53 protein-coding genes, 27 tRNA genes, 1 pseudogene and 1 riboswitch are annotated in these 57,671 nt (G+C 36.3%); of the genes and pseudogenes, 66 read left to right on the top strand and 15 right to left on the bottom strand.

Annotation, left to right across the window (positions count from 1 at the left end):
* Window positions 1–88 precede the first annotated feature (88 nt).
* The 37 genes from J3U73_RS00005 (at window position 89) to J3U73_RS00185 (ending at window position 14,734) form a co-directional block, all read left to right on the top strand.
* Window positions 89–161, top strand: a tRNA-Val gene (locus J3U73_RS00005).
* Window positions 162–167: 6 nt separating this feature from the next.
* Window positions 168–240, top strand: a tRNA-Lys gene (locus tag J3U73_RS00010).
* A gap of 12 nt (window positions 241–252) precedes the next feature.
* Window positions 253–334: transfer RNA gene (locus J3U73_RS00015), tRNA-Leu, on the top strand.
* Between the two features lie 32 nt (window positions 335–366).
* A tRNA-Thr gene (locus J3U73_RS00020) sits at window positions 367–439 on the top strand.
* Window positions 440–451: 12 nt separating this feature from the next.
* A tRNA-Gly gene (locus J3U73_RS00025) sits at window positions 452–523 on the top strand.
* 10 nt (window positions 524–533) lie between these two features.
* Window positions 534–619, top strand: a tRNA-Leu gene (locus J3U73_RS00030).
* Between the two features lie 8 nt (window positions 620–627).
* Window positions 628–701, top strand: a tRNA-Arg gene (locus tag J3U73_RS00035).
* A gap of 5 nt (window positions 702–706) precedes the next feature.
* A tRNA-Pro gene (locus J3U73_RS00040) sits at window positions 707–780 on the top strand.
* Window positions 781–812: 32 nt separating this feature from the next.
* Window positions 813–886: transfer RNA gene (locus tag J3U73_RS00045), tRNA-Met, on the top strand.
* A 13-nt stretch (window positions 887–899) separates the two neighbouring features.
* Window positions 900–973, top strand: a tRNA-Ile gene (locus J3U73_RS00050).
* Window positions 974–1,009: 36 nt separating this feature from the next.
* Window positions 1,010–1,083, top strand: a tRNA-Met gene (locus J3U73_RS00055).
* Window positions 1,084–1,086: 3 nt separating this feature from the next.
* A tRNA-Asp gene (locus J3U73_RS00060) sits at window positions 1,087–1,160 on the top strand.
* A gap of 6 nt (window positions 1,161–1,166) precedes the next feature.
* Window positions 1,167–1,239: transfer RNA gene (locus tag J3U73_RS00065), tRNA-Phe, on the top strand.
* An 18-nt stretch (window positions 1,240–1,257) separates the two neighbouring features.
* Window positions 1,258–1,328: transfer RNA gene (locus tag J3U73_RS00070), tRNA-Gly, on the top strand.
* A gap of 3 nt (window positions 1,329–1,331) precedes the next feature.
* Window positions 1,332–1,405 (top strand) — tRNA-Ile (locus J3U73_RS00075).
* A 4-nt stretch (window positions 1,406–1,409) separates the two neighbouring features.
* Window positions 1,410–1,499, top strand: a tRNA-Ser gene (locus tag J3U73_RS00080).
* Between the two features lie 73 nt (window positions 1,500–1,572).
* Window positions 1,573–2,322 (top strand): hypothetical protein, encoded by a 750-nt coding sequence (locus J3U73_RS00085; protein ID WP_220269246.1) that lies wholly within the window; start codon window positions 1,573–1,575, stop codon window positions 2,320–2,322.
* Between the two features lie 247 nt (window positions 2,323–2,569).
* A tRNA-Glu gene (locus J3U73_RS00090) sits at window positions 2,570–2,641 on the top strand.
* Between the two features lie 30 nt (window positions 2,642–2,671).
* Window positions 2,672–2,758: transfer RNA gene (locus tag J3U73_RS00095), tRNA-Ser, on the top strand.
* A 9-nt stretch (window positions 2,759–2,767) separates the two neighbouring features.
* Window positions 2,768–2,841: transfer RNA gene (locus tag J3U73_RS00100), tRNA-Met, on the top strand.
* Between the two features lie 3 nt (window positions 2,842–2,844).
* Window positions 2,845–2,918: transfer RNA gene (locus tag J3U73_RS00105), tRNA-Asp, on the top strand.
* A 6-nt stretch (window positions 2,919–2,924) separates the two neighbouring features.
* Window positions 2,925–2,997: transfer RNA gene (locus J3U73_RS00110), tRNA-Phe, on the top strand.
* A gap of 7 nt (window positions 2,998–3,004) precedes the next feature.
* Window positions 3,005–3,086, top strand: a tRNA-Tyr gene (locus tag J3U73_RS00115).
* Between the two features lie 4 nt (window positions 3,087–3,090).
* Window positions 3,091–3,161 (top strand) — tRNA-Trp (locus J3U73_RS00120).
* Window positions 3,162–3,172: 11 nt separating this feature from the next.
* A tRNA-His gene (locus J3U73_RS00125) sits at window positions 3,173–3,245 on the top strand.
* A 7-nt stretch (window positions 3,246–3,252) separates the two neighbouring features.
* Window positions 3,253–3,324: transfer RNA gene (locus J3U73_RS00130), tRNA-Gln, on the top strand.
* 21 nt (window positions 3,325–3,345) lie between these two features.
* Window positions 3,346–3,416, top strand: a tRNA-Cys gene (locus J3U73_RS00135).
* A 33-nt stretch (window positions 3,417–3,449) separates the two neighbouring features.
* Window positions 3,450–3,534 (top strand) — tRNA-Leu (locus J3U73_RS00140).
* Between the two features lie 121 nt (window positions 3,535–3,655).
* Entirely contained in the window at window positions 3,656–4,834 is a 1,179-nt protein-coding gene (locus J3U73_RS00145) for a glycosyltransferase family 4 protein (RefSeq protein ID WP_220232815.1), read from the top strand.
* Window positions 4,821–5,864: a glycosyltransferase family 4 protein gene (locus tag J3U73_RS00150; protein WP_267409255.1), complete on the top strand. Its 1,044-nt coding sequence runs from the start codon at window positions 4,821–4,823 to the stop codon at window positions 5,862–5,864. The genes J3U73_RS00145 and J3U73_RS00150 overlap by 14 nt, the downstream gene beginning before the upstream one ends.
* Entirely contained in the window at window positions 5,864–6,889 is a 1,026-nt protein-coding gene (locus J3U73_RS00155) for a lysylphosphatidylglycerol synthase transmembrane domain-containing protein (protein ID WP_267409256.1), read from the top strand. The genes J3U73_RS00150 and J3U73_RS00155 overlap by 1 nt, the downstream gene beginning before the upstream one ends.
* Window positions 6,890–6,958: 69 nt before the next feature.
* Window positions 6,959–9,022 (top strand): LTA synthase family protein, encoded by a 2,064-nt coding sequence (locus tag J3U73_RS00160; RefSeq protein ID WP_220269249.1) that lies wholly within the window; start codon window positions 6,959–6,961, stop codon window positions 9,020–9,022.
* Window positions 9,023–9,093: 71 nt separating this feature from the next.
* Window positions 9,094–9,327 carry a preprotein translocase subunit SecG gene (gene secG / locus J3U73_RS00165; RefSeq protein WP_103751948.1) on the top strand — a complete coding sequence of 78 codons (234 nt, stop codon included), beginning with the start codon at window positions 9,094–9,096 and terminating at the stop codon, window positions 9,325–9,327.
* 73 nt (window positions 9,328–9,400) lie between these two features.
* Window positions 9,401–11,731 carry a ribonuclease R gene (gene rnr, locus J3U73_RS00170; protein ID WP_267409257.1) on the top strand — a complete coding sequence of 777 codons (2,331 nt, stop codon included), beginning with the start codon at window positions 9,401–9,403 and terminating at the stop codon, window positions 11,729–11,731.
* A 9-nt stretch (window positions 11,732–11,740) separates the two neighbouring features.
* Window positions 11,741–12,199, top strand: coding sequence for an SsrA-binding protein SmpB (gene smpB / locus J3U73_RS00175; protein WP_103751950.1), 459 nt, complete (start codon window positions 11,741–11,743; stop codon window positions 12,197–12,199).
* Between the two features lie 449 nt (window positions 12,200–12,648).
* Entirely contained in the window at window positions 12,649–13,305 is a 657-nt protein-coding gene (locus J3U73_RS00180; RefSeq protein ID WP_267394361.1) for a nitroreductase, read from the top strand.
* Window positions 13,306–13,381: 76 nt separating this feature from the next.
* Complete coding sequence (locus tag J3U73_RS00185; RefSeq protein WP_220269252.1) at window positions 13,382–14,734, top strand: hemolysin family protein; 1,353 nt, start codon at window positions 13,382–13,384, stop codon at window positions 14,732–14,734.
* Between the two features lie 38 nt (window positions 14,735–14,772).
* Here the strand turns inward: J3U73_RS00185 and hpt are convergent, their stop codons facing one another.
* Window positions 14,773–15,342, bottom strand: a complete 570-nt coding sequence (gene hpt / locus J3U73_RS00190) for a hypoxanthine phosphoribosyltransferase (RefSeq protein ID WP_267409258.1) — start codon at window positions 15,340–15,342, stop codon at window positions 14,773–14,775.
* A 227-nt stretch (window positions 15,343–15,569) separates the two neighbouring features.
* Between hpt and J3U73_RS00195 the strand changes: the two genes are divergently transcribed.
* Both J3U73_RS00195 and J3U73_RS00200 read left to right on the top strand, forming a co-directional pair.
* On the top strand, window positions 15,570–16,652 hold the full coding sequence (locus J3U73_RS00195; protein WP_267409259.1) for a M42 family metallopeptidase: 1,083 nt from the start codon (window positions 15,570–15,572) through the stop codon (window positions 16,650–16,652).
* A gap of 70 nt (window positions 16,653–16,722) precedes the next feature.
* A riboswitch (TPP riboswitch) is annotated at window positions 16,723–16,814 on the top strand.
* Window positions 16,815–16,859: 45 nt separating this feature from the next.
* The gene (locus J3U73_RS00200; RefSeq protein ID WP_103751954.1) at window positions 16,860–17,438 is read left to right on the top strand and encodes an ECF transporter S component; all 579 of its coding nucleotides are present in this window, start codon (window positions 16,860–16,862) and stop codon (window positions 17,436–17,438) included.
* Window positions 17,439–17,696: 258 nt separating this feature from the next.
* Here the strand turns inward: J3U73_RS00200 and J3U73_RS00205 are convergent, their stop codons facing one another.
* The 6 genes from J3U73_RS00205 to J3U73_RS00230 form a co-directional block, all read right to left on the bottom strand.
* Window positions 17,697–17,858: a hypothetical protein gene (locus J3U73_RS00205; protein ID WP_267409260.1), complete on the bottom strand. Its 162-nt coding sequence runs from the start codon at window positions 17,856–17,858 to the stop codon at window positions 17,697–17,699.
* A 121-nt stretch (window positions 17,859–17,979) separates the two neighbouring features.
* Entirely contained in the window at window positions 17,980–18,807 is an 828-nt protein-coding gene (locus J3U73_RS00210; protein ID WP_267409261.1) for a PTS system mannose/fructose/sorbose family transporter subunit IID, read from the bottom strand.
* Complete coding sequence (locus tag J3U73_RS00215) at window positions 18,797–19,588, bottom strand: PTS mannose/fructose/sorbose/N-acetylgalactosamine transporter subunit IIC (protein WP_267409262.1); 792 nt, start codon at window positions 19,586–19,588, stop codon at window positions 18,797–18,799. The genes J3U73_RS00210 and J3U73_RS00215 overlap by 11 nt, the downstream gene beginning before the upstream one ends.
* A gap of 15 nt (window positions 19,589–19,603) precedes the next feature.
* The gene (locus J3U73_RS00220) at window positions 19,604–20,062 is read right to left on the bottom strand and encodes a PTS sugar transporter subunit IIB (RefSeq protein ID WP_267409263.1); all 459 of its coding nucleotides are present in this window, start codon (window positions 20,060–20,062) and stop codon (window positions 19,604–19,606) included.
* A gap of 21 nt (window positions 20,063–20,083) precedes the next feature.
* A complete protein-coding gene (locus J3U73_RS00225; RefSeq protein WP_267409264.1) occupies window positions 20,084–20,515 on the bottom strand; it encodes a PTS sugar transporter subunit IIA in 432 nt (143 codons plus the stop codon).
* Window positions 20,508–21,578 carry an SIS domain-containing protein gene (locus J3U73_RS00230; protein ID WP_267409265.1) on the bottom strand — a complete coding sequence of 357 codons (1,071 nt, stop codon included), beginning with the start codon at window positions 21,576–21,578 and terminating at the stop codon, window positions 20,508–20,510. The genes J3U73_RS00225 and J3U73_RS00230 overlap by 8 nt, the downstream gene beginning before the upstream one ends.
* A 206-nt stretch (window positions 21,579–21,784) precedes the next feature.
* Here J3U73_RS00230 and J3U73_RS00235 point away from each other — a divergent pair, with 206 nt between their 5' ends.
* The 3 genes from J3U73_RS00235 (at window position 21,785) to J3U73_RS00245 (ending at window position 24,258) form a co-directional block, all read left to right on the top strand.
* On the top strand, window positions 21,785–22,612 hold the full coding sequence (locus tag J3U73_RS00235; RefSeq protein WP_267409266.1) for a MurR/RpiR family transcriptional regulator: 828 nt from the start codon (window positions 21,785–21,787) through the stop codon (window positions 22,610–22,612).
* 365 nt (window positions 22,613–22,977) lie between these two features.
* Window positions 22,978–23,727: a tyrosine-protein phosphatase gene (locus J3U73_RS00240; protein WP_220269255.1), complete on the top strand. Its 750-nt coding sequence runs from the start codon at window positions 22,978–22,980 to the stop codon at window positions 23,725–23,727.
* 42 nt (window positions 23,728–23,769) lie between these two features.
* Entirely contained in the window at window positions 23,770–24,258 is a 489-nt protein-coding gene (locus J3U73_RS00245) for a cupin domain-containing protein (RefSeq protein ID WP_267409267.1), read from the top strand.
* Window positions 24,259–24,331: 73 nt separating this feature from the next.
* Here the strand turns inward: J3U73_RS00245 and udk are convergent, their stop codons facing one another.
* Window positions 24,332–24,973, bottom strand: a complete 642-nt coding sequence (gene udk / locus J3U73_RS00250; protein ID WP_103751957.1) for a uridine kinase — start codon at window positions 24,971–24,973, stop codon at window positions 24,332–24,334.
* 937 nt (window positions 24,974–25,910) lie between these two features.
* Between udk and J3U73_RS00255 the strand changes: the two genes are divergently transcribed.
* The 8 genes from J3U73_RS00255 to J3U73_RS00290 all read left to right on the top strand — a co-directional run bounded on the left by J3U73_RS00255 (window position 25,911) and on the right by J3U73_RS00290 (window position 33,834).
* Window positions 25,911–28,640: a sigma 54-interacting transcriptional regulator gene (locus J3U73_RS00255; protein ID WP_267409268.1), complete on the top strand. Its 2,730-nt coding sequence runs from the start codon at window positions 25,911–25,913 to the stop codon at window positions 28,638–28,640.
* 157 nt (window positions 28,641–28,797) lie between these two features.
* Window positions 28,798–29,268: a PTS sugar transporter subunit IIB gene (locus J3U73_RS00260; RefSeq protein ID WP_220269258.1), complete on the top strand. Its 471-nt coding sequence runs from the start codon at window positions 28,798–28,800 to the stop codon at window positions 29,266–29,268.
* An 8-nt stretch (window positions 29,269–29,276) separates the two neighbouring features.
* Window positions 29,277–30,116 carry a sugar phosphate isomerase/epimerase family protein gene (locus tag J3U73_RS00265; RefSeq protein WP_220269259.1) on the top strand — a complete coding sequence of 280 codons (840 nt, stop codon included), beginning with the start codon at window positions 29,277–29,279 and terminating at the stop codon, window positions 30,114–30,116.
* A gap of 14 nt (window positions 30,117–30,130) precedes the next feature.
* A complete protein-coding gene (locus tag J3U73_RS00270) occupies window positions 30,131–30,919 on the top strand; it encodes a PTS mannose/fructose/sorbose/N-acetylgalactosamine transporter subunit IIC (RefSeq protein WP_258562421.1) in 789 nt (262 codons plus the stop codon).
* On the top strand, window positions 30,900–31,730 hold the full coding sequence (locus J3U73_RS00275; RefSeq protein ID WP_220269260.1) for a PTS system mannose/fructose/sorbose family transporter subunit IID: 831 nt from the start codon (window positions 30,900–30,902) through the stop codon (window positions 31,728–31,730). Before J3U73_RS00270 ends, J3U73_RS00275 begins: the two co-directional genes overlap by 20 nt.
* Window positions 31,731–31,754: 24 nt before the next feature.
* Window positions 31,755–32,417, top strand: a complete 663-nt coding sequence (deoC, locus tag J3U73_RS00280; protein WP_267394311.1) for a deoxyribose-phosphate aldolase — start codon at window positions 31,755–31,757, stop codon at window positions 32,415–32,417.
* Window positions 32,410–33,405 carry an SIS domain-containing protein gene (locus J3U73_RS00285; protein WP_267409269.1) on the top strand — a complete coding sequence of 332 codons (996 nt, stop codon included), beginning with the start codon at window positions 32,410–32,412 and terminating at the stop codon, window positions 33,403–33,405. The genes deoC and J3U73_RS00285 overlap by 8 nt, the downstream gene beginning before the upstream one ends.
* 15 nt (window positions 33,406–33,420) lie before the next feature.
* Window positions 33,421–33,834: a PTS sugar transporter subunit IIA gene (locus tag J3U73_RS00290; RefSeq protein WP_220269263.1), complete on the top strand. Its 414-nt coding sequence runs from the start codon at window positions 33,421–33,423 to the stop codon at window positions 33,832–33,834.
* Between the two features lie 278 nt (window positions 33,835–34,112).
* On the opposite strand, the gene J3U73_RS00295 is transcribed toward J3U73_RS00290, so the two are convergent.
* Entirely contained in the window at window positions 34,113–36,017 is a 1,905-nt protein-coding gene (locus J3U73_RS00295; RefSeq protein WP_267409270.1) for an alpha/beta hydrolase family protein, read from the bottom strand.
* Between the two features lie 736 nt (window positions 36,018–36,753).
* Between J3U73_RS00295 and J3U73_RS10890 the strand changes: the two are divergent.
* Together J3U73_RS10890 and J3U73_RS10895 are read left to right on the top strand one after the other, a co-directional pair.
* Window positions 36,754–37,020: pseudogene (locus J3U73_RS10890) on the top strand (transposase); the annotation flags it as partial.
* A 320-nt stretch (window positions 37,021–37,340) separates the two neighbouring features.
* Entirely contained in the window at window positions 37,341–37,619 is a 279-nt protein-coding gene (locus tag J3U73_RS10895; RefSeq protein WP_416381461.1) for a transposase, read from the top strand.
* A gap of 371 nt (window positions 37,620–37,990) precedes the next feature.
* Here the strand turns inward: J3U73_RS10895 and J3U73_RS00300 are convergent, their stop codons facing one another.
* From J3U73_RS00300 to J3U73_RS00310, 3 genes are all read right to left on the bottom strand, one after another.
* Window positions 37,991–38,929 (bottom strand): NAD(P)H-binding protein, encoded by a 939-nt coding sequence (locus J3U73_RS00300; RefSeq protein WP_220269266.1) that lies wholly within the window; start codon window positions 38,927–38,929, stop codon window positions 37,991–37,993.
* A gap of 13 nt (window positions 38,930–38,942) precedes the next feature.
* Window positions 38,943–39,884, bottom strand: coding sequence for an NmrA family NAD(P)-binding protein (locus J3U73_RS00305; RefSeq protein ID WP_267394320.1), 942 nt, complete (start codon window positions 39,882–39,884; stop codon window positions 38,943–38,945).
* Between the two features lie 83 nt (window positions 39,885–39,967).
* Window positions 39,968–40,858, bottom strand: coding sequence for a LysR family transcriptional regulator (locus J3U73_RS00310; RefSeq protein ID WP_267394322.1), 891 nt, complete (start codon window positions 40,856–40,858; stop codon window positions 39,968–39,970).
* 362 nt (window positions 40,859–41,220) lie between these two features.
* Between J3U73_RS00310 and J3U73_RS00315 the strand changes: the two genes are divergently transcribed.
* The 4 genes from J3U73_RS00315 to J3U73_RS00330 all read left to right on the top strand — a co-directional run bounded on the left by J3U73_RS00315 (window position 41,221) and on the right by J3U73_RS00330 (window position 42,650).
* On the top strand, window positions 41,221–41,436 hold the full coding sequence (locus J3U73_RS00315; RefSeq protein ID WP_220269269.1) for a hypothetical protein: 216 nt from the start codon (window positions 41,221–41,223) through the stop codon (window positions 41,434–41,436).
* A 121-nt stretch (window positions 41,437–41,557) separates the two neighbouring features.
* The gene (locus J3U73_RS00320; protein WP_267409271.1) at window positions 41,558–41,794 is read left to right on the top strand and encodes a hypothetical protein; all 237 of its coding nucleotides are present in this window, start codon (window positions 41,558–41,560) and stop codon (window positions 41,792–41,794) included.
* Window positions 41,795–41,940: 146 nt separating this feature from the next.
* A complete protein-coding gene (locus J3U73_RS00325) occupies window positions 41,941–42,276 on the top strand; it encodes a PTS sugar transporter subunit IIB (protein ID WP_103751969.1) in 336 nt (111 codons plus the stop codon).
* 14 nt (window positions 42,277–42,290) lie between these two features.
* Complete coding sequence (locus J3U73_RS00330; protein WP_103751970.1) at window positions 42,291–42,650, top strand: PTS lactose/cellobiose transporter subunit IIA; 360 nt, start codon at window positions 42,291–42,293, stop codon at window positions 42,648–42,650.
* Window positions 42,651–42,736: 86 nt separating this feature from the next.
* On the opposite strand, the gene J3U73_RS00335 is transcribed toward J3U73_RS00330, so the two are convergent.
* Window positions 42,737–44,182, bottom strand: coding sequence for a 6-phospho-beta-glucosidase (locus tag J3U73_RS00335; protein ID WP_267409272.1), 1,446 nt, complete (start codon window positions 44,180–44,182; stop codon window positions 42,737–42,739).
* A 339-nt stretch (window positions 44,183–44,521) separates the two neighbouring features.
* Between J3U73_RS00335 and J3U73_RS00340 the strand changes: the two genes are divergently transcribed.
* From J3U73_RS00340 to J3U73_RS00370, 7 genes are all read left to right on the top strand, one after another.
* Window positions 44,522–44,836, top strand: coding sequence for a PTS cellobiose transporter subunit IIA (locus J3U73_RS00340; protein WP_267409273.1), 315 nt, complete (start codon window positions 44,522–44,524; stop codon window positions 44,834–44,836).
* A 93-nt stretch (window positions 44,837–44,929) separates the two neighbouring features.
* A complete protein-coding gene (gene celB / locus J3U73_RS00345) occupies window positions 44,930–46,285 on the top strand; it encodes a PTS cellobiose transporter subunit IIC (protein ID WP_267409274.1) in 1,356 nt (451 codons plus the stop codon).
* 153 nt (window positions 46,286–46,438) lie between these two features.
* Window positions 46,439–47,026: a hypothetical protein gene (locus J3U73_RS00350; RefSeq protein WP_267409275.1), complete on the top strand. Its 588-nt coding sequence runs from the start codon at window positions 46,439–46,441 to the stop codon at window positions 47,024–47,026.
* A gap of 102 nt (window positions 47,027–47,128) precedes the next feature.
* Window positions 47,129–47,599 carry a Dps family protein gene (locus J3U73_RS00355; protein WP_267409276.1) on the top strand — a complete coding sequence of 157 codons (471 nt, stop codon included), beginning with the start codon at window positions 47,129–47,131 and terminating at the stop codon, window positions 47,597–47,599.
* A gap of 126 nt (window positions 47,600–47,725) precedes the next feature.
* Complete coding sequence (gene rpiA, locus J3U73_RS00360; protein WP_267394334.1) at window positions 47,726–48,418, top strand: ribose-5-phosphate isomerase RpiA; 693 nt, start codon at window positions 47,726–47,728, stop codon at window positions 48,416–48,418.
* 145 nt (window positions 48,419–48,563) lie between these two features.
* Window positions 48,564–49,484, top strand: coding sequence for a nucleoside hydrolase (locus J3U73_RS00365; RefSeq protein ID WP_267409277.1), 921 nt, complete (start codon window positions 48,564–48,566; stop codon window positions 49,482–49,484).
* Between the two features lie 12 nt (window positions 49,485–49,496).
* Window positions 49,497–50,222 carry a GntR family transcriptional regulator gene (locus J3U73_RS00370; RefSeq protein WP_220220837.1) on the top strand — a complete coding sequence of 242 codons (726 nt, stop codon included), beginning with the start codon at window positions 49,497–49,499 and terminating at the stop codon, window positions 50,220–50,222.
* Window positions 50,223–50,416: 194 nt separating this feature from the next.
* On the opposite strand, the gene J3U73_RS00375 is transcribed toward J3U73_RS00370, so the two are convergent.
* Both J3U73_RS00375 and J3U73_RS00380 read right to left on the bottom strand, forming a co-directional pair.
* Entirely contained in the window at window positions 50,417–50,788 is a 372-nt protein-coding gene (locus J3U73_RS00375; RefSeq protein WP_267409278.1) for a bacteriocin immunity protein, read from the bottom strand.
* 4 nt (window positions 50,789–50,792) lie between these two features.
* Complete coding sequence (locus J3U73_RS00380) at window positions 50,793–51,557, bottom strand: DeoR/GlpR family DNA-binding transcription regulator (protein WP_267409279.1); 765 nt, start codon at window positions 51,555–51,557, stop codon at window positions 50,793–50,795.
* Between the two features lie 288 nt (window positions 51,558–51,845).
* Between J3U73_RS00380 and J3U73_RS00385 the strand changes: the two genes are divergently transcribed.
* The 3 genes from J3U73_RS00385 (at window position 51,846) to J3U73_RS00395 (ending at window position 57,636) form a co-directional block, all read left to right on the top strand.
* Window positions 51,846–54,245, top strand: coding sequence for a phosphoketolase family protein (locus J3U73_RS00385; RefSeq protein WP_267409280.1), 2,400 nt, complete (start codon window positions 51,846–51,848; stop codon window positions 54,243–54,245).
* A gap of 329 nt (window positions 54,246–54,574) precedes the next feature.
* Window positions 54,575–54,787, top strand: a complete 213-nt coding sequence (locus J3U73_RS00390) for a nucleoside transporter C-terminal domain-containing protein (RefSeq protein ID WP_267409281.1) — start codon at window positions 54,575–54,577, stop codon at window positions 54,785–54,787.
* 179 nt (window positions 54,788–54,966) lie between these two features.
* A complete protein-coding gene (locus tag J3U73_RS00395) occupies window positions 54,967–57,636 on the top strand; it encodes a calcium-translocating P-type ATPase, PMCA-type (RefSeq protein ID WP_267409282.1) in 2,670 nt (889 codons plus the stop codon).
* Window positions 57,637–57,671 lie beyond the last annotated feature (35 nt).

The raw sequence follows: 57,671 nt of genomic DNA on the forward strand, positions 1-57,671 counted from the left end.
CATGCCGAACACAGCAGTTAAGCTTCTTCACGCCGAGAGTAGTTGGTGGGAGACTGCCTGCGAGGGTAGGAAGCTGCCGTGCTTTGATGGAGGATTAGCTCAGCTGGGAGAGCATCTGCCTTACAAGCAGGAGGTCACAGGTTCGAGCCCTGTATCCTCCATTTTCCGAGTCGTTAGCTCAGTCGGTAGAGCATCTGACTTTTAATCAGAGGGTCGACGGTTCAAGCCCGTCACGACTCATGGCCCCATTTTGCGGGTGTGGCGGAATTGGCAGACGCGCTAGATTTAGGTTCTAGTGTTTTCGGACGTGTGGGTTCAAGTCCCACCACCCGTATTCGCCATAATAATATACCATATTTACATTTTGCCGATTTAGCTCAGTTGGTAGAGCATCTGTCTTGTAAACAGGGGGTCGTACGTTCAAATCGTATAATCGGCATTCCATAATATTGCGGAAGTAGTTCAGTGGTAGAACATCACCTTGCCATGGTGGGGGTCGCGGGTTCGAATCCCGTCTTCCGCTTTCATTACATGCCGGGGTGGCGGAATTGGCAGACGCACGGGACTTAAAATCCCGCGGTTGGTTTCAACCGTACCGGTTCGACTCCGGTCCTCGGCATTAATGATGCGCCCTTAGCGCAACTGGATAGAGTGTCTGACTACGAATCAGAAGGTTGAAGGTTCAAATCCTTCAGGGCGCATATCTCGGGAAGTGGCTCAGTTTGGTAGAGCACCTGGTTTGGGACCAGGGGGTCGCAGGTTCGAATCCTGTCTTCCCGATTGTAATTTGTTAACTAACGGTTACATTTTTTGGCGGTGTAGCTCAGCTGGCTAGAGCGTCCGGTTCATACCCGGGAGGTCGAGGGTTCGATCCCCCCCGCCGCTATTTGCCAGAGCTTGGACCTTTAGCTCAGTTGGTTAGAGCAGACGGCTCATAACCGTCCTGTCGTAGGTTCGAGTCCTACAAGGTCCATTAAAATATGGGTTTTGTACTTTTATATTTTAACATCGCGGGATGGAGCAGTATGGTAGCTCGTCGGGCTCATAACCCGAAGGTCGGTGGTTCAAATCCACCTCCCGCAATATGGTCCATTGGAGCAGTGGTTTATCTCGTCTCCCTGTCACGGAGAAGATCATCAGTTCAAATCTGATATGGACCGTAGGATGGCTCGGTAGCTCAGTCGGTAGAGCAAAGGATTGAAGCTCCTTGTGTCGGCGGTTCGATTCCGTCCCGCGCCATTTTATTAGTTTAATTTTGCGGGTATGGTTTAGTGGTAAAACGAAAGCCTTCCAAGCTTTAGTCGCGAGTCCGATTCTCGTTACCCGCTTTTGGGCCTATAGCTCAGCTGGTTAGAGCGCACGCCTGATAAGCGTGAGGTCGATGGTTCAAGTCCATTTAGGCCCATTATGGAGACTTACTCAAGTGGCTGAAGAGGCGCCCCTGCTAAGGGTGTAGATCGGGTTATTCCGGTGCGAGAGTTCAAATCTCTCAGTCTCCGTAATTAAGAAGTTTGTAGGTATTAAAGCTTACAAACTTTTTTTGTTGTTATGTGTATTTACCGGGTAAAAAAGATGAAAGTAAATGTTTTAAAGTCAATCGAAAACATTGCGCAGATGTATGAGAATGGCGTTTTTGGATCAAAAGAATTGCCTGAAGATACCAATCCACATCTTGCTCAAGATTCTGAAGAAAATGCATTGTATTTTACTTTGCCAACAGCACTTAACTATCAGCGAAATTCGTATTCTTTATGGGTGAGTGCAAAGAAGACGTATTTAGATGAATCGACTAACTTCCTCTTTAACCCTAAAAAAGTTACTGAGAGCGATTTTGGCACTGTTCAGGCAGCTTTAACTAAATACCGCTTAGCTTTACAGCAAAACAAGCAGACGGCTATTTGGTGCCAAATATGTCAAACACTGAATGATAATTTCGCTGGCAGTGTATTAACCTTATGTCATGAAAATCATGATGACGTGGTTCAAATAAGAAAGTATCTGCAAATTGATAATAAAGCCGGGTTTCCGTATCTTTCTGGCAAAAAGCTCTGCAATTACTGGCTATTTGTTTTGGATCATTATACAAGTCTTCAATTAAAAAACGTGTCTAAAATTTCTATTGCAGCTGATCGTCATGTGATAAAGGCTAGTAGAAAATTAGGATTGATTACAGCTGAAGAAGAGAATAGTTCAAAAAAGCAGGAGATTGTCATTTCTGCCTGGTTTGATTTACTGAAAGGTACTGGGTATCGACCAGTTGATTTTCAAACGCCAATTTGGTTTTGGGGAAGAAGCGGCTGCCCAGCAATAATAAACAAATAATACTGATATTAAAGCTTTTTAGCTGGATTTTTGTACCTTAGTGAAAGTAAAAGTAATGCAATTATTACAAAAAATTCATCTTTTTGCATAAAACTCTTGCAAGATGACTAGGAATCCTGTATTATAAATAACGTTGCGATTAAGGAATTGCCACTGATACACGAATTAATAGAAATAAAAAGTAGTTGACATTTTAAATTAAATTCGGTATTATAATTAAGCGTCTTGTGACGTAAGAAGAGAATATGACCCGTTGGTCAAGTGGTTAAGACATCGCCCTTTCACGGCGGTAACATGGGTTCAAATCCCGTACGGGTCATTACCAACGTTTATTGGTATTTTTACATTTGGAGGATTACCCAAGTGGCTTAAGGGGACGGTTTTGAAAACCGTTAGACGGTCTTGCCGTGCGTGGGTTCAAATCCCACATCCTCCTTTATAACATCGCGGGATGGAGCAGTATGGTAGCTCGTCGGGCTCATAACCCGAAGGTCGGTGGTTCAAATCCACCTCCCGCAATATGGTCCATTGGAGCAGTGGTTTATCTCGTCTCCCTGTCACGGAGAAGATCATCAGTTCAAATCTGATATGGACCGTAGGATGGCTCGGTAGCTCAGTCGGTAGAGCAAAGGATTGAAGCTCCTTGTGTCGGCGGTTCGATTCCGTCCCGCGCCATCAGCCTGGAGGAGTAGCGAAGTGGCTAAACGCGGCGGTCTGTAAAACCGCTCTCTCTGAGTTCGGCGGTTCGAATCCACCCTCCTCCATAATAGGGATATCGTATAAAGGTAGTACATCGGTCTCCAAAACCGCTAGTGTGGGTTCAATTCCTACTATCCCTGTTTACCTCATGGCGGAATTGGTGAAGGGGTTAACACACCGGTTTGTGGATCCGGCATACATGGGTTCGAATCCCATATTCCGCCCTAGCATTGGGATATAGCCAAGCGGTAAGGCACTAGACTTTGACTCTATTATGCGCTGGTTCGAATCCAGCTATCCCAATCTATTAAATAAATATTCAATGGCGGTGTAGCCAAGTGGTAAGGCAGAGGTCTGCAAAACCTTAATCGTCGGTTCAAATCCGATCCCCGCCTTAATGGTTCACTCATTGAACTTCATAAAATTATGGCGGTGTGGCGGAATTGGCAGACGCGCCAGACTCAAAATCTGGTGTCCGTTTAGGACGTATCGGTTCGACCCCGATCACCGCTATTAGGTAACAGCTTCATGTATAGAAGCTGTTTTTTGTTTATAAAATTACGCGCTTTTTCTATTATAAAAATTGCACAAGCAAAGCGGAATCTTTATAATACCTTTATACGGAGGTATTCAAATGAATATTGGTATTTTTACCGATACATATTTTCCACAAATCAGTGGTGTAGCAACGTCAATTAAGACTTTAAAAGACGCCCTTGAAGAGCAGGGACATAATGTATTTATTTTTACGACGACGGATCCGCACGTGAAAAAAGGTACTATTGAGGCTAACGTTTTTCGCTTCAGTAGTGTGCCATTTATTTCATTTACAGATCGCCGAGTAGCATTTAGAGGATTTTTTGAAGCAACTAAAGTAGCACGTGAAGTAAAACTGGATGTTGTTCATACGCAAACAGAGTTTGCTTTGGGAATGATTGGTAAATATGTCGCTCACCAATTAAAAATACCGGCAATTCATACTTACCATACGATGTATGAAGACTATTTACACTACGTGTTAAACGGGCATTTGTTGCGACCATATCACGTTAAGCAATTTACCAATGTTTACCTTAAGAACATGGATGGTGTTATTGCCCCTAGTAAGCGCGTTGAGGCTCTTTTGAAGCGCTATGGTGTATCTATACCTTTACGTGTAATTCCGACTGGTGTGGATGTTAAGAGCTTGAATAAGCCCGCAACCCATGATGTGCGTCATGAACTAGGAATTGCTCCCGATGTCCCCGTTTTGTTAACCTTGAGCCGAATAGCTGGGGAGAAGAAAATTAATCGGATTTTAAATGTTATGCCAGAAATTGTCGATGAATTTCCTAACGTACAGCTTGTGATAGCGGGAGATGGCCCAGACGTCGAGATCTTGCAAGAGCAAGTTGAGCGACTGACTTTAGAGGATAACGTTCAGTTTGTTGGCGATGTTCCTCACGATGATGTTGGGGCATTTTACAAGATGGCCAATTTGTTTGTTTCAGCAAGTGATACTGAAACGCAAGGCCTTACTTATATTGAGGCACTCGCTGCGGGTACAAAGTGCGTTGTTTATGATACCGAATATACGGAAAATGTCTTCGATAACCCTTGCTTTGGCAAAGTTTTCACTCGGCCTAGCGAAATGCGTGACGCAATTTTATCTTATTTAAGAGAAAATCAAACTGAAATTCCGCCAGATAAGTTGAAAGCTAAAATGAAGCAAATTTCGGCTGAGCGTTTTGCTAGCGAAGTACATCAGTTTTATGAAGAAGTAATCGAAAATTACCAGGAAGAGCGCGAAGAGGATAGCAATGATAAGAATTAATATGTTCTCACAAGCTGATTCAGTTAAGGGCCAGGGTGTTGGCTCTGCCTATAACGAACTGATCAACTTATTAAGAACCCACTTAGTTAATGAATTTTATGTAACGAATAATAAATATGGTGCCAGCGATTTAACCCACTATCACACCATAAATCCTACTTATTTTGTTAACAGTTTTTCCCCAGCGCGTGGACGTAAAATTGGTTATGTCCATTTTTTACCGGAGACTTTAGAAGGATCAGTCAAGCTTCCGAATTATGCCAAAAAAGTCTTTTATAAATATGTCATAGACTTTTATCAAAGAATGGATCAAATTGTTGTGGTTAACCCTATTTTTATTGATAAGTTAGTTAATTACGGTATCAAACGGGAAAAGGTTAAGTACATTCCTAACTTTGTGGCAAAAGATGAATTTTATCCTGAACGGCAGGAAAAAAAGAATGCCTTTCGGCATCAATTAGGTATTCCTCTTGATAAATTTGTAGTCTTTGGTGATGGGCAAGTTCAGGCTCGTAAAGGAGTCGATGATTTTGCAAAACTAGCACAGGCCAACCCAGAGATGCAGTTTATTTGGGCAGGTGGTTTTTCTTTTGGCAAAATTACTGACGGCTACGATCACTTTAAAGAATTAGTGGCCAATCCGCCAAAGAACTTAAAATTTACCGGTATCATTGATCGGAAACAATTAGTTGATTATTTAAACATCGCAGATCTATTTGTTTTGCCATCATTTGATGAGCTTTTTCCAATGTCTGTTTTGGAAGCATTTAGTTGTGGGACACCAGTTTTATTGCGCGATCTTGCTTTATATGACGCCATTATCAAAGGTTACTATCTAAAAGGGAAAAACTTTGATGAACTGAATGCGCAGTTGCGCCAAGTGGCGAATGATCAGGCACTTTTGCATAAATACAGTAATCTATCTAATATGGCTAGTGAAAAATATTCAGAAGATAATTTAGCCAAAATTTGGTGTGATTTTTATCACGAGCAATATGAACTTGGCAGGGAGTTAGGACAGATCCGCTAATGAATAAAAAGCACTTTTGGGGAATTGCGGTTGTTTTACTCATCAGCCTTGGCGTTTTGTATGTTGATTTAAAAGATACACCAGTATCGCAACTGCGGCAGGCAATGAATAATGTCAATGTTGGTGCGTTGCTATTAGTTTTCTTGTTAATGCTGCTATCATACGTTTTTGAAGCTAGCATTTTAGCCGTTCTTGCACAACGTCCTGGTGAGCCTAAACGATCAAAGTGGTCATTTTTACGAATTCCAATTATTCAAGCACTCTTTAATGCAATTACCCCTATGTCAACTGGTGGTCAGCCGTCTCAACTGGCTGCAATGGTACAGATGGGAATTGAAGGCGGCCGTGCTACTTCACTTTTGTTGATGAAATTTATCATTTATCAGATTGTTGTTTTTTTGGCATATGTTGTTACCATTATTACTGGTTTTCATATGGTTGCAACTAAATTTGCAGGTCTTGCTTTTTTTATTGCAATTGGTTTTTTAATTCACGTTAGCTCAATCATTTTTTTATTAGCAATTTTGTTTGCTTACAAGTGGACTAAAAAAGCAGCTAATTGGTTAATGAATTGGCTAGCCGAAATAATTAATCCCCAGCGTGTAGAGGGCTGGCGGACCGCAACGATGGCAAAGATTGACACTTTTTATACCGAAAGTCAGAAGCTAAAGCATGAAAAAAAGAAATTAGTGCTTAGCGCCGTGTTAACAGTGCTGCAGCTGCTTTGTTTTTATTCAATTCCATTTATGGTTCTGGTAACTTTACGAGTTCCAGCTGATTGGGTCAGTGTCACGCAAATGAACATTATGATTATCATGTTTATGGCAATTATTCCCATTCCAGGAGCTTCAGGTGGGGCAGAATACAGTTTTCAAACGCTCTTTGCCAGTTTTATTTCATCTAAAGGTGCGCTTGTTTTTGGGATGTTTTTGTGGCGCTTTGTAACCTACTTTTTCGGGATGATTTTAGGTATTTTTGGCTGGATTTTCAAACCGAAAAAAGTTACTAGCTCCGCAAAAGATTAATTTTTACTAAAATCACTATGTTTAATTGAGCTTAAGGGTAAGATATTAGCATAGTGAGAGGAGAATAGAATGACACGGACCAAGTCTTTCTTGCAATGGTTAACATCAACCAAATTAGGTTTTTTTTCCATTGTGTTAATAACTTTTTGGCTAAAAACGTACGTAATTTATTTGACCAAGTTTAATTTAGGTGCTGTCGGTGCGATGCAAAATTTTCTTTTGTTCATCAATCCGCTGCCAACGGCTCTGTTGCTACTGGGAATAGGCCTATTTTTTAAGGGACGTAAATCCTATTGGATTATCATTGTTATTGATTTAGTTCTTAGCACATGGCTTTTTGCTAATATTTTGTATTACCGCGAATTTTCCAATTTTTTATCCTTATCAATCATTAAAACATCTGGTTCAACGGCTGATAATTTAGGAAAAAGTATTGTCGGGATAACGCGGGTAACTGATTTTTTAACTTTCATTGATGTTTTGGCAATTATTGCTTTAATGATTGGCAAAGTGATTAAGTACGATTTGCGCCCATTAAAATTAAAGTTCAATCTTTTACTTGAAGGGTTGGCAGTTGTGCTAATTGGCGTTAACCTGATGATGGCGCAAAAAGATCGTTCAGGACTTTTAACCAGAACTTTCGATAACAGCTATATCGTTAAGTATTTGGGAATGAACCAATATGCAGTTTACGATAGCTTTAAAACCGCCCAAACTAGCGAGCAAATGGCCAAGGCCAATGTCTCTGATTTAAGTTCTGTCAAAAAGTACTTGAAGGCCAATTATGTTAAGCCTAATCCCGAATATACCGGCGTTGCTAAGGGGAAAAACGTCATGGTTATTCACCTTGAGAGTTTCCAACAGTTTTTAATTGGTTATAAGTGGAAGGGCAAAGAAGTTACCCCCAACTTAAATAAACTTTACCGGTCGAAAAATACATTAAGTTTTGCTAATTTTTATAACCAAGTTGGTCAAGGTAAGACTTCTGATGCGGAAATGATGCTGGAAAATTCCTTATATGGTTTACAATCTGGCTCGGCAATGTCTAGTTATGGGACTTCCAATACTTTTGAGAGTGCCCCAGCGATTTTAAATCAACAAGGTGGCTATACTACTGCCGTAATGCACGGTGGAGCCGGTTCATTTTGGAATCGTAATAATGCTTATAAGCAATTTGGTTATCACTATTTTATGCCGTTGTCTTATTATGAAAATAAGCCTAAATATTATATCGGCTATGGTTTAAAGGATAAGATCTTTTTTGACCAATCAATTAAGTATATTGAGCGCTTGCCGCAGCCATTTTACTTAAAATTGATAACTGTTACCAACCACTATCCTTATGATTTAGATAAGAAAAATCAGTCGATTGATCCAACCGATACCGGGGATGAAACGGTTGATGGCTATGTTCAGACAGCACACTATTTAGATCAGGCAATTGGGGAATTAATGCGCTGGATGAAGAAAACTGGATTGGATAAAAAAACCATGCTAGTGCTCTATGGCGACCATTATGGGATATCCGGTAATCACCATAAGGCTAGTGCAGAACTACTTAACCAAGATGAATTTACCAATTTTGATAATCTGAAGTTTCAGCGAGTACCCCTGATGTTCCATATGCCCGGATTAAAGGGTGGAATCAAAAAGACTTATGGGGGAGAAATCGATGTTTTACCGACGCTATTAAATCTTTTAGGAATTAATGATCGTAAAACAATTCAATTCGGTCATGATTTATTAAGTAGTAAAGCACCACAAATTGTCGCCCAGCGTAACGGTGATTTTATTACTCCTAAATATGCCAAGGTCGGAAGTACTTATTACGACACTAAGACCGGAGAAGAAATTGAGGATCCTGATGAGAAGCTAAAAGCAAAACTTGTGGCGATTTCGAATAAGGTCACTACCCAATTGTCTTTATCGGATCGGGTAATTGCCGGCAACTTGTTACGCTTTTACCATCCGAAATGGTTTAAAAAGGTCAATCCGCATGATTATAACTATAACGAGGAAAAGGCGTTAAAAAATCTGTATTCTTCACAGGACAAAACTTCGCTTTGGTATCATAATCATAAAAAATCAACGCAAAATAAATTTAAGACGGATGCGCCTGAACTTGAAAAATAAAAAACTCGAAAAAAAGCACATTTTGTGCTAAAATTTATCAGTAATCGTATGTGTATATTGGAGGCAGCGTATTGTATAATTTATTTATGACGCTACTAATTATTGTTTCAATTTTAATCGTTGTTGCAACAATGATGCAGCCACAAAAGCAACAAGATGCTTTGAATGCCTTATCTGGTGGTGCAGTATTTAGTGGTCAAACGAAGAAACGTGGTTTTGAAGCATTTATGGAAAAAGTGACGTCAGTTTTACTGGTTCTCTTTTTCGTTTTTGCTATTGTATTAGCTTATTTGTCTTCAAAATAGTATTGGTTCCTCCCGATCAAAACGATGGGAGGACTTTTTTTATCTTTTTAAGTAGGAAATGGAGATTAAGTGCATGGCACAAAACGAGAAAATCTTAGCTAATGTTTTAGAGATCTTTCGCCACAATCCCAAAAAGCAATATCAGGTTGAACAAATTGAGCGCATGCTCAGACGCGACCGACTTGGTAATTTTTCTGATCTCGTAAAAGCATTATCTTTTTTAGAACAAGAGAAAAAGATAATCACTGACGGCAATGGTCACTATCAACTGGCTCAAGAAAATATCGTTGTCGAGGGAATGTTTAAAGCCAATAGTAAGGGCTTTGGTTTTGTTAAAGTTGAAGATGAAGAAACCGACGATATTTTTATCGCCAAGGATTATACTGCATATGCAGTTGATGGTGATGAAGTTCGCGTTAAAATAACTGCTGGTGGTAATCCGTGGAACGGTAAGGGACCAGAAGGCCAGGTTCAGGAGATTATCTCTCGTGGGGTTAGCTCCTTAGTGGGAGAATTTCATCCACTGACTGATGAGCAAACTAAAGTTAGTCATTTTGTCGGCTATGTGTTGAGCACTAATAAAAAGTTAGCTAATTATCGGGTTTATGTGGGTGAAAATGGCTTGCGTCCGCAAAAAGGTGACATGGTCAAGGTTTCAATTAGCAATTATCCTGATAAGGATAATCCTGACTCAATGGTTGGTGTTGTTACCAAAATTATTGGTAATAAAAATCTCCCGGGCGTTGATATTATGGCAATTGTTTCTGCTCATGATGTCCGGACAGAATGGGCTCAGGATGCACTTGATCAATCCAATGCTATTCCGGATCATGTGCTGCCCGAAGAAATGGCCGATCGTGAGGACATTAGGGAGCAGCCAGCAGTCACAATTGATGGCGATGATTCAAAGGACTTTGATGATGCTGTAGTATTGTGGCGATTACCTAATGGCAATTATCATCTAGGTGTTCACATTGCTGATGTTGCTCATTATGTTAAAGAAAATTCGCCCCTTGACAAAGAGGCGTTTACTCGTGGCAACAGTACTTATTTGGTTGACCGGGTAATTCCGATGCTGCCATTTAGATTATCAAACGGTATCTGTTCTTTAAATGAGGGCGTAGACCGCTTAGTTCTTTCATGTGACATGGAAATTACGCCAAAAGGTGAGCGGGTAAATTACCGGATTCACCCCTCTGTAATGCGTTCACACGGCCGAATGACGTACAACAATGTCAATAAGGTCCTAGATCCAAATAATGAAGAGCCACTGGAAGAAAAATATGTTAAATTAGCACCAATGCTAAAAGAAATGGCCGAGTTGCACAATGCTTTGTATCAAAAGCGCCACCAACGCGGAGCAATTGACTTTGAAGAGCCAGAAGCTAAAATTATTGTTAACGATCAGGGTAAGCCAACTGATATCGTCTTGCTTAATCGGGGTACAGCTGAAAAGATGATTGAATCGTTTATGTTGATGGCTAATGAAACCGTTGCTGAAGACTTTTACAAAAAGCATGTACCATTCTTGTACCGTGTACATGAAACGCCAGATGGTGAAAGAATTAAGAGCTTCTTTGAATTTTGCAGTGCATTTGGCTTGAATATTACGGCTGATCCTAATCATGTTAAGCCGATTGACTTGCAAAAAGTGGTAGCCAAGACAACCGGAACACCTGAGGAAGCCGTTGTTCAAATGATGATGCTGCGAAGCTTAAAGCAGGCACATTATTCAGAAGAACCTCTCGGACACTTCGGCCTAGCTGCCAAGTTTTACACCCACTTTACCTCGCCAATTCGCCGGTATTCCGATTTAATGGTCCACCGCATGATCCATGCATATAGCGAGGAAGGAACTGATAAAAAAGTTCGGGATCATTTTGCTAATTCCTTACCTGTGGTGGCAGATCAGACTTCTACGCAAGAACGTGTTTCAATTGATACTGAGCGTGAGACCAACGATTTGAAGATGACTGAATACATGGCAGACCAAGTTGGTGAGCATTTTGATGCTGTGGTATCTTCAGTAACTAGTTTTGGGATGTTTATCCAGTTACCTAATACAGTTGAAGGATTAATCCATATTTCCAATTTAACAGATGATTTCTACAGCTTTAATGAAAAGAGCATGACGCTTACTGGTCGTGGTACCCATAAGCAATATCATGTGGGGATGCCGATAAAGGTGACGTTGACTAATGCAAATGTTGAGCAGCATCAACTAGATTTTGAAATTTATGACCCCAATGCTCCTAAAAAGGAGCATAATAACCGTGGCAATAATAATCGTCGGCGTGGAAATCGGGGATTTCGCAACGATCACGGTCACCGCGGAGCTACGAACGGCCGCAATCATTTTCATAAAAATGGCAATCACCCACATTTTAGCAAGTATAAGCATTAGGACGGGAAATTGAAGAAACAAAATAATGAGAACTTAATTGCTCAGAATAAAAAAGCACATCATGATTATTTTATTAAGGACACTTATGAAGCAGGAATTGCACTTACAGGAACCGAAATTAAATCAGTACGTGCAAGAAGAATTAATCTGCGCGATGGCTATGTTCAAATTATTAATGGTTCCGCTTATCTCGAAAATGTTCACATTAGTGAATACAAGCAGGGCAACCGCTATAACCATGAGCCCCTGCGCCAACGCCAGCTGTTATTACATAAAAAAGAAATTGCTCGTTTAGCTAAGGAGCAGGAGCAAAGGGGGATCGCCATTATTCCCCTCAAAGTTTACCTTAAACATGGCTTTGCCAAAGTATTGATTGGCGTGGGTCAAGGTAAGAAAAAATATGATAAGCGCGAAACGATTAAGAAAAGAGATCAGGAGCGTGAATTACGCCGCCAATATAAAGTTTAAAGTTAAGTTTAATTAATTTATCTTATTATTCACCTTGAACATGCAAGGAAACAAAGGTAATTGAGGCGCGTTATATCTAAGTTGAATTAAAGGAGTTGAATCTTTTTAGTAATATAATAATAAGGATATATGAATAGCATTTTTACCTAACTAATAAAAATTAATGAATAAAGTGATCAAAATATTAACAATTATTTGTTCTCTTTTCCTAATGGCATTGCAATATTTACAATTATTTATTAAGATTATTAGTATATATATAACTGGCTTTTGCAAGTAGTATATTCAGATTTAATTTTAATAGAAAAATTGTTAAACGTTATACATTAGTTTAATTTTTCTTATGATTAAAATAGGTTTCTAAAATATGAATTGTTTAAAAGCAGAATATAAATAATTAAAATATAGTTTGGTATGCCAAGTTTAGTTTGTAAGGATTTGAAATGGTAATGGAATTTAATGATGTTTATAATCAAGAACGGGTAACACGTAAGTTTACCAACCGAAAAGTTAATGAAAAATTATTGGCTAAAATAATTGAGAGGGCTCAGCAATCACCATCATTACTGAATTCACAACCTTGGAAGGTTTACTTATTAGCCGGGGAGGCGCTTAATGAACTAAAAAAAGAAGTAAAAAAACAAATTGATGCAGGTGTCGATCCGCATGAAGATTTTGCTAAAATGCTATCGCTTAACTGGGAATCATTTCCAAGTCAAAATTTGGCTGCTGTCGGTGCATCGCAACCGTATTTCTTCCATAATAAGATAGAGCTTTTTGAAAATTCAAACAATACAATGTTCAATGCGCAGGATATTGCATTTCTAACGATACCCAAAGCATCACCAGCCTGGTCGGTTTATGATTTAGGGATTTTTTCACAGAGTATAATGTTATTGGCCATTAATGAAGGTATTGCAATCATGCCAGCTCATTCTATGGTGTCATATCCAGAATTAGTGAGAAAGTATGCAAAAATTCCTAATGATGAGTTGGTTGGAATGGCAATTGGCTTAGGTTATCAAGATAAGTCTGCTGAGGTTAATGATCCGAAATATATTCCTGCAAGATTACCGTTTAAGAAAATTTATAAAATAATCAAATAAAAAACATTTTTATCAAGATAAAGCGCTATTAATGCTAAAATATATCAAATAATTGTTATAAAAGGTGATATAAATTTTGAATACAGCTCAAATAATTACTAATTTAATAGCAACTTTAGTGATTTTTGTTTTTGCAGCCTTCTTTGTTGCTGCTGAATTTGCATTGGTCCAAACAAGATCAAGTCAGTTAGAAGATATGCTGGCAGATAATACTGGTAATAGCAGGAAGGTTAAGCGTGCTTTACATATGACGCATAACCTGAATGAGTATTTATCGACAACGCAAGTCGGCACAACTTTAGTTGGCGTCGTTTTAGGTTGGTTTTCTGCCGATACGTTTGCAGCGATTTTTGCAAATTTGTTTAAAGTAACTCAACTTAATCATTCTGTAGTGCGGTCCGTTAGTGCCCTTTTAGGGGTGATTTTATTAACTTATCTAGAAGTAGTTGTGACGGAGATTGTTCCGAAAAATATTGCAATTGACATGCCAGTCAAAATATTATTGGGAATTGTCACGCCATTGCAGCTATTTCATACTTTGGTTTATCCTTTTGTCTGGCTTTTAAATACCAGTTCCAATGGTTTGCTTAAAATCATGGGCTTTGAGCCGGCAGATGAAGAAAATCAGGTTTATTCGCAGTCTGAGATTATTAAATTATCACGGAAGGCTGTTCATGGTGGGTCCCTTGATAAAAACGACCTGACATACATGCAGCGTGCTTTTGAACTCAATGATAAAGTCGCTAAGGATATTATGACGGACAGAACCAGGCTAGTGGTGATCAATTCAACTGATACGATCAAGCAAGCACTAAAAATGTATCTTGATGAAGGATCAAGTCGTATTCCTGTTGTTCGTGATAATAATAAAGATGATATCGTAGGCTATATTTATGCCTTCGATGTGGTTCAGCAAAATGAAATAGATGATCAGGTACCTGTGACACGGATTATTAGAACAATGATTACCGTACCAGAATCAATGCCGATTCAGGATATTTTGCATTTAATGATAAAAAAGCACACGCCGATTGTTTTAGTCGTAGATGAATACGGCGGAACTAGCGGAATTGTGACGGATAAGGATATTTACGAAGAGCTCTTTGGTACGGTTAAAGATGAAATAGATGATGTTTCAGATGACTATATTATCAAAGATAAAAAGGGCAATATTCATGTTTCGGGTAAAACGACCTTATATGATTTTGCCAGATATTTCCGCAAAGATCTTAAAAGTTTCCAAAATAGTGATATTATCACTATTGGTGGTTATATGATGGAACATTATCCAGAATTAAAAAAAAATCAAACGGTTGAGCTCGAAAATTTTGAATTTAAGCTTGAAAACATTGAGCAAGGCTTTATGCGGTGGTTTATTGTTAAGCCACTAGCACCAAAAGCAAATAAAACAAGTAAAGAAGAAGACTAACTGATAAATAAAAGGAGCTATTTGAATAGCTCCTTTTATTATTTATTGTTAGCTAGCTTGATGACTTCAGGCTTAAGAACGCCAATGTAGCGTAAGTTACGGTAAAAGTTCATAAAATCCAGACCATAGCCTACAACAAACTCGTTTCCGACTTTTGAACCAAAATAATCAACCTTAACATTAACTTTTCGATTAGCTTCCTTATTCAGTAACACGCAGCATTTAACGTTTTTAGCGCCGCGTTTTTGGAGCAAATCCTTCATATATTTCAAGGTTAATCCGGTATCAATGATATCTTCAACGATTAAAACATCACGATCTTTGACATCTGTAGCCAAATCGGAAATGATTTTCACTTCGCCTGAAGATTCAAAACCATCACCGTAACTAGAAACGTCCATAAAATCAATTTCTTCTTTGACGTTCATTTCACGTACCAGGTCAGTTAAAAAGAAAATTGCACCCTTTAATGCACCTATAACTAATGGCTTTTTACCAGCATAGTCTTCAGTTAATTGCTTACCCAATTTGACACACATCAGGTGAATATCATCTTCGGTAAACAATTTATGATCAATAATATTATCAATATTGTCGTTTTTCGGCATTTATTTACCTTTCACTTAAAACTCAAAATTCCTAATAAAATTGATTATATCATTTTTATCGGGAAAAAGGAGCTTGTTTTGAACTTTTTTAGCCATTTTTTACCGAAATTACGGACAAAATTATCAAATTTGCCAAAAGCAGTAGGATTTTTTCAGAAATAGCTTAAATAATTGTTTTTTGCTACAATGAAATTTAAAGTTTAATAAGCGAAAGGTCAATTACAACGATGGAAAAAGAACAAGAAATAAAAATGCTCAAAGCTTTTTCGGATGCTAATTCAACTTCCGGCTTTGAAGGAGAGTTTATCAAATTATTCACTGACACAGTAAAAGATATTGCCGATATAAAAGTTGATGGTATGCTCAACGTTTATGCTGCTAAAAAAGAAAATCAAACTGGTCAGCCAATTATCCAGCTTGATGCCCATTCTGATGCTGTTGGTTTTATAACTCAGGCAGTTAGACCAAACGGAATGATTAAATTTGTTCCGCTTGGCGGCTGGGTTAAATATAATATTCCAGCTTTACGGGTAAAAATTAGAAACCGTGACGGTAAATATGTTCCTGGCGTAGTAGCAACTAAGCCACCGCACTTCATGACTAAAGAAGAACGTGACAATGTACCGGAAGTAGAAAATATGTCAGTTGATGTTGGTTCTAGTTCTCGTGAAGAAACAATTAATGATTATAAAATTGATACTGGTTGTCCCATTTTTGTTGACGTCAAGTGCGAATACAATGAAAAAACCGGTCTTTTCTTCGGTAAGGATTTTGATGACCGGTTTGGTGCAGCTGCAATGGCTGATGTTTTGGATAATCTCAACGGCGAAAAGACTGACTGTAACGTTGTAGCCGCACTTTCGAGTCAAGAAGAAGTCGGCTTACGAGGAGCGTACGTAACAGCTAGAAGTATTAAGCCAGACCTAGGGATTGTGCTTGAATCATGTCCAGCAGATGATACATTTACTCCAAAATGGCTTTCTCAAACAGGCTTAAAGCGTGGACCAATGCTGCGTGATATGGATACCTCATTTTTGCCTAATCCAAAATTCCAACAATACGCATGTGAATTAGCGGATAAAAACAATATTCCATATACTCGTTCGGTTCGGACCGGTGGCGGACAAGATGGTGCGGCAATTTACTATGAAAATGGTGCGCCAACTATTGTTATCGGAATTCCAGTGCGTTACGAGCATTCGGCATACTGCTTCAGCGCATATCAAGACTTTAAGGCCTCAGTTGACTTAACTTGTGCAATTATCCGTGATTTGACTAAAGAAAAGTTGGCTAGTTTTAGTCAGTTTTGATTAAATTGCTAGTTAATTGAATAATTTAAAATGTCTTCTTGATATTGTGTTATAATAGGCAAAAAGATAAGAAAGTCACTAGGGGTGCCACATTTAGCTGAGAAATACCCTCCGAACCTGAACAGGACAATACCTGCGTTAGGGAAGTGTTATTAAGTATATTAGAGTACTCCTACTGACTTAGAATGTTAGTTAGGAGTATTTTTTATGTTTACAAGATCATCAAAATGGAACGTTAAAGCAATTATCCTGATTGCTTTAATTGGAATTATTATGGGAGTAATCTATACTTACGGGTTTAATTGGGCTTACAATTTAATTAAGTTATTACTGCTTCCGACTGGCTTTGCTCCGGTAACAGATACTGTTTTTTCTGGATTATGGCTAATGGCAGCTCCCTTAGCGATGTATTTCGTGCCAACGGTTGGTTCAGGAACAATTGGTGAAACATTGGCAGCAGTTGTCGAAATGGCTATTGGCGGCCAATGGGGTGCAGTAACAATTTTGTCTGGTGTGATTCAAGGAGCAACTAATGAAATTGGCTTTTTTCCGCAAAAAAGTCGGTATCAAGCATTTTCTTGGCAAAGTGTACTAACAGGGGCCTTTTTTGCCGGCCTTGGTAGTTTTATTCCAACGTATTTTTTGTACGGCTGGAGTAAGTATAGCATCCAACTGCAAGTTATCATGTTTATTACTTGTATACTCTCTGCGCTTGTCTTTGACGGCGTTTTGGTAAAATTGATTACTAACTTATTTGATCAGGCCTTAAAACCAAAAATTGCTTAAATTATTGAGCTTTGAAAAAGCTATTTACTTAGACCAATAAAAACGTTGAATTTACAGATACAACGTTTTTATTTGTATATATTACAGTATTTCATCTAAGCGAGCATTCAAATCCAAATGGATCTAAAACTTTTTTTGCTTATAAAAATCATGCGCATAGTTGTGCCTAAGAGGGTAGACAAAAGTTAAAAATGATCTAAGATTAATGCTTATGACCATGAATTTAAAGAAATATTGGCACATGCGCAGTCCGAGTAATCAACTTTGGTGGGAAGAAAATAGTAAAAAGCAGACAAAACTATTTTTGAAGTGAACCCTAAAATTAGGACACTTTATATTAGCTGCAAACTTAGGACCAACTTGATAATCATGCCAAAGATGATAGATTTCAATTTTATCTTGCTTAGATAATTTAGCCATAAAATAACCCCCAAATTTGTCCTAAATTTGGGGGGTCACTTCACAATTTTCAGTGTCTTGTCTGTTTCTTTTTTGTTTAAAGAGCTAGTCTTTCCTGGACTCTTAGTAATTTATCTAAATATTAGCCGAGTAATTTGAAATATGCACCAGCTATACTTAGTAATAGCATGATTAACATAATCCATAAGGGATTCAGTTTTTTCTTTAGTAACCAATAAGTTAATCCGAATACTAACAGTACAGGAATACCTGGGAAAATTCCGTTAAGTAATGATTGAACTGTAGATCCACCCGTTTTTGTTGAACCAACTTTAAAAACGAAATTTACTTTTACCATGTCCATTGTCATTGCACCAACTACAATCATTCCCACAATTGAAGCATACTTGGTAAGTTTACTCATTAGTCCGGATTGTTCAACTTCCGAAATAACATTGGTGCCTAAGCCATACCCTAAAAAAGTACCATAATATCTAAAAAGATAATGCACTGTATTAAAAATCAAAAAGAAAAGAATTGGTCCTAATATATTTCCCTGTAATGCTAGTGGGATGCTTACCCCTGTAGCAATTACTCTAATTGTTCCCCAAAAAAAGCTATCTCCTATTCCACTAAGCGGTCCCATTAGAGCAGTTTTAACGTTTGAAATCGAGCTTTCATCAAAATCTGATTTTAAGGAGTTTTCTTCCTCCATTGCTGCAGCAATTCCCATAGGAAACGTCGAAATATATTGTGTAACGTTATACAATTCCAGATGTCTCTTCATAGCATTAGAAAAGTCTTTTTTCTGTGGATAAAGCTTTTTTAGTAATGGCATCAATGCCCAAGCAAAGCCAACATTTGCCATTCGCTCATAGTTCCATGAATGGTTTAATGGTATGCTACGCCAAAAAATCTTTTGTAAATCAGTTTTTTTAACTTTTCTTTTGTATTCAGGTCTAAAACTCATCAAATCCATCACCATTCTTTCCTGAATTATTTAAAAGCTTTCTATCTGTATCTTCTTTATCAGGGATATAAAGAAGCATGAAGGCAACGATGATAAATGAAAAAATAGCCACTTCAGTTACTGTAAATTTGGTAAATGCAATCACAAAAAAGCCTAAAAAGAAGAACAAAAAATTCTTTTTATTAATAATCATTTTTAATAGCATAGCAAATCCAAGTGCTGGTAAAATGCCAGCGGCAATGTTCATACCCGTTTGGACAAACTCTGGGATAAAGTTGAGCATTTTCTCTACTGCACCAGAACCAAAGTAAAATGCTAAAGGAATAAAAATCAGTCCTGGCCAGCTTTGAATCCAACCTGAAATTAGCATATCGATAGTAAACTTTCTGGTGTTAGCTTCGGCAGCATCTCGATCACACTTATGAATGAAAATAAGCATCACAGGTTGACCTAAAGCTGTGTTTAAGGCTAACATTAGGGTTGCAATTGGAATCCCCATTGTTAGAGCTGCTCCAACGCTTGCATTACTTTGTATTGCCAGTGCTACACCTAAAATTGTGCCTGCAACAGGATCTGGTGGATTATATGCTCCAACTGAAATTGATCCCAACATCGCCAGTTCTAAAGTTGCACCCATAATTACCCCTGAAGTCAAATCGCCCATGGCTAGACCAACCAATGGACCAAGAATTATCGGCCTTTGAATATAACTTGTACCTAAGAACCATTCACTATATCCTAAAAATGATAGTAAAAAAATTAAAAAAGTTTTTAAAATCAAGTTAATGCCTCCTATTTATTTAAATGAATGCTTTGTATCATCAGGAATCATTTGTGCAAAAACATTTACTCCGTGATTAACCATTTCTTGAATAAGAGCAGCTTCTTGATCATTAAGGTAGACGCTGTTACTAAATTTTGTTGTGTTCTTTCTAAAAGATACATTGCCTAAATTTAGTTCTTTGAAATTAGTACAATTGATTATTTTTTCTGCAATGGCAACTGTTTCGCATACAATAAGTAATGAGTATTTATCTGTAACACCACTTCTTAATTGTTCTATTGCTTCAGATGTCGTTTTAGCGACTACTTTTACTCCGCTAGGTTTCGCTAGTGCAATTGTTTGCTTTCGCATCTTATCTTTTTTTAACGTATCACTAACCAATAAAATCGCATCAATATTTAAGTTTGATGTCCATGAAACAGCAACTTGACCATGTAGCAAGCGATAATCTACTCTGATCAATTTGATCATAATAATCTTTTCCTTTCATAATTAAAATTCATCCAAATTATTTACCACTTTTTTCTTACTTAGTTCATTACAATAAATAATTCCATTTTTAGATTCGGTAATAGCCTTTTTTATCTCATTCTCTATGTTATTTCCTTTCACATTTGTAATTAAAGATAAAACTAAAGGAAGATTTATCCCAGTTATTAGATGAATGCGACAATCATTTGCAAGAATTTTCATAATGTGATTATTAACGCTACCACCAAATAAATCTGTAAGGATTATGATGCCATCAACATTTAACTGAGCCAAATAAGTATCAATTATTTGGTCAAAATTTTTACAATTTGTGGTATAAGCAGAAAAATAAGCAATATTTTTCTGTTTACCCGCAATAAATTCGATTGTTTTTTTGAATCCCGCAGCTAATTCACTATGTGTAGCAATTACAATTTCAATTTTTTTATACATCTTTTAGCACACCCTGACTGCCCATCTTTTGATGAAAAGCTGGATCTTTAGGAATACTTGGATCAATACCGCTGATTTCTGGTACCAAGGCGGCGATGACTTGAAAAACAATTGGATAAATGAAGGTTTCAAACTGTGGTAGAATGTCTAAACCATAGCTAAAAATTTTATCCTCACTCGGTCCATTACCTCTAACAAGATAAATTTTTTCGGTCCATTCGCCCAAGATCTTAACAAGAAGATTAATCTTAGGCTCAGTACCATCGTCAATGAAAAATAAGGTTGACTGATTATTAACCGCATTGTAAATACCATGAATAAACTCATTAAATTCATATCCTGTTATTGGCAGACGACAAGTTTCTAAAATTTTTAAAGTAGATTCTAATACGTCACCATATAAAGCGGCTGGGCCACTTAATCTAATATCATGTGCTCCAGAAAATTCATTCTTGTGACTGTTAACCCAATTGATCGCTTTATTTAAAGCAATTGGAAATTGATTAAGAGTAGCGTTTAAATCTTTTAAATCATTTTCAAACTGATTATTTGTAATTGTTCCATTCTGTAAACCAATATATTCGGCTAACAAGAGTAGGTTTAACTTGGTTGCATAATATCCTTTGGTTTTGGGACCCACAGTTTCTTTACCAATGTCAACTGTCAATATTTCATCAGCAATTGTATTGATGTAAGCTTGGGAATCGCCAGACATTGTAGCAATCAGACACCCATATTTTTTTGCTAAATTCATCGCATTAAAAGTGGTTAAACTTCCACCTTCTTGCGATATGCCAATAAATAAGGTATGGGCATTATCTGGATTAGTTTCAAAAATTTCTTTTGTTAACTTAAAAGGATAGTATGCTTCTACAGGAATACCACTTTTTTCCCGCATCTTTTGTTGCATCTGTTCTCCAGAGTGGTAACTTGTTCCTGAGCCAGTAATAAATATTTTCGTAATATTATGAGAAACAGTTTCTTCGAATAAATCTTTACTACAATCAATTAATTTTACTAATTGTTCCGGTGTTTCTTTTAAGTTTGTAATAATTCCATTCATTAGCAATTAATCCTTCTATTTAAAACTACATGTTAAAAATGTGAATATCCACATAAGTTTTTTAGAACGTTCATATTTACTTTATAATATTATTAATGCTTATGAAAGCGTTTTTGTAAAATTGAAATTTTGTTTTACAATTATTTGTAAAGACACTACTATAACCGAAACTTTGTTACGGTGAAATAATGGAATAGGTGCATAATATGAAAACATTAGAAAACTTAATAGATATTAAAAATACTACTTTTAATGAAGAGGAAATTATTAAGTATATTATTGCTAACCCAGAAAAAGTGATTAATATGTCAATTTATAGCTTGGCTAAAAAAACTCATACTTCAACTTCTTCGATTATTAGACTATGTAAAAAGTGCCAATATAAAGGCTTCAAGGATTTCAAAATTGAACTTATTCAAAGTATTGATAAAGAAATCAATAATATTACAAATATTGACGTTAATATGCCTTTTAAGCAAAATGATTCAGATTATATTATTGCGAAAAAAATTAGTCAGCTTTCTATTGAAACTGTAAAAGCAACATATGATTTATTATCTCCTCAAAAGTTAAACTCAACAGTTGATCAGCTAATAAATGCTGCTAATGTTTTTGCAATTGGATTTGGTGATAATTATCTTCGCTTAAGCGATTTTAAAACCAAGTTACTATTAATAAACTTTTTTATTAAAATGACAGAATTAGAGGACGATCAAATCAGATTAACTAATCTATCAAATAATAGTGATGCTGCAATTATTGTGTCTTATAGTGGAAAGACTGCAAAAGTAATTAATTGTGCAAAAAGATTTTATACCAATCAGACTCCTATCATCGCAATCACTAGCGATAGTCATAGTCCCTTAGCTCTACTAGCAAGCCAAATTTTTTTAATTCCAAATAAGGAAAATATTGACCTAAGCTTTTCCAATTTTTCATCACATGTTTCAATAGAATACATACTTAATACGATTTATTCGTGTATTTTTAAGCGCAACTTTACAGCTAATTGTAAATATACACGCAAAGGTTAATTTGCTTGAACTACAAAAGTGTTTGGAAAAGACTATTCTGATAGACTAAAAAAAGTTGAATTTGCTAGTTCAACTTTTTTGTATATATTACAGTATTTCAAAACCTAGACCGAAACAGTTTTTCAAAGCATTAGCATACGCAAGATTGATGTTGGTCATTTGAAGAATGTGTTTGGAATGCGCCGAGTTCAATTAAGAGGGCAGGCATAAGTTAAAAAAGGTTGTTTTTTTGCGTTTTTTTTATAAAAAAGACTAAGAAACACAAATTAGTTTGCGAAAATCATGGACGTAGAATTCAATAAAAATTATAATATTCCTTTATGAAAACCAAAAAGTTTTAATAAATAATAAGTTTAAGGAGAATTATGACTACAGAGATAACAAATTGGCGTTCATTAGGTGGCTATGTTAGTTCAGATGGAAGAAAGGTTAAAGAAGGGCTGCTTTTTCGTTGTGGTCAACTATTTGATTTAACCGAAGAACAAAAAGATCGTGTTCAGAACTACTACAAAATAAAGCGACTGGTTGATTTTCGCGGTGATGAGGAAAGACAAGAATACCCAGACTATCTTTGGTCAGAATTAGACTATGAAATTATTGATGTGCTAAAAGATGTTGGCACAACAAATCAGGCTAGTGTTGATGAAATTGTTTCGGCCAATAGCAGTGTTGAACAAGATATGCTGAAAACCTATGAAGAATTGGCAATGGCAGAATCTGCTAAGCAAGGCTATCACGACTTTTTGCTAACGTTAATGACCGATCCAGTTCCAGTTGCCTTTCATTGCTTTGCTGGTAAGGATCGAACAGGGGTAGCTGCAGCCTTGATTTTAAAGAGCTTGGATGTTAGTGAGGAGCAGATTTTTACCGACTACTTAAAAACAATTTCTGCTCGTAAAAAAGCTAACAAAGAAATATTAGAATACTTAAAAGATAAGATGGATCCTAATAACCTCAACGATGTAGCAATTGCGTTAACTGTTGAACGCCAATACCTGGAAAGATACTTTTCAACCGTTAAAAAGCACTACGGTGATTTTGATCACTACTTTACTGACGGCTTGAAACTGCCACAAGATTTTAAAGAGCAAATGCAAAAGAATTACTTGGTTTAACTTAATGAAGTTGACTGATTGAGCGTGAAGAGAGCAAAAATTATGAACCGAGAAGATTATATTAAAAGTTTGAGCCTTGAGCCTCACCAAGAAGGAGGCTGGTTCCGTCAAATATATACTAGTGATGAGCAGTTCTTTGCTCAGGATAGCCAAGCAGATAGATTTTACTACACTTCAATTTATTTCTTACTTGATGATCAGAGCTGTTCCCATTTTCACCGCTTAAACCATGATGAACTATGGTATTATCATGACGGCACGGCGATTACAATCTACTGCATTGCTCCAGATGGTCATTATTATGCTATAAAATTAGGTAAAAGAATTGATCACGGAGAAGTCTTGCAATTTAAGGTTCCAAAAAACACCATCTTTGCCTCAGAAGTCACGGAACCAGATAGTTTCTGTCTAGTTAGCTGCATGGTTTCTCCCGGCTTTGACTATCATGATTTTGAAATGCCCCACAAACAAGATTTGTTAAAACAATATCCAGATTATGCTGAAGTAATTAAACGGCTAGCAAATGATTAAAATGAATAAGAAAACGCCAAATTCTAAAGCTAGAATTTGGCGTTTTTTGATGCTAATTTGGTTTATCAGTTTTTTATCTAATATTTTCGCTTAAAACAGAGTGTACCTTAGTGGTGAGCATGTCGATGGCGACATTATTTTCGCCGCCTTCAGGGATGATGATGTCTGCATAGCGTTTGGTTGGTTCAATAAATTGGTGATACATTGGCTTAACTGTATCTAAATATTGTTCAATGACCGAATCAATCGATCTGCCTCGTTCCTTAATGTCACGCTCTAATCGTCTGATAAAACGAATATCATCATCCGTATCAACGTAAACTTTAATATCCATTAAATTACGAATCTCTTCACTTGCTAAAACTAATATTCCCTCAAGAATAATAATATCGGCGGGCTCGATATGGATGGTTTCTTTGCTTCTTGTGTGTTCTTTGAAGTCGTAAACGGGCATTTCAATTGGCTCGTATTGTAATAACCGATTTAATTGCTCCTCTAAAAGGGGAATATCAAAAGCATCAGGGTGGTCATAATTGATATTCTGTCTGATGTTCATCGGAATACCAGTATTATCTTTGTAATATGAATCTTGCGTCATAATTAAGACGTGTTCATTTTCCTGCATTTGGTCAACAATTTTGTGAGCGATGGTAGTTTTACCGCTGCCTGAACCACCGGTAATTCCTATCACAACGGGTTTTTCAAGTTTAGACATTGAGACACTCCTTTTTATCAAATAACATTTTACTTTACTTTTCCTTGGATTACCAACGGTTAAGGTAAAAAATATCTTATATTTAGAAATTTAATTGATAAAAATATTTGTTTGATTTTGCAGCGTAAACTTAAATCGGTCGCAAACTTTTTCAATTTTATTTACGAAACTCTACATCATTTTACAAATATGGCTTTATACAAAGAATCTGGGCAATTTGTTAGTTTAACTGAGAAACTTTACCGTGATTTAGCTAATAATGTAAAGTACTTGAGTAAAGAGATACTGCGGAAGAGATATTATGAAAACTATATTGACTGATTAGCAAGCTGCAATTAATCGGTCATTAGAAAAGGTTAATATTTAGGAAAAAATACTGATTTTGACAAGGTCAAAAATAATAGATCTCAGTTGAAAATGATTCATTCTATGAAGTTGAATATGGTTAATTTATCTGAAAGTTTGAATGGCTATGTGGTATTTTCAGGTTCGAACGTGAAAGAAAATATAGTAAGGTTAGGCCTAGTTGATGGATATTAAAGAAAAACTATGTGGCAAGGAACTTTGAATCAACAATTATTGAATATAGTTTTTATGCTTAAATCTTATTGTTCTAGTAGCTTAATAACCACTTAAAACTAAAACTTCGGAATAGGGAAAATATTTTTAATCAAACATATTATTAACTGTATTGTCTAGCCTTTTTGACTGGATTTTTTTGTAATTACTTAATAATAGCATTGTACTTATTTATGAAATGGGAAAATCTGGATGTCAGTTCGCAAGTAATTGATAACGTATTTCTCATTGATAAATTGTTCTATTTTAGCTTGAACAACATTTATAAAATCGCTACCATTATCATAAAAGCATTATATAATCGAATGATTGAAGAAACTTAAACAATATGAATGTGAAAGAAAAATTATTGTCTATAATGAGACAAACAAAGCAGAAAAAGGGTCATTATCTTTTAACTTTAGATTTAGCTAAAAAACTAGGAGTTAAAAGAAATACAGTCAGTCATTACTTAAATCAGTTGGTCAAAGAAAAAAAGATTATTAAAGTTAATACCAGGCCAGTCATTTTTGTGGATCGTGAATGGGCAGAAAAAAATGCTAATCAGCAATTACAGCAAGAATATACTACTCTTAAAAGTTTAGAGAATCTGATTAGTCATCATGATGTTTTTTCAAGTGTAATTGGTCATGATCAATCGCTTTATAGTCAAATAAGAAAGTTGAAGGCTGCTGCATCATATCCTGGTCGACTCCCCGTATTGATTAATGGGCAAACAGGTACAGGCAAAAGTTATATTGCCAAAAAGTTTTTTGATTACTGTGTAGAAGAGGGCTATATTTCGTCAAATGGAAAGTTTATTAGCTTTAATTGTGCAGAATATGCTGATAATCCGGAGTTGTTATCAAGCACACTTTTTGGTCATGTAAAGGGGGCATTTACAGGGGCTGATTCGGACCACACAGGACTATTTGATGAAGCAAATAACGGTATGCTTTTTCTTGACGAAGTTCATCGACTTGATTCTAAAGGTCAGGAAAAACTGTTTTCATATTTGGATACCGGAACTATTTCACCTTTAGGTGAGGCGGCCGAAAAAAAACGTATGAATGTTAGACTAATTTGTGCAACAACTGAAGATATCAAAAGTAGTTTCTTAGCAACATTTATTCGCAGAATTCCCGTTCAGATAACTATGCCACCACTTATTGAACGTAGTTCAAACGAAATCCGGTCGTTAATCATCTATTTTTACATTCAACACGCTAAAAAAATCAAAAATAATATTAATATTAACAACCAAGTATTTGCTACTTTGACTAATACAAAGTTTGAAAGTAATATAGGTCAACTCAAAAACGATGTTTTACTTTCTGTAGCCAATGCCTTGGGTGAAAGTAAAAAATCTTCTCAAAACGGTATTTACGTTAAGCTAGCGGATTTACCGCAAGATATTTTGAAGTCGAGTATTACTTCAACAAAACAAGTTCTATCCAAAACTAAAAAAGATATCGTCATTACTCCAACCAGTGAAGTTACGGACTTTGTGGGAAACCAGCAAAGTGCTAATTATATTAAAAAAACAATTCAAAGTATTTTTACTTTATATAAAAGTGAGTCCTTTTCGTCTTTTAAAGTTAAGGCTTTTGACAAAATTAATATTTTATGTGATTACTTGGTTTTTAAAAAAGAAGCTTTAGATATTGGTGAATTACCTTTGGATCTTATCAAAAAAACACTCAATCAGGAAGTGGGTTATCTTCAAGATGATCTTAGAAACGATTTTAATGGGAATATTATTGTAGCAATTTCTCATTACTTTTATTTTAGACAGGAAAAACATTGGAAAGTTAAGCCTGGAGAGAAAAAATTAGCAGATGAAATTATTACTAAAATTGATGAAAGTATCTATACTAACCAAGTAGTTCAAGCAATTATCAGTGTTGTTAACGGAATGCTTAACCTTTATACTGATGAAATTGATAATTTGTTCCTAACTATTTATTTAAGCGGTGCTCAAAAAGAAAAGAATTCCAAGTTAATACATTGTATCTTGTTAGCCCACGGTTACTCGACTGCTAGCAGTATTGCGGATACTGTGAATAAAATCGCTGGGGAACCGCTTCTTGACTCATTTGATATGCCAATTGATATTCTGACCGAAGATATTGTGAAAAAGGTTTCTAATTATGTTCATGTAAGACATGTATCCAATGGTTTAATCTTAATGGCCGACATGGGTTCTTTAGAGAAGATCCCTGAATTGCTGAAAATTGATCTAAATTTCCCAGTAGTCATTTTTAATAATGTTTCAACTCAGTTAGCCTTGTTTGTAGCTAATTACATTAAAGAGCGAAAGCCGATTGAGGCAATAGTTGATAAGATGAATGAAATCATTTGCAATGATTACCGTATTATTTATCCTAAAATGGTTAAACAGAATGTGATTTTGGTATGCTGTACAACTGGAGTTGGAACGGCCAATAAAATTAAAGACATGATTGAAGAAAGTCTCCCGCCAAAAAGTAAAATTGTTATTATGGCTTGTTCGTATAGCTGGCTCAAACTGGAAGATCAAGAAAGAGCAATTAAAAGAAAATATAATGTTTTAGCAGTTATTGGTACAGCTAATCCACATTATGACAATGTTCCTTTTATTTCTTTAGATCAGCTTATAAATGGTTCTAAGCTCTCAGCTTTAAAGGAAGCTCTCAAAGATATTTTAACGGATAAAGATCTTTATGAATTTAATAGTTCTATTTTACGCAATTTCACGATTGAGCGGGTAATTAATTCCTTGACGATACTGGATACTAAGGAGGTTATTAAAAATATTGATTTGTGTATTAAAGAGTTAAATAAGTATTTGCAAATAAGCCTGTCCAATCAGACTGTAATGGCTTTGTACGTACATCTTAGCTGTATGATCGAAAGGATAATTAGAAATCAAACTTTGGAAACTAATCCAAGCAAATATAAGCCAACACCACAAAATCAGAGAAATTTGAATAACATCAAAAATTCGTTAAGGTCGTTAGAAAAAATCTATAACATTAAAATTCCACTAACTGAAATTAAGTATATTAATGAACTTATTTTTAATACAGAAAATAATAGCTTAGAAACAGAAGAAATTGAAGATTTTTGACAAAATAAAATACAGCTTTAATAGTGTCAAAATTTAATTAAAATTATCACAAAATGTGGTCAGTATTGGCCGCTTTTTTTTTTGACACTTACTTGGCATGATAATTGCTAAAAACTAGATGGAAGTAAAAGATTAGTTTTTAAAAGGAGGAATTTCTTTGATTAAGTTAATGAGAGTGGATCATCGCTTATTGCATGGTCAAGTTGCCTTTTCATGGACACAAGAATTAGGCGTGGATTGCATACTAATTGCTAATGACGATGTGCCAAATAATGAGATTAGGAAAACAGCAATAAAACTTGCTAAACCTCAAGGTGTAAAGTTGGTAATTAAAAATATTAATAATTCGATTAAAGCATTGCAAAGTGGTGTGACCGATAAATATAGGTTATTTATTGTCGTAGAATCAGTTGCAGACGCCTACGCTTTGGCTAGTGCTTATCCTGCAATCAATCATATTAACTTGGGAGGGACAAAACCAGTTGAAAATACTATACAAATCAGCAAAGCTATTAACGTCACAACTGACGATGAGAAAAAGCTTGATGAGTTAGTAAAAAATGGCTGTGAGGTTGAGATTCGTCAAGTTCCAAATGATAAAAAAGAACTTTATCAAGATGTTAGATAGGATTTTACATGAATAATAAAATTAAGCGCAGTCGTTTAGCAGCCATGAATTATTACTATAGAAATTATACATTCGATTATTTCTTAGATTCTGTGTGTAAAAATGGTCTATCTAATATTGAACTTTGGACAAGTCCACAACACTTTTGGATAGAAAAAACAGGTTATCAAAATGTCGATAGTATTAAAAAACGTTTGGCTGATCATCATCTTAAGGTAATATGTTTAACTCCTCAGCAAAGCAATCCCAATCCATATAATTTGGCAGCAAAGGGTAGAAATCTTCGTGAAGGTTCACTGAATTATTTTAAAAATTTAATTGATGCTAGTGCCGAACTCGGTGTTCACATGGTGGCACTTAATTCTGGCTGGGACTATTACGATGAGGATCCAAAGGCTGCTTGGGATAGATCGGTTGAAATGATGAAGAACGTTGCTGAATATGCTTCTTCTAACGAAGTTAAGGTTGCGATTGAAGCTCTGCAGCCAGAAGAATCGCATTTAGTGAATTCCATTGTTGATTTGAAACTTTATCTTGAATGTGTAGACGAAGAAAATGTTGGAATCAACATTGATTTAGGTGCAATGGCGAGAAATAAGGAGACAATTTCACAATATTTTGAAGCCTTTGGATACAAAATTATTCACTGTCACTTTGTTGACGGGAATCCAGTTGGTCATAAGTGCTGGGGTGAGGGTACTCGCAATCCAGCTAATGATTTAAAAACTTTTAATACATTTCAATATCATGGTGATTTTACTTTTGAATTTGGGCAACCTCAGTATTTCTTAAATCCGGCACAAACAGAACTAAAAGCACTGAATTTTTTAAAACCATTTTTAGAATAGATTGGAGAATAATAATGAGCAATTTGGGTACAGCACTACTAATAGGGCTGGTTGGCTTTGTAGGTCCGTTGGACTTTGCTATCGGCTCTAATATGTTGAATAGACCAATTATCTTAGGGCCTTTAGTTGGGTTAGTTCTAGGCAACTTGTCTCAAGGAATAATTATTGGTGCATCACTTGAATTAGTGTTTATGGGCGCAATTTCAGTTGGGGCATATTTACCACCTGATGTGATTGTCGGTGGTGTTCTAGGAACCGCATTTGCTATTTCTTTAGGGAAAGGAGTCGGTGCAGCTATTGCTATAGCAATGCCTATAGCAATGCTTTCACTTGCAATTGGGAATCTTACTAGTGTCATTTTTCCAGCTATTGCACATATTGGAGATAGGTATGCAAAAGAAGGGAAACCAGGTGGTATAACTGCATCAATGTGGGGAATTGGATTAATTGAATGTACACGCCGTGGTATTCTCTGCTTTTTAGGCTATTATGCAGGTAGTGCAGGAATGAAAGCTTTACTAAGTGTAATACCACAAAATATTATTAATGGTTTACAAGTTGCAGCAAACATGTTGCCAGCAATTGGGTTTGCCATTTTACTAGAAATGATAATGAATAAAACAGTTTTGCCGTACTTTTTCTTAGGTTTCTTACTATCAGCTTATCTAAAAGTTCCTGTACTTGGCGTTGCGCTTTTCGGATTAATCATTGTTTTTGTAAGGTTTCATTCCGATCAAAATCGTGCAGTAGTAAGTACCAATGGTTCAAGTCAGGAGGATGTAAATGATGACGACGATTTCTAATGAAAAAAAAGTTACCAATAAAGACTTAATGCAAATTATGTGGCGTTCATTGCCTATGGAATTTGGCTGGAATTACGAAAGACAGATGCATTTGGCTTTTGCCTATATGATGGCACCACTTATGAAAAAACTTTATCATGGCGATCAAAAAGAATATACAGAATCTCTTGAACGTCAAATGGAGTTCTTCAACTGTACACCGCAACTTGTACCATTTATCGGTGGTGTAGTGGCGTCAATGGAGGAAAAGAACGCAGAAGATAAGGATTTCGACGTTAGCTCAATCAGTGCAATTAAGACTGCTTTAATGGGACCATTATCTGGTATAGGCGATTCATTATTTTTGGGCACTCTCAGAGTTCTAGCTGTTGGAATTGCCGCTTCCTTGTCATTGAAAGGCAATATATTAGGACCAATGATTTTTTTGTTAACTTATAACATACCGGCATATCTTGTTAGATATTTTGGAGTAAAAGTCGGATATAACATTGGTACTAGTTACCTTGAAAGAATTCAAAAATCCGGACTGATGGATAAGTTTAAGGATGCAGCCGGAATTTTGGGTGTGATGGTCATCGGTGCTATGACACAGAATATGGTTGTAGTTAAGGTTGTTGCTAAGTTTGGCACAGGAAAAACTGCTACATCACTGCAAAGCATATTAGATAGCATTTTACCTGGACTTTTGTCATTATTAGTTTTGTATATTTTTTACGTACTAAATAAAAAGAAAGTCAACGTGCTTTGGCAGCTTTTAGGTGCAACTATCATTGGTGTTTTGCTGACTGCTTGGGGAATTTTAGGTGTTTAAAAGATTTATAAGGTCGAAAAAAGAATGATAAACAAGAAAATTGATTATATTGATGATCCAAATGATACTTTTGAACAATATTTGGAAAAAGCAAAAAAGTATAATTTTCGAGCTGTTTTTGCTAAGCCTGAAAAAGAATATGATTTTGCTAAAGACTATTTAAGAGATACAGACATTATCATTGCTGGTGCTGTTGACTTTCCTGAAGGTAAGATGGATCTTGATAGCAAAATGAAAAGGTTTGCTGATTATGCGGCTAAGAATTTTGAAGAAATCGATTATCCGTTAAACCAAAAAAATGTTGAAAATCGGGACTTTCATGCTATTGAAAAAGAAATGGCGGCAATTTCTAGCTTCTGTAAGAAGAACGGAATTAAAGACAAAGTAATTGTTGAAATGTGTAAACTAGATGGCGACAATGCTGCAAAAGAAAAAATATGTGAAATAGCAAATCGCATTAAGCCGGCATTTCTGAAAACCTCAACCGGTAGAAGCTTTTCTGGTGCTAAGATTGAAGATGTGAAACTTATGAAACGTATTTTAGATTCATCAATCAAAATAAAGGCAGCTGGTGGGATTCACACATATTTAGAAGCAAAAAAATTCCTTAATGCAGGTGCATCAATTTTAGGAGCAAGTGCGGGTATTAAGATAGTAGAACAAGAAAAAGAGGAGAAAAATGCGTAAGTTCGATAAGCAAAAATTAATTACTAGTATGAATGGAGCACTCGAATTAAGAGGCAAGATTAATGAAATCATTGATCCATTATTTAAAAAAGGAATTACAAACATCTGCTGGTTAGGTATTGGTGGTACCTATGCTTCAGGGATGCAAGCTAACATTCATATGAAAGAAAAAAGTGCCCTTGAAACTTTCTACCAAAATGCCGCTGAATATATCGTGACTGGCAATAAGCGCATTACCGATAAAACGCTAGTTGTCATTTCTTCAGTAACGGGTAATACTAAGGAAATGGTTGATGCAGTTAAGAAATTAAACGAGGTAGGCGCCACAATTTTAGGCTTTATGGATGATCCTAAGGCTAAATTGGCAGCAGATCTAACTTATTGCATTTCTTATCCAGAAAACGAGCAATTGAAGTTCTTTATGGTTGGGGATCGTCTAATGTACTTGAACGGTGAATTTCCGGACTATGATGAATTTTATGAAGTAGTGGATAAACATTTTGCTGAGGATATTGCCGAAATTGGAGTTAAAGCAGACGACTTTGCTAAGGACTTTGCTTTAAAGCATCACGATGATGAGATTCATTACTTTGTTGGTGCGGGTAATCAATGGGGTGCAACATACTCATACGCAATGTGCTATTGGGAAGAGCAACATTGGTTAAGAACACGTGCCGTTGAAGCAGCAGAATTTTTCCATGGCATGTTTGAAATAGTTGATCGTGACACACCAGTTACTGTTTATGTTGGAGAAGATTCTCAAAGACCACTCAGTGAACGTGTTGCTAAGTTTTTACCAAAGATTTGTGGTAATTACACTATTATCGATGCTAAAGATTATGACCTCCCTGGCTTTTCAGAGAAATATCGTGGGACCCTGTCACCATTTGTTTTCCATGCAATTAATAATCGAATTGATGTTCACATTGAACACATTAACCGGCACCCAATGGACATTAGACGTTATTATCGTGCGTTAGACTATTAGGAGTGGAAAATACTAATGGTTGGAGTTTTAATTTGTACACATGGCAGTGCCGGACAGGAATTGCTGAAATCGGCAGAAATGATTTGTGGCCAGCAAGAAAATTGCCAAACAGTCAAGTTTACAGACGGTGAGTCGCTTAATCAACTAGAGCAAGAATTGAAGCAAAAAATCACTGCTCTTTCTGGCAAAGTTATTTGCTTAACTGACTTAAAAGGTGGAACACCATTTAATACGTTAGTTCGAATACTGGAAAAAAATCCGGCAATTGAAATTGTTACCGGAGTTAATATTCCAATGCTGTTAGAATTGCTGCTTAAACGTGATCAGCTGCCGCTTGATGACCTGATAAAAATGATTCTAGAAGCCGGTAAAAGCGGTATTTATCATTTTCAGCCTACACCGGCTAAGGATGAAGATGAGGAATTTTAACTAAAGAATAAGGCAGATTGATACGATCTCCGAAGTTAAGGTAAATTTAGAAGTCGTATTTCGATTGCTAAATTATCTAAGCAAGATAAGGTTTTAGAAATTGCTACAGGATATTAAGTTTAACCAAATTTTAGCAATTACAGGCAAATGCTGAAAAAGCGATTCTATCATCAAGTTCATTTAATTGGCAGCAAATAATAGCAAAGAAAATGCGTCCCTTAAGGATTATTTTTTATCCTTAGAGATGCATTTTTTATAACACTAAATATGCAAAATTTTTACTTTAGATATTTATCAAACCAGTTCAACGTTTCTTCTAATCTCTTAATCCGTCTATTAGGAGCACCTTTCCTTGATAAGTCATGATTAGAACCTTGAAAGACTACTAATTTAGTTGGGACATTACGTAATTTCAATGCTTGGAACATTTGATAAGCATCAGGAATTGGACAACGAAAATCATGATCTGAATGTAAGAATAACGTAGGAGTAGTCACATTATTGACATAGCGAAGAGGTGAGTGGAACCAAAGCTTATCAATATCGTCAGAATGTAAATCATCTGTGGCCATTTGATCGTTTACGAATTCAGGGCCAATATCTGAAATGTACATTGCTGTCCAAGAAGCAATGCTGCGCATGCTGACGGCAGCACTAAAGCGGTGAGTATGACCAATAACCCAATTAGTCATAAAACCACCATAACTTCCGCCTGCTAATCCAAGCTTTTCTTCGTTTATCTCTGGAACTTGCTTTAAGACTTCATCGGTAAATAACATTAAATCATCATAGTCCACAGTGCCATATTTACCGCGCACGTCACCATATTCATCTCCCCAACCTTCAGAACCGATGATATTGGTAAAGAAGACAAAATAACCAGCACTAGCCAACATTTGCATCTCATGGAAAAAGCCATCGCCATAAGTAGCGCGGGGACCACCATGAACTTCTAGAATAGCCGGATATTTGTTACATTCTTGGTAATTCAGCGGATAGAGTACCCAGCCATAACGCCAATCGCCATTATGATCCTTATAATCAATTTGCTTTGGCTTTGCCACATATCTGTCTTTCAAAAATTCGTTAAAATGACTAAGTTGTTTGACCTGTCCATCTTTTTCAAATTGGTAGAGTTGCTGCGGACTTTGTGGACTATTTGCGATAAATTGTAAATGATCGCCTTGAAAGGCTAGGGAAGTAATTGAGCCATTCCACTTGCCAACTAGTTCTGTTTTTTCACCGTCAAACGTATAAATTTCATTATGAGTCGCAATTGTAGCAACAAAATAAAGTTTGTTATCGTGGACAAAAGTGGTTTTGCCTGGTACTACTTCCATGTCATGGATGACAATATTGGATAAGTTATGATCCCATTCTTGCACGAGCTGCATTTCATGAGTATCTTTAAGCAAATGATAAAAATTAGGGTTCTCTTCAATGCCATATTTTTTATTATCGGTGGCTGCTAGATATAATTCATCATTTAATAACGCCACTGCACTTATAGACCAAGTTTCAGGCTTAAGCAATTCTTGCAGCTTTTTTTCAGTAAAATCATATTCATAGAGACCTTTTTGAAATGGTTGATGATTTTGATATTGCGCACCGCTCAAGAACAGGTGGCCATCTTGGTACCAAAAATTGCTGACCTCAAAATCTTTTGGTACTAATGGGTGCAACTCTTTGCTTTTTAAATCAAAAATAAAAAGTTGATGTCGTTTACCATTTACATTCCCCTCAGCGTTGGTCCAATAAGGTACTTCAGTTACTTCGTGCCAGGGTAAATCACCATCAGTTTCTGTTAAAAATGTCGTACCTGATAAAAGTAATTGCTTGTTTTGTAATACTTCTTGAACCGCCAAACTTTGCTTTTTAAATTCATGAACCACAGTCAAATCTTGGGTATCAGTATTTAATTTAAATAATTGCGTCTTTTGCTCATCATTTACCGTTGTAAAATATACGTTCGGTTCTTGATCAAAGACAAAAGCCGGATAAGTGTCAGTAGCTAAAATAGTAGACAAACCGGTCTTACTATTTTGCTTAACAAGTGAACACTGATATTTATCCAAATCATCAAAATTAGGATCAGCAGTTTGGAAAATACTATTATTGCCTTGTGTCTTCAAACCTCCTGCATTTTTTAAGTTTAATAAGTCTTTTGCTGTTAATCCTTGCATGTTATACCTCCATTTTAGTTAAAAACCAAGATTAATAATTTATTAAATTCTAATTTTGGCAGTTTGATTTGTCAATTTTATTTTTAAATCTATGATTTAAAAAGTAATTCACAGTGAACAATTGTAAAATGAAATTGAATACTGGTTTTGATAAAAAATCCATTAAGCCTCTTAGATAAAATGTCGTTTGTTGCTAACTAGCTCAAGAGAAACATATTTATAAACTCTTTACGTTTTAATATGTCTACCACCTAAAAAGGCAAGCATCTTTCTTTTATAGATTAGGTAATAATTATCCAAGTTTTGCAGGGACAAAGCCAATCCTTGCGCTAAATTATCGCCAATCACAATTTCTCATGCTTTACAGCAAAATACGAGTTTAATCTAGACCAAATTTCTTTGTATTACGGTAAATAGCATCGCTATGATGCTGAAAGCTCAGCTATGTTATCAGACATGGCACTTGGCAAGCAAGATCATACGTTCATGTCTAAATAGATAGAGAATGTCAGACAAATAAGTTGACTAAATAAAGTTATCTTAATTAAAAATATTAAAAAAGTATCTCCTCCTCGTATGATTAAAGTATCAAGCAATATCGTAGAAAAGAGAGATTCCTATATGAACAACATAACTAAACAAATCATAATTACATTAGTTAAATCTGGTAGCGATGACTTAAAAGTCTTTAGCTAGCAATTAGGATATGTTTTTGAATTAATTTCTCAAAGCTGAATGGGCTAGTTTCTTGGGCTATAATCAATATAATTGGTTTAGTGTTAATACTGGTGGCTTTCCCAGTGGCATCTATACTATTAGGTTTGATACTCAGTTTAAAACTCTTAATTTGAAAATTCCGCGTGATCGCATTGGTGACTTCAAGCAACAGACTATACCAAACAATGATCGATTAAAAAACAAACCACGACCCAATTTTAAACACTTTGCACAACTTTTGCACAACTATTGTAGAAATCTTTCAGTTAATCCAATTTATGTATAATGTATTACGTTTATGCAACAGTCTCTAATATTACCAAGACCACTTTATCTGAAGTAGGGTAGTTTCATTAATACAAGCTACAAGACAAATATTTCCGTATATTCTTAGAAACCTCTTTCATCGATTTGAAACGAGAACACGTAAGTCTTGAAGTATTTTTGTTTGCTTTAGAAATCAAACTTGATAGACACAAGTAAGCAATTAACTATTACATTTTGCTGAATGAAAGCATGATCTCTAAGAATACGGCTTAAAGCAGGTGCGGCCCTTGCAACAGTAATTAAGAGCTTTTATTATAAAGTTTCATTCGCCACTCCCATGTGCATATCATAAATAAGTTGCGTAATAAATTCAGAAAGCATGACCATATATTCGTTTTGACTGATCTTATGTCTTTACATCGTACTCATAATCTAAACCAAACGCATAAAACCCTTAACCATTTTCACAAAAGCAAAGCAAAATATCTTAGTATTATTAGGCAACTAAAAGTGATTGTGACCGAAATATTGGGTTTCATGGATTATTACCCATCGCCAATCAGATTTTCAATTTATTCTACTAATCAGATCAAAAGTATTCACAAACGAATGAAGTGAAAGACTAAAATTACGTAACAATTTCCCACTGAAGACTCATTAGGCATCCTCCTTGAATAACAGGTGCTAGTTTTAAACAGCTCCGTTGTAGCTGAGAAAGTAGCACGCTGCTTCAATGACATATACGTATGAGTCATCCTTTGATGAAAGCAAGTCAGTGGATTAGGAATCCATTTACACATAATTATTGAGACTTTTATCCCATTTTTACTTCTCCATAAAAATATTTCATTGATGTTATGGCATAATTAGCACTATTTTTACTTTTGTCGGAACCGTAGTTATGGCTAATCTATTATGCTTGAGAAAGTAAAAAAGGTAAATCTTTTTATTAGGATTTACCTTTTTGAGCTATTTGGTAGTATTTGGTTTTATTCGGTAGGATGACGATCGCCTAACTGGAAGTCCTCTTCATGTTCAAACATATATCTAACTGTGATTTGTTTCTTACCACATAATTTAGTAAAATCGCTAACCGGCACATCTAAATAACCATCTCTAACAGTAGTACCAAAGGTAACCATTCCGTCAGAAGTTGCTTGAATAGGACTTTTGGAGAAATCACCGTCGGTATTTCTGGGAACACCGATACTATGAAAGTAGTCATAAAGTTCCTGATCCGTTTTCTTAATGTAACTAATGTTGTTGCCTGTCACTTCATTTGCTATTTTTAGGAAAGCATCATAGGTGAATGGCTCACAGCCATTAATGTTTAAAATAGCACGGTGGAGTAGGTCATTGTTTAAAGCACAAGAAGCACTTAATGCCGCATCTCTTCTAGAGATAAACCATACTCGACCTTCACCCATGTTTTTTTCAATGCTGTCTTCATGATTATTAACTGCTCTGAAGTAATCGGTAATGAATGCTTCCGCAAAAAGTGAATTACGTAAGATAATATAATCCAAATCAGTGTTTTGAATAATAGATTCAGTATAACCATGATCTGCATTTTCAACACTAGGATTGAAAGGATTTCCAGATGATAGTACTGAAGTGTAGATAATTTGACCAACATGAGCCTTAACACAAGCATCTACACAATTTTTGTGTGCTTTTCTTCTCTTAGCACCAACGAATGGCATGGAAACTAATAATACTTTATCCGCATTTGCATAAATTTTAATTAAATTATCTGGGCTATTGAAGTCAGCAACCGCTGTTTTAATACCCATTTTCTTGTAATTTTCTAATTTATCTGCACGTGGAGCAGTGAAGAGCAAATCTTCTTTAGGAATTAATTTTAAAACATCTTCAGCTACCAATTTACCAAAATTGCCATCCACACCATTAACTACAATCTTTTTCATTTTGCGCGCCTCTTTAATTATCTTTAGAATGGCGATCACCGATTTGGAAGATGTTTTTATGCTCAAACATGTATTTAACAGTAATTGGATCATCACCAGTTAACTTCTTGAAGTCATCAGTGAACATGTCCATTTTTCCTTCATGAATTGCTTGGCCAAAGGTGACCATACCTTCTGAACTGAATGGAGCAGCGGAATGCTTTTGAAATTTACCATCTGTAGTCCTAGGAACTCCCATTTTATCAAAAACTGCATAGTTTTCTTCATCAGAAATTTCTTCATAGCTTACACGATTGCCAGTAACTTTGTTGCCAATTTCGATAAATCTACTAATGGTCATGAGTTCAGCACCATTGATGTTAAGAATACGGTAATGTAAATTATCAGCCAGGAGGGCATAGGCAACAGCTTTGGCACAATCTTTTCTGGAAATATAGGCCATCTTACCATCACCTTGATTATTACAAATTACCCCACCGTTATTTACATAAGTGAAATAGTTAGTAATCATGGCTTCAGCGTATTGTGAATTCCTTAAAAGAATATAATCTAAACCAGTATTTTCAATATAGTTTTCAGTATAAGCATGATCAATTTTTTCTTTACTTGGATTCATCGGATCACCAGCATTTACTAATGAAGTATAAATAATCTTATTTACACCAGCTCTTTTCGCTGCATCAATTGCGTTCTTTTGAGCTTGACGTCTCTTTTCACCAACAAATGGCATGGAGATTAAAGCGAGAACATTGCCTCCTTTAAAACTATCAATTAGTCCATCCGTATGATTAAAGTCAGTTTGTTTGGTGGCAATACCCATGTTTCGATACTTCTTTAAGCTATCTTCGGAATAGCCACAAAAAACTAAATTGCTTTTATCCGTTAGTTTCAATAAGTATTCAGCTGCTTGACCACCTAAGTTGCCGTCAACGCCTGTCAAAATATATTTGGTCATAATTAATCTCCTTAATATAATTTATCTACAATTAAACTATAAATGAAAGCGGCTTCCTTGACCAATATATAAAAACACTATTGTTATAGGTTGAACCTATATGCAACTATATTTTTGATTTCATTTGTTAAAGAAATAATTTTAGATGATGCATTCTTTTTGTAGGCTATGACACGCTGATATGAATGGGGAGAATTCTTGATTTTAATTAACTTTAAGTTGGGATTTTCAAGTTTCATTGGGAAATCTTCAGGGAAAAAGCCAATCAAATTCTTTTGTTGAATCATAAAAAGTTCACTTTCAACATTATCGACAATCTCTCCAATATTCGGCTTTTCGCCTGCTTTTTGTGATCTTTTGATCATTAAATCATAAGATTTTCCAATACTTGTAGGAGTAATCATGACAGAAGGATATTGATAAATTTCATCCATTGTCACTTCGCTTTTTATAGCTAGTGGATGGTCCTTCCTTATTCCTATCTTATAATGACCATTTGAAAGCGGAATAGTTTCAATATCTGGCTCATCGACAAATTCAGAGTCAAAGGTAATTGCAAAATCAATCTTTTCGTTTCGAAGGTAGGGAGTAAGGTTAATCATTAACTCTTTAGCTACTGAAACCTTTTTTTGATACAACGGCATGTAGCTGAAAAGCGTATTTAGGTAAGATAAATCTTGCAGGGATGTGTAAGCAATTTTAAGCCTTTGCTCTTTTTGCTGTTCCATTTCTTCATTCAGACGATCAATATCTTTGAGAATGATTTCAGACCATAGATATAGCAGTCGTCCTGCTTCAGTAACAGAAATAGGTATTGTATTGCGGTCGATTAATTTTACATCATATGTTGCTTCTAATTCTTTAATTTGTTGACTGATTGAAGTTTGAGCTACATGATTTTTACTTGCGGCTTTAGTGAAGCTGCACAAATCAACTACATCTTTAAAGTATTTTAGTTTGATAATTGATAGCATTTTTACCTCATTGATTTATCTTTTTTCTACATGTATCTAATATTATAAAATAGAGATAAGTAAAGAGGGCATCAAGAAGTACAAGTTATAAAAAAGATTTAATCATTTGAAGAATGTATTTGGCATGCACTGAGCGCGCCTAAGAGACGGAAGAAAAGTTAAAAATGTTCTATATTTGAGGCTTATTACCATGAGTTCGACAAAATATTGGTAAAGAAACGAACCAAATAGTCCATTTTTATTAATAGAAAGAAGAAAAAGCCAGTTTTTGTCATAATATTTTAATGTTTACCTTGTTTTTTGAATCTGCTATTATATTCGCATAAGAATATTTGATTATTAATTTGTTTGAGGCAAAAAAAATGAGTCTAATTAATCCAGTAATTGATCGTGTTGTTTGTATTGCTGTCATTGTTTTGGGTGTAATCGAATTAATTTACAGTGTTAAATACGCCAAAACAATCTTTACTAAGGGAACTAACAATGCATTTTCATTGATTGCAGTTGTATTTGCCTTTTTCTTTGGCTTTGCCCTTTTGGGAACAGGAGTGTCAGGCTTTTATCAACTATTTTTCTAAAATAACCGTAGCTACCAAAAAATTCATTTATTTTTCATTGTAATTTATGTTAAAGCTAAAAGAAAGTGCTATCATAAACGTTAGAAAGAGTATAATTTTTTTACGATTGTGAGGTATAAAGATGTTACTGACTGAAAATTTATTCACGCTACTTAAAGGAAATTACCTTGTGATGATAGCAGGAATTATTCTTTTGGTTTTAGGTGTCGTTGAACTATTGTTAAGTATTAAAAATATGAGAAATCTTAAGAAAACGAAGGGGCAAGTTGGGTTTGCACCAATTTCGATGGTAGCTGCTTTATTCATCGGCGTTTCCTTAGTTATTGTTGGACTTATGTTTTTAGTTGCCAGTTTATAAGTTTAATCCGGCCAACTTGAAGCATAATTTATTTTAAAAAAGTCGAAATTATTTTAAATAATCTTTACTTTTAAATCGAAAGCGCTAACTTAAAAGTGCTATAATAGAATAAATCTTATGGATACATTTAGGAGGAACATACTATTATGGCAGAACAAACAATTATGTTAAATTGTAGCGCTGGAATGAGTACTTCATTGTTAGTAACGAAAATGCAGCAAGCAGCGAAGGACCAGGGCATTGATGCTAATATCTTTGCTTGTCCAGCTTCTGAGGCACAACAACATATTGAACAGGATCATCCAGATTGCGTTTTGCTTGGACCACAAGTTCGTTATATGGAAAGTGACTTTAAGAATAAGGTCAAGGGCCAAGGTAAAGACGGCAAGGATATTCCACTTGCTGTAATCGATATGCGTGCATATGGCATGATGGACGGTGTTCAGGTTTTGAAACAAGCTGAAGACTTAATTAACGGTTAGCATAGGGGATAATAATGGCAGAAAACAAAACTACTGAACAAGAAGAACAAGCAACTTTAGAATCAGCTATGGGCTTAATTGCCAATGGAGGTAATGCTAAGAGTTTAGCTTTTGAAGCAATTCGGTTAGCTAAAAAGGGTGACATCGACGGTGCCCGGGCTAAGTTGAAAGAATCTGACGATTCATTAACTGAAGCACATAATTCGCAAACCGGAATGCTTACTAAAGAAGCTCAAGGTGAACATACTAAAGTTACTTTGTTAGTAGTTCACTCACAAGATCATTTAATGAATGCAATTACTTTTAGAGATTTAGCAGGCGAGATGGTCGATTTATATGAAAAATTATACGAAACTGGTACTTTAAAGAAATAAGCAGACAGTTACGCGATAATGATCGAAGCAAAAAAACGAAGTTATTAGTAACTTCGTTTTTTTTGTTAGTTTTAATTAGCTCTAATTTAAGCTAAATCTGCACCATTTGAATTGATGACTTTCTTGTACCAGTCAAATGAGTCCTTGCGTGAACGTTTCAATGTTCCTTTACCAGCATCATTTTTATCAACATAGATAAAACCATACCGTTTATCCATTTGGCCTGTTCCAGCGGATACAAGATCAATTGGTCCCCAAGGAAGGTAGCCCATTAAATCTACGCCATCAAGTTCAACTGCTTTTTCCATTTCTGAAATGTGCTTTCTCATGTAGTCGACACGATAATCATCATGAATTGAGCCATCTTTTTCGACCTTATCATAAGCACCCAAACCATTTTCAACAATAAATAGTGGTACATGATAGCGGTCAGTCAAATGATTCAAAGAAATTCGTAAACCTTCAGGATCAATTTCCCAACCCCAATCACTGCGTTCTAGCGTTGGGTTTTTAGCAATAGCCTTGGATAAGTCATTTAATTCATCAGGCTTAACTTTTTCGGCAGAAACAGTAGTTGATTGGTAATAACTAAAACCAACGTAATCAACCGTTCCTTCTTTTAGGACTACACGATCTTCATCAGTAATATCAGGTCTGTAGCCATTACGCTCAATGTATGCCTCAACTTCTTTTGGATATTCACCAAAAACGTGAACATCTGAGAACCAGTCACGTCTTTGCTCAAATTTGTCGGCCAGCAGAACATCATCTGAAGACGGGGTAAGCGGACGAACTGGTGAGTAATTGATCATACAACCGATTTGGAAGTCAGGATTAATTTTATGACCAATTTTTACTGCCAAGGCTGAAGCAACTAGTTCGTAGTGTGCAGCTTGGTACATGGCAGCTTCTTTTTCTTTATCTGTTAACCCGTTGAGAATAATGCCGGAGTTAGTGGCCATTAAGAAGTCTTCAGTGTATGCTGCTTGATTGTCGATTTCGTTAAAAGTCATCCAGTATTTGACACTGTCCTTATAGCGCTTAAAACAAACAGTCGCAAACCGGACAAAGAAGTCAATCAGTTTACGGTTAGTAAACCCTTGATATTTTTTGACTAAATTAAATGGGATTTCAAAGTGCGACAAAGTAATTACTGGTTCGATGCCATAATGATGACAGGTAGCAAATAAATCATCGTAGAATTTCAAACCCGCTTCATTTGGCTGCTCGTCATCGCCGTTAGGAAAAATTCTCGTCCAGGCAATTGAGGTTCTAAATGCCTTAAAACCCATTTCAGCCATTAATTTAATATCTTCTTTGTAGTGATGATAAAAATCAATTGCACTGTGGTTAGGATAGTTTTTCCCTTCAATGACACCGTCAGTAATTTCACGTGGCTTAGTGGCTGAACCGACAGTCATGACATCGGCAACTGATATGCCTTTTCCGTCAACATTCCAAGCTCCTTCTAACTGGTGGGCAGCAACTGCACCACCCCATAAAAAGCCGTCTGGCATTTTTGCTGAGTACATTGTTATCTCCTTTTTATTGTATTATGCTGATAGCACTAACAGATCTATTTTATATCAAATAAGTTTAGTCAAGCAAGTTAATCTCGGCTAGCTTTAATTAAGATATTAGGGATATAATGAAATAATATATGCATAAGTGTTAGGGGAATAAAGAATATTGAATAAATTTCAATCAAAAGCGTTGCCGAAAAGAAAAAAGCAGACAGTATTAAATACTTGTATTTTAGTCGCTATTTAATGCTCCGTTATATCGTAATAATTTTTTTATTTACTAACCTTTTCTGGTTACTAATTTTAACTCAATACCAGAGGTGGCTAGGAATTATTATTTCAGGAATAATGACGATTTTAGCAGCAATTGCTGCCATCGAGCAGCTAACTAAAATGCACAATCGGAAGCGGGATATTCCTGCTACCAGGTATTATTTTTGGCTTCAAATCGGAGTCAACGTCGCTTTAGTCTGCTGTGTATTTTTACCGCTAAAAGACCAGTTATTCCCGTTTTTAACTAATATGAGTTCTGTGTATTTAATTTGTGCAATTTTTTTAATTGGTATTCTTTTATGCTATCTTTGCGAGCGACGAATTCGGAATATTAGGGTAGGCAAGGATAAATATCAAAAACTAATAGCTACTTTCAAAAAAATTAATTAAAAAAAGATTGCTTTTATAATGATAATTCTTACAATAAATATATTACTAATTCAACAATATAAATTAATTATAGAAGGGAGTTTTTTTAATATTATGGCTGATACTACAAAAAAGCTGTTAAAAGATAAGATTGGTGAAATAGCTGGGAAGTTTGCCGCAACACGCTTTGTTAGGGCAATCATGGATGCGGGCTACAGCGTTATTTCATTTTCAATTGTCGGAGCATTTTTCTTAATCCTGACTGTTTTGCCACAGGTTATTAAAATACCTGCTTTTGTTAGTTTTTATGCAAATACAATTGGGCGCTTTTCAGTACTGTTTAGTTCTGTTTATAATGCCACGATGGGAATTATCGCCCTGGTATTTTCAGGCACCTTCGCCTATTCGTACACTAAAATTTATCATGATGAGGAACACATTAACTTAATTCCAATGAACGGATTAATGATGTTCTTAATGGGCTTTTTCATTACCGTAGCTGAATTGGTTTGGAAGAATGGCCAAATGCAATTTGTTCAGGTCTTTACCAAAACTAAAATGGTTGCTAGTGGATATGAGGCCTCGGCTAGTGGTATTTACCGGATTGGTGCTGTCGGTATTTTCATTGGGTTAGTTATTGCCTGGTTGACCGTTCAAATCTATCGCTACACCATTAAGCATAACTGGCAAATAAAGATGCCGGCTTCAGTGCCATCTGGTGTATCTAATTCCTTTAGTGCCTTGATTCCAGCTTTTTGTGTTGCAGTCGTGGTTTCTGCTTTAAACGGGGCATTAGTTATTGCAGGCACGGATATGTTCAACTTACTGTTCATTCCGTTCTCGTTTATCAGTGATATTGCTGACACCTGGTGGGGCTTCTTGATTATTATCTTCCTGATTCACTTTTTATGGTGGTTTGGGATTCATGGAGCAACGATTATCAGTTCTTTCTATATGCCAATTATTCTTGCCAATATGGCAGATAATGCTCAAAGAGGAGGCCATCACTTTTTTGCCGGCGATCCGACTAATGCATTTATTACGGTCGGTGGTTCAGGCGCGATGCTTGGTGTGGCCATTTGGTTAGCCTTTCGGGCTCGCTCGGCACAATTAAAAGAATTGGGGAAAGTGGAAATTATTCCGGCAATCTTTAATATTAACGAACCGTTAATTTTTGGCTTACCAATTGTTTACAACGTAGATTTGTTTATTCCGTTTGTTTGTGCACCGCTTGCTTCGGGGATTGTTGCATATTTAGGCATTGTTTCAAAATTGGTGCCAGTAATCAGATTTCAACAACCTTGGCCGACACCAGTTGGCTTGAGTGGCTTCATTGCCACGACCAGTTGGCAAGGCGGCGTTCTTTCAATCGTCTGTGCAATTGTTGCTTTTCTTGTTTGGTACCCATTTATCAAACACTATGACAACACTTTATTAAAACAAGAACAAGAAACAGCAGCTGCTGAATAAACTTTAACATAGATAAAAATTCTGTCTGAAGAGAAGTTAAACTAGCAAATGATGGTTTAGCCTAAACTCTCAGGCAGTTTTTTATTTTGCTTTTGGTAGCGCTTTACTATTAGCTGAAAGGTGCTAAAATAACTTTAATTTTAGCAAGAAAGTGTGAATGAAATGATTACTTTTGGCAAGAAAATGAATTTTCGCCCTTTAGTGATATCGTTAGCTTATTTTTTATTGGCTAGTTTGATTGCTTGGGATGTTTTAGCAATAGTTAATTCTCAAAATAAAAATTGGGCTTGGGTAATTGGCCTTATTTTCTTCGCTTTGGTAGCCTTTGGTTACTATCCAAATGTTTTACCTATTGAGTTTAATTATTGCGAGATTTCAGCTAAAAAAATTCGCTATTATGATCATGGCAGTTACTGGAATCGCATTAAGATGATCTTTCTTGGCAAGGCAAGTCCACTGAAAGAGATTGCGACTAGTGAAGTTGCTGATGCGAAATTTTTAGGTAAAAAAAGTTTGGTTAAGATGGCACCAACAATCTTTTATCCAATGATTTTGATTTATTTTGTTGGAATTGTTTCAAGTGTAAATAACTTATGTGGTTTTCAATTGAAACTTGCAGACGGGCAAGAAATCACCTTGTCACTATCACGTGATAAGATTTATGAACCAGAGAAAACCATTAACCAGTCAGAAAAGGCTCTTGAGTTAATTAATCAAGGTTATACTTTGAGCAAATCATAAAACTGCTTGTTTTTAATTTGCTAATCAATATTTTAGTAATTAATGCGCTTACTGGATATAATAAAAGTGTAACAATATTATATATTTGGGAGGCATTTTTAGATGAAATATCCTGAGACAAAAGAAATATTAAACCAACTTGTTGCTGACTTAACGCAATTACATATGGTAGTTCACCAACACCACTGGTATATGCGGGGCAATCGGTTTATAAAGCTGCACCCATATTTAGATAAAGTAATGGATGAATTAGCTAATCAGCTAGATGAAGTTTCAGAGCGGCTGATTACACTGGATGGCTCACCAGTTTCTACTCTGAGTGAAATTGCCGAGAAGACCAATATTAAAGATGAAAAAGGTAATTGGGACGAGACAATTGATGAGCGCTATGCCAAGATTATTGCAGGTTACCACTATCTTGATGACTTATATCGCGAAGGCATTAAGGCCAGCGATGAAGAGGGCGATTATGCCACTAATGATTTGCTTACCGGCTTTTTAGCTGAAGTAGAGAAACGGATTTGGATGATGTCTGGTGAAATTAATAAAGCACCAGAAATCGATCCTGAATAAGCTATGAAAATACTAAAAAAGGCAGTTTAATTAAATTGCCTTTTTTTGTGTCTTCTTTTAGGTTGATCTTTGCTATAATGAAATTAAGTTGTAGTGTTAGTAACGGTTGTGAAGAAAGCAAGAGCAATGGATAAGAAAAAGCAGGATGAACTAAAAAATAAAGCAGCAATTAAGGCAGCAGAGTTAGTAGAGCCAGGGATGAAATTAGGTGTTGGCACTGGCTCAACAATTGCCTTTTTTATTGATGCATTAGGAAAACGGAAAAAAGAAGAGGGACTTGACTTAGAAGCTATTGTTACTACTTCAAGCAGAAGTAAAAAACAGCTTGAAAAGTGGGGCTTCACGGTTAATGAATTAGCAGAAGTGGATCAGTTAGACTTGACAATTGATGGGGCTGATCGAGTTGACGTTAATTTTGACGGTATTAAAGGTGGCGGTGGCGCCTTAACAATGGAAAAAAATGTCGCCGCAAATTCGGAAAAAGTGCTGTGGATTGTTGATGAGTCGAAGTTAGTTGATCGTTTAAGCGGCTTTCCGTTACCGGTAGAAATTTTACCGATTTCCTGTGAACAAAATTTTCGGCGTTTTAGAAATGATGGCTTGAACCCGTCTTGGCGAATGGATGGCAATAAACGGTTTGTCACGCATTATGGCAATTATATTGTTGATTTAAACGTTGATCCAATTCCGATTCCGCGTGGATTAGATGATTACCTAGACAAAGTGGTTGGTGTTGTTGAAACTGGCCTATTCCTTGATATGTGCGATGAAGTAATTATTGCTCGTTCAGATGGCGAAATCGAAGATCGCGAAAAATAAAAGAGTAACATGGTAAATTGATTAGTATGAATCCGTCAAACGTAATCTGTTTTGACTGATTCATATTATTTTTTCAAGGTAAAAAGACAATCGTTAAATAGATTTGGTATGATGGTCTTATATCTTTCAAGGAAGAGGAATTTCGATGACTAAAAAACCTTTGATTATCAGTACTGACCCCGGCATTGATGACGTAGTAGCAATTACTATTTCATTATTTGCAAACGATCTTGATGTTAAATTGATTGCTGCAACTTGGGGCAATGTTCCTTTGGCTAAAACATTACTCAATGCTTTAAAATTGGAAACTTTCTTGGGAACAAAAGTGCCAGTTGTTTCTGGAGCTAGTCGTCCGTTATTGCGTGAAGCAATTGATGCTTCTGATGTCCACGGTAAAAGTGGTTTGGCTGGCTATGACTTTCCGGAGCCAGATAAGTCATTACTTAAACCAGGAATTGCTGCAGATGCAATCCATGAAGTTGTAACTAACAGCCCAGAAAAAGTAACTTTAATGCAAATTGGTCCAGCGACTGATTTTGCTCTTTATTTTAGACAGTACCCGGAAGATATGGCTAAGATTGAGCAGTTAGTAATTATGGGCGGTGCGATTGGTCGCGGTAATTGGGGCCCATACAGTGAATACAACGTAGCTGGTGATCCCGAAGCAGCCCAGATTGTTTTTTCTAGCGGTATTAAGATCTTACTTGCTCCACTTGAATTGGGGCATGAAGCTTATGTGACCCAAAATACCCTTCAAGAAGTCAAAAAATTGGGCAAAACTGGTGATATGCTTTATCATATTCTAACTAATTTACATGATAAGACCGCAAATGATGGTCGTGAAATTTACGATGCTTTAGCTGTGGGAATGTTAATTAACCCGGATATGTATACCTTCAAGCCGGCCCAGGTTGTTGTTGACACCAAGAGCCCATATGCCTATGGCGCTTCGCTGATCGATTTTGATAATTTCTTTGACAAGCCAGTTAATGCAGAGGTAGGGGTAGAGATAAATCAGGCTACATTTGCCCATTGGTTTATTGAAGCAATCAAAAAAGCAGAATAATTGAGGAGAAAAATGGCAGATTTCGTTTATCGGACTGTGATGCACGATATAAAACAGAATATTTTAGATAATAAGTATGATGGGATGCGCCTTCCTGATGAGCGAAGTCTTGCAGAACACTACCAAGTGAGCCGCTCTTCAATGAAGCGGGCAATGGAACTTTTATCTCAGCAAGGGATAGTTTTTAAAAAGCGTGGTAGCGGGACATTTATTAACCCTCTTTATCTGAAAAACCAGTCACTATTTCGCTATGAAGGGTCAAATTTAGGTTTAACAGATAGCTTAAAAGTTCCAGGTAAAAAACAAGGAATTAAATTGTTAGACTTCAATGTAGTTAAAGCATCGGAATCGATTAGGCAGGATTTATTTTTAAATGAAGATGATTTTGTTTATGAATTTCGGCGCCTCCGCTACCTTGATGCGCAGCCGTTTTTAATTGAAACGGGCTATGTTCCTATCAAAATTGTGCCGGAATTAAAGCCGGAAAATTTACAGAAATCATTGTTTAACTATTTGGAAGATACTCAAAATAAGGTGGTAACCAAAGCATTTCTCAATATTACGGTTGAACCTTCGAGTAAGGAAGACCAGGAACGAATGACATTAAAGACAACCGAGCCGGTGGGTGTTATAGAAGGTATTTTCTTTCTTGATGACGGCACGCCATTTGAAGTTTCAACAATGCGAATTCATTATCAATACATGAGATTCAATACATTTGTAAATTTGAATAAATAAAAAACGAGTATCAAAATAACATGAAACAAGTCGATTAGTTGGTAATAATTGTTTGTTTTTGAATAAAGAGTGAAATAATATCTAGGTTTTGAAAAGATACTAGAAAAAGGACGCTGAATTATTTGTTCAGCGTCCTTTTTTAGTTTAAAAATAATTTTTCAAAAATTTTGGATACATTTTATCTAAAAAAGAAACTAACTATTTTTAAATTGGCGTAAATCCGTAATGGGCCCAGAATAGACAAAGTTCAAATTGATTTTCTTTGTATTTGTACCCAAAAGCTGCAATAAATTTTGTTGCTCACAAGTTAAATGCAAATGCTCTAAAGCAATCGTTGCTTGAATGTACATCACTAATTTTCCTGTATATGCCAGCGGGTGGTCATGACAGTCGAATTTGCGCATTACCAGGCCAATTGCATCACGTATTTTGCGGTATTTAGCAATATTTAGCTCATTATAGATATTGTTGAAAAAACTATTATAAAACTGTTCTAATTCTTGATAAAGCTCTTTATCTAACTGTTTATTCTGAATAGCAGAATGGTTAGTAAAAAAGATTTGCATGACCTCACTTCCTTAGCACCGGAATAATTTGCGTACTCGGTGAAAAACAACTTTGCATTTCTTGTGACAAAGGTGTGTCTGTGATCAACACGTCAATTTGTTCAAGGGGAATAGACATAAAAGGAGAAGTGTTTTGACTGTTAAACTTGTATTGCTCTGCAACCACAACGACTTGCTTTGCTCTAGAGGCGGCGAGTCTGGTCAACTCAGAATCACTCATTCTATTCGAATATATGCCATCTTTTTTAACATTTGAAGTTCCAATAAAAGCGGTGTTAAAACTCATTCGTTCCAGCGTTTTTAATGAAGTCACAGAATAACTAAAGCGATGTTCTTTATCAATTTTTCCACCTAATAACCGTACAGCAGGCATTCTTGATTGCATCAATTCTAGGGAGTTATCAATTGAATTGGTGACAATCTGGATATCGATACCATTAATGAGTTCGCATAGTTTTTTTAGGGTAGTGGAAGGACCAATAAAGTCGCATTGGTTAGGGTGAACAAAACGGTGGGCCATCTGAGCCATTTTAGTTTTAATGGGTGAATCAATTTGGTTTCTTGTTAAAAAGCTGGGCACGTCATCCTGATTATTTGCCAGCAGACCACCATGAACACGGATAGCTTGTCCTGTTGAGGTTAAGCGCAACACATCACGACGAGCGGTATCAAATGAAACATTAAAATAATTAGCTAAATCTCTAGTAACTAAATGGTGTTTCTGATTCAATAACTGCCTAATTTCATGAATTCGTTCTTCTTGTGTCATTGCCATTTCTCCTAAAAATAATCTAGCATTCTTTTAAATGGTAATTAATGAAATATTCAGTATATAGTTCTTATTCTAAGTATTTATCAGTATTTGAGCAACTAAATACTTAAAAGCTGCTTATTATAAAGCCGATTAAAATTACCTTTTGGTAATTTAGGAATTAAGTAAATGCAAATTTTATAATTGGGACGAACCAATTTTTAGAATGGTTGAACTTTTTGAAAAAATTGGTATAATATTCGTATAAAGTTAATTGAAGTTAATAACAGCTATAGGAGACACAATATGGCAGTAGATTACGATTCAAAAGAATTTTTAAAGAGTGTTGATGCACACTGGCGTGCAGCCAATTATTTATCAGTAGGTCAACTTTTCTTAATGAGCAATCCATTATTAAAGCATGACTTAGAGGCAAAAGAAGTAAAACCTAAACCAATCGGTCACTGGGGTACTATTTCACCGCAAAACTTTATTTATGCGCACTTAAACCGGGTAATTAAAAAGTATAACTTGGATATGTTTTACATTGAAGGTTCAGGTCATGGTGGTCAAGTTATGGTTTCAAACTCATATCTTGATGGTTCATATAGTGAACTTTACCCGGAGATTCAGCAAAATGAAGAAGGAATGACTAAGCTATTTAAACGGTTTAGTTTTCCTGGTGGTTCTGCTTCTCACGCTGCTCCTGAAACGCCAGGATCAATGCATGAAGGTGGAGAATTAGGCTATTCGATTTCTCACGGTACTGGTGCAATTTTAGATAATCCTGATGTCATTGCGGCAGTTGAAGTTGGTGATGGTGAAGCCGAAACTGGCCCACTTGCAGCTAGTTGGTTTAGTGACAAGTTCATTAATCCAATTAAAGATGGTGCTGTTCTACCTATTTTGCAAATTAATGGTTTCAAGATTTCTAATCCAACAATTGTTTCACGAATGAGCGATGAAGAGTTAACCAAGTATTTCGAAGGTATGGGCTGGCACCCGTATATTATTTCCGCCTATAATGGTGGCGAATTTGATGGTTACAAAGATCATATGCAAGTTCACGAAGAAATGGCCAAATTGATGGACACAGTTATTGAGGAAATCAAGGCTATTCAAAAGAATGCACGTGAAAATAATGATACTACTTTGCCTCATTGGCCAATGATTATTTTCCGAGTACCTAAGGGTTGGACTGGTCCTAAATTTGATGTTGATGGCAATCCGGTTGAAAACTCATTCAGAGCACACCAGATTCCAATTCCCGTAGCTCAAGACTCAATGGAACACAAGGATATGTTAATTGATTGGCTGAAGAGCTATCATCCTGAAGACTTATTTGATGAAAATGGTGCACCTACTGATTTAGTCTTGGCTGACAATGTTGACGGCGACAGTCGAATGGCAATGAATCCGATTACTAATGGTGGTAAGGATGCCAAGCGCTTAAGTCTTCCTGACTACCGGAAGTTTGCCCTTAAGTTTGACCAACCTGGTTCAGTTGAAGCAGAAGATATGACGGAATGGGCTAAATACTTAAATGCAATTGCAGAACTTAATCCAGACAACTTCCGCGGCTTTGGTCCTGATGAAACTAAGTCTAACCGGCTATTTAAGTTTATTGATGAACAAAAGCGGCAATGGGAAAGTTCTGTTCATACACCAAATGATGAAAACTTGGCTCCAAGTGGTCGGTTAATTGATTCTCAGTTGTCTGAGCACCAAGATGAAGGTTGGCTTGAAGGCTATGTTTTATCTGGACGTCATGGGTTCTTCGCTACTTACGAATCATTTGGTCGTGTCGTTGACTCAATGCTAACGCAACACATGAAGTGGTTGAGAAAGGCAAAGGAACAATATTGGCGTAAGGATTACCCTTCACTTAACTTTGTTGCTACATCAACTGTATTCCAACAAGATCACAATGGTTACACCCACCAAGATCCAGGTATTTTGACTCATATGTATGAAAAGAATCGGCCAGATTTAGTTCACGAATATCTGCCAGCAGATACTAACTCATTATTAGCCGTTTCTGCCAAAGCATTTAGTGACCGTGAATGTATCAATATTCTGGTAACTTCTAAACAAGTTCGGCCACAATGGTTCTCAGTAGAAGAGGCAGCGCGGTTAGCTGATCATGGCTTATCATATATTGATTGGGCATCAACAGATGGTCACGACAAACCTGATGTTGTTTTTGCTTCAACTGAAACTGAACCAACAATTGAATCCTTGGCCGCAATTGATTTATTGCATAAGAATTTCCCAGATTTGAAGATTCGCTACATTAATGTAGTTGATGTGATGAAGTTGATGAATCCAGCAGACAATCCAAATGCAATTTCAACTGAAAAATTCGATCAATTATTCCCAAGTGATGTGCCAGTAATCTTTGCATGGCACGGTTACAAAGCAATGATGCAATCAATTTGGTTTGGTCGTGGACGTAATAATGTTCATATTCACTGCTATGAAGAAAATGGTGATATTACTACACCATTTGACATGCGTGTTGTTAACGAGCTTGATCGTTTCCACCTAGCAAAAGATGCCATTTTGAGCATTCCTCAGTATGCTGAAAAGAGTTCAGCTTTTGTTGATGAGATGGATCGCTTGCTTAATAAGCATCACCAATACATTCGTGATAATGGTAAAGATATGCCAGAAGTTACTGAATGGCAATGGACTGGGTTAAAGTAAATTGTTAAATTAACTAAAATAAATCGTTAAAAAAGACTAACATCGCGTTAGTCTTTTTTTGGTAAATTGATTTTTATTTTTGTTTTTGTGATTCGAATCCCCAGAAATAAGTTAGGACTGCCGCAGTAATTAAAGCAATTCCTGAACCCAGAATCATAAAGCCAATTGGTTTATACATCATCATAATAATGGAAAAGATATTATCAATAAGGAAGGACTTAACCATCACATGCAATGAAGCATTAATATTAGCTGTAATTGCGATAATTATGAGATAAGAATCAAAAAGTATTTATGACGAAACATGAATTAACCGTTTGATTGGCAGTATGAATCTGGGTCTTAAATTGGCAATTGTGAGTGTCTTTTTAATTTCCTTTGCCAATTTACCTAACTTGGGAACAACTTTGGGAATTATGCATACGATGGTTGATGAAGAACACGGTGAAGCAATTGCTAGCCATGCATTGCGCTTATTCCTCGTTGCAACAGCGGTCAGCATCATTAATGGTGCGCTAGCCGGACTGTTTTATTCATTTTAAATTGCATTGACCTTGTTAAAAATGCCAATTTTATTTATAATAAAATCATCATAAGGGAGTAACAGCAATACCTGCGATAAGCCCAACAACCGAAGAGATACTTCTGGACTTATCTTAATTAGTGAGACTTGTGTGTGGAGAAGCATATAAGTCTCTTTTTTATTATTTAGGAGGTCAAAATGCCCCAGAGTTTTTATAATCAGTCAGTAGAAAGTGTTGAAAAAGAACTGTCAACAACTTGCAAACTGGGTTTGAGCCCAGAACAAGTAAAGCAATTGCAAGAAAAAGACGGTCCAAATAGTTTGGCAAGTAAGAAGAAAACGAGCCTGTTTCAACGATTCATCGCCCAGTTTAAGGACTTTATGATTATCGTTTTGATTGTAGCAGCATTACTATCTGGTTTTGTTGCACAAGAATGGACAGACGCAGCAATTATTATGATTGTTGTGATTTTGAATGCAGTCTTGGGCGTGTTCCAAGAAGCTCGTTCGGAAGAGGCCATTAATGCCTTAAAGAAAATGGCTACACCTAATGCGCATGTGCGGCGTAATGGGCAAGTAGTTGAAATTCCAAGTACACAGCTAGTGCAAGGTGATATTGTCTTGCTTGAAGCTGGTGATGTTGTTCCAGCAGATTTACGCTTAACGGTCACTAAAAGCTTAAAGATTGAAGAGTCGGCTTTAACCGGTGAATCTGTTCCAGTTGATAAAGAAAATGGGCTAATTGCTGAAGATAAGGTGGCTCTTGCTGATCAAGACAACATGGCTTTTGCCAACACCAATGTTACTTATGGTCGTGGAGAAGGAATTGTCACCCAAATTGGGATGAACACCGAAGTCGGTAAGATTGCCACAATGCTTAACAATACCGATGAAACAGATACGCCATTGAAGCGTAACCTTAATCAATTGGGTAAGACACTGACAATCATGATTTTAATCATTTGCGCAGTTGTCTTTGTAGTCGGCTTTTTCACCAAGCAAGGAACCGAACCAACACAAAAATTAGCAATCGATATGTTCTTAGTTGCTGTTTCACTTGCGGTTGCGGCCATTCCTGAAGGCTTGCCCGCAATTGTAACCATTATTTTGGCTCTAGGAACTCAAGTAATGGCTAAACACAATTCAATTGTGCGTAAATTGCCAGCAGTTGAAACACTGGGCGCTACTGATATTATTTGTTCTGATAAAACGGGAACTTTAACTCAAAATAAAATGACAGTTGAACAAGTTTACTATGATAATCAGGATCATAAAGCTGCCCAGCCAATTGCTGCTAATACTCCAGCATTGATGGCAATGGTCTTAGCAAATGATTCCAAATTAGATGATAATGATCGTTTGCTCGGCGATCCAACTGAAACAGCTCTTATTCAATATGCGCTAGATCAAAAGATTCCGGTTCACCAAATGTTAACCGATTATCAACGACTGCAGGAAGTTCCGTTTGATTCAGAGCGGAAATTAATGAGTACGGTTAATCGAGACGGTGCGCGATACTTTGTTGCTGTAAAGGGTGCTCCTGATCAATTGCTCAAACGGGTAACCAAAATTGAGCGGAACGGTCAGATCACTGCAATTTCAGCGCAGCAGAAAGAAGCAATTTTAGAAGCTAACCAGAAAATGGCCAAAAATGCTTTGCGTGTCTTAGGATTAGCCTATAAAAATATTGACCAGTTATATGATAAGCCAACAACGGATAATGTTGAACAGGATCTAGTTTTTGCTGGCTTAGTTGGAATGATTGACCCTGAACGTCCGGAAGCAAAGAAGGCAATCGTTGAAGCTCACGAAGCTGGAATCAGAACGGTAATGATTACCGGTGACTTCCAAGTTACTGCGCAAGCAATTGCTGAGCGTTTAGGAATCTTGAAGCCAGGCCAAGATGAACGAGTTGTAACAGGTGCACAACTTGATGAAATCAGTGATGACTACTTGCAAGAACATGTTCCAGACTACAGTGTTTATGCCCGTGTATCACCTGAGCATAAGGTTCGCATTGTTAAAGCTTGGCAAGCTCGTGGCAAAATCGTAGCTATGACTGGCGATGGTGTTAATGATGCGCCGAGTTTAAAACAGGCTGATATTGGTATTGGCATGGGAATCACTGGAACTGAAGTTTCAAAAGGTGCTAGTGACATGATTTTGGCTGACGATAATTTTGCCACAATCGTCGAAGCCGTTAAGCAAGGTCGTAAAGTTTTCAGCAATATTCAAAAAGCAATTCTATATCTAATGAGCTGTAATGTTGGTGAGGTCTTGACCGTCTTCATGATGACAATGCTTGGTTGGGATATTCTGGCACCGGTACAGCTACTTTGGATTAACTTAGTTACCGATACATTACCAGCGATTGCTCTTGGCCTTGAGCCAGTCGAACAAGGCATAATGAAACGGGCACCGCGTGGACGAAAGTCCAACTTCTTTAGTGGCGGCGTTTCTAGTTCGATTGTTTACCAGGGAATTCTGGAAGGACTGCTAGTTTTGACAACTTACCAGTTAGGGTTAAACTTTGGTCCGCATTTGGATAATGCCAATTTGCAGCATGCAGATGCGCTAACAATGGCGTTTTTGACCCTGGGATTAATTCAACTGTTCCATGCCTTTAATTCGAAATATATTCACCAGTCAATCTTTTCTAGACATACTTTTAGTAATAAGTGGTTTAACTGGGCAATCGTTATTTCGGCGGTGGTAATGGCTGCTGTTGAATTGCCATTTATGACGAAATTCTTTGATGTTACGGAATTAAATGGTTTACAATGGCTCATTGTTCTTGCAGCTGGTATTTGCATGATTATCATTGTTGAAATTGTTAAATTCTGCCAGCGCCAAGCAGGGCAAAAGTAATTTTCAACGTTTAAAATAAAAAAGCTGATCAATCT

Source organism: Lactobacillus sp. B4005 (assembly GCF_026536045.1).
GTDB lineage: Bacteria > Bacillota > Bacilli > Lactobacillales > Lactobacillaceae > Lactobacillus > Lactobacillus panisapium.

Coding starts and splice junctions, on each gene's coding strand:
- J3U73_RS00320 (WP_267409271.1), top strand. CDS start 41,558: ATGTTACTGACTGAAAATTTATTCACGCTACTTAAAGGAAATTACCTT.
- J3U73_RS00335 (WP_267409272.1), bottom strand. CDS start 44,182: ATGTACTCAGCAAAAATGCCAGACGGCTTTTTATGGGGTGGTGCAGTT.
- J3U73_RS00160 (WP_220269249.1), top strand. CDS start 6,959: ATGACACGGACCAAGTCTTTCTTGCAATGGTTAACATCAACCAAATTA.
- rnr (WP_267409257.1), top strand. CDS start 9,401: ATGGCACAAAACGAGAAAATCTTAGCTAATGTTTTAGAGATCTTTCGC.
- J3U73_RS00220 (WP_267409263.1), bottom strand. CDS start 20,062: ATGATCAAATTGATCAGAGTAGATTATCGCTTGCTACATGGTCAAGTT.
- J3U73_RS00300 (WP_220269266.1), bottom strand. CDS start 38,929: ATGAAAAAGATTGTAGTTAATGGTGTGGATGGCAATTTTGGTAAATTG.
- J3U73_RS00085 (WP_220269246.1), top strand. CDS start 1,573: ATGAAAGTAAATGTTTTAAAGTCAATCGAAAACATTGCGCAGATGTAT.
- J3U73_RS00270 (WP_258562421.1), top strand. CDS start 30,131: ATGAGCAATTTGGGTACAGCACTACTAATAGGGCTGGTTGGCTTTGTA.
- J3U73_RS00295 (WP_267409270.1), bottom strand. CDS start 36,017: ATGCAAGGATTAACAGCAAAAGACTTATTAAACTTAAAAAATGCAGGA.
- J3U73_RS00245 (WP_267409267.1), top strand. CDS start 23,770: ATGAACCGAGAAGATTATATTAAAAGTTTGAGCCTTGAGCCTCACCAA.
- J3U73_RS00275 (WP_220269260.1), top strand. CDS start 30,900: ATGATGACGACGATTTCTAATGAAAAAAAAGTTACCAATAAAGACTTA.
- J3U73_RS00210 (WP_267409261.1), bottom strand. CDS start 18,807: ATGAGTTTTAGACCTGAATACAAAAGAAAAGTTAAAAAAACTGATTTA.
- J3U73_RS00255 (WP_267409268.1), top strand. CDS start 25,911: ATGAGACAAACAAAGCAGAAAAAGGGTCATTATCTTTTAACTTTAGAT.
- J3U73_RS00240 (WP_220269255.1), top strand. CDS start 22,978: ATGACTACAGAGATAACAAATTGGCGTTCATTAGGTGGCTATGTTAGT.
- J3U73_RS00380 (WP_267409279.1), bottom strand. CDS start 51,557: ATGACACAAGAAGAACGAATTCATGAAATTAGGCAGTTATTGAATCAG.
- J3U73_RS00365 (WP_267409277.1), top strand. CDS start 48,564: ATGACTAAAAAACCTTTGATTATCAGTACTGACCCCGGCATTGATGAC.
- J3U73_RS00370 (WP_220220837.1), top strand. CDS start 49,497: ATGGCAGATTTCGTTTATCGGACTGTGATGCACGATATAAAACAGAAT.
- udk (WP_103751957.1), bottom strand. CDS start 24,973: ATGTCTAAACTTGAAAAACCCGTTGTGATAGGAATTACCGGTGGTTCA.
- J3U73_RS00145 (WP_220232815.1), top strand. CDS start 3,656: ATGAATATTGGTATTTTTACCGATACATATTTTCCACAAATCAGTGGT.
- J3U73_RS00285 (WP_267409269.1), top strand. CDS start 32,410: ATGCGTAAGTTCGATAAGCAAAAATTAATTACTAGTATGAATGGAGCA.
- J3U73_RS00375 (WP_267409278.1), bottom strand. CDS start 50,788: ATGCAAATCTTTTTTACTAACCATTCTGCTATTCAGAATAAACAGTTA.
- J3U73_RS00200 (WP_103751954.1), top strand. CDS start 16,860: ATGTTTACAAGATCATCAAAATGGAACGTTAAAGCAATTATCCTGATT.
- J3U73_RS00355 (WP_267409276.1), top strand. CDS start 47,129: ATGAAATATCCTGAGACAAAAGAAATATTAAACCAACTTGTTGCTGAC.
- J3U73_RS00325 (WP_103751969.1), top strand. CDS start 41,941: ATGGCAGAACAAACAATTATGTTAAATTGTAGCGCTGGAATGAGTACT.
- J3U73_RS00225 (WP_267409264.1), bottom strand. CDS start 20,515: ATGTATAAAAAAATTGAAATTGTAATTGCTACACATAGTGAATTAGCT.
- J3U73_RS00230 (WP_267409265.1), bottom strand. CDS start 21,578: ATGAATGGAATTATTACAAACTTAAAAGAAACACCGGAACAATTAGTA.
- J3U73_RS00330 (WP_103751970.1), top strand. CDS start 42,291: ATGGCAGAAAACAAAACTACTGAACAAGAAGAACAAGCAACTTTAGAA.
- J3U73_RS00395 (WP_267409282.1), top strand. CDS start 54,967: ATGCCCCAGAGTTTTTATAATCAGTCAGTAGAAAGTGTTGAAAAAGAA.
- hpt (WP_267409258.1), bottom strand. CDS start 15,342: ATGCCGAAAAACGACAATATTGATAATATTATTGATCATAAATTGTTT.
- J3U73_RS00180 (WP_267394361.1), top strand. CDS start 12,649: ATGGAATTTAATGATGTTTATAATCAAGAACGGGTAACACGTAAGTTT.
- J3U73_RS00155 (WP_267409256.1), top strand. CDS start 5,864: ATGAATAAAAAGCACTTTTGGGGAATTGCGGTTGTTTTACTCATCAGC.
- rpiA (WP_267394334.1), top strand. CDS start 47,726: ATGGATAAGAAAAAGCAGGATGAACTAAAAAATAAAGCAGCAATTAAG.
- J3U73_RS00235 (WP_267409266.1), top strand. CDS start 21,785: ATGAAAACATTAGAAAACTTAATAGATATTAAAAATACTACTTTTAAT.
- J3U73_RS00150 (WP_267409255.1), top strand. CDS start 4,821: ATGATAAGAATTAATATGTTCTCACAAGCTGATTCAGTTAAGGGCCAG.
- J3U73_RS00195 (WP_267409259.1), top strand. CDS start 15,570: ATGGAAAAAGAACAAGAAATAAAAATGCTCAAAGCTTTTTCGGATGCT.
- deoC (WP_267394311.1), top strand. CDS start 31,755: ATGATAAACAAGAAAATTGATTATATTGATGATCCAAATGATACTTTT.
- J3U73_RS00385 (WP_267409280.1), top strand. CDS start 51,846: ATGGCAGTAGATTACGATTCAAAAGAATTTTTAAAGAGTGTTGATGCA.
- J3U73_RS00315 (WP_220269269.1), top strand. CDS start 41,221: ATGAGTCTAATTAATCCAGTAATTGATCGTGTTGTTTGTATTGCTGTC.
- J3U73_RS00205 (WP_267409260.1), bottom strand. CDS start 17,858: ATGGCTAAATTATCTAAGCAAGATAAAATTGAAATCTATCATCTTTGG.
- J3U73_RS00390 (WP_267409281.1), top strand. CDS start 54,575: ATGAATCTGGGTCTTAAATTGGCAATTGTGAGTGTCTTTTTAATTTCC.
- J3U73_RS00310 (WP_267394322.1), bottom strand. CDS start 40,858: ATGCTATCAATTATCAAACTAAAATACTTTAAAGATGTAGTTGATTTG.
- J3U73_RS00290 (WP_220269263.1), top strand. CDS start 33,421: ATGGTTGGAGTTTTAATTTGTACACATGGCAGTGCCGGACAGGAATTG.
- J3U73_RS00305 (WP_267394320.1), bottom strand. CDS start 39,884: ATGACCAAATATATTTTGACAGGCGTTGACGGCAACTTAGGTGGTCAA.
- J3U73_RS00265 (WP_220269259.1), top strand. CDS start 29,277: ATGAATAATAAAATTAAGCGCAGTCGTTTAGCAGCCATGAATTATTAC.
- celB (WP_267409274.1), top strand. CDS start 44,930: ATGGCTGATACTACAAAAAAGCTGTTAAAAGATAAGATTGGTGAAATA.
- J3U73_RS00340 (WP_267409273.1), top strand. CDS start 44,522: ATGACGATTTTAGCAGCAATTGCTGCCATCGAGCAGCTAACTAAAATG.